This is a genomic window from Neobacillus oceani, assembly GCF_046237595.1.
Taxonomy (GTDB): domain Bacteria; phylum Bacillota; class Bacilli; order Bacillales; family Cytobacillaceae; genus Bacillus_D; species Bacillus_D oceani.
Window position 1 is genome coordinate 3,571,484 of record NZ_CP143543.1, and the last position, 57,671, is coordinate 3,629,154.

A 57,671-nucleotide genomic window follows, 5' to 3' on the forward strand; every position below is an offset into this window, starting at 1 on the left:
GAATGAATCCAAGATTTTCATCTTGAGAAAGCAAACCTTCATGTGTAAAGGAAAGGATATTACTTTCATACGCTTCTGTGTAGAAAATAGGGTTAAATAAACCGGTTGGCGCGGTATCCATAACCCCAGTAATCGTCCCGCCTTTTTTCGGTTCGCCCTTTGACTTGTCATCCTCGCCAGATGCCGGCTTTTTCCCTGAACAAGCAGCAAGAACTCCCAACACTAGAATAAAACTTAGCAAAAGCAACCAACTTTTCCGTCTTTTCAATCCAATCACCCCTTTAATTTTTTCAAAAAAATCCTGATAGAACGGAAGCACTATTTAGGAGCACCACCCCCTATAAAGAACTGCAATCTTCAAAACACTATTCCAAAATTTTATTCGTACAAATGACAGGCGACATAATGACCATTTCCAACCTCAGTTAACTCCGGACGAACCAGTTCACAGCGTTCATGAGCTTTTGGGCACCTAGTTCGGAATGCACAGCCGGTAGGCGGGTTAGAAGGACTTGGCAAGTCTCCTTTTAAAATTATTTTTTGTCTTTTATGCCGGACATCTGTAGATGGAACTGAGGATAATAATGCTTCTGTATAGGGATGAAGTGGGTTTTCATAGAGGGATTTCTTAGGTGCAATTTCCGCGATACGGCCTAAATACATAACCGCAACCCTGTCACTAATATGCTTTACGACACTTAAATCATGGGCAATAAACAAATAGGTTAAATTAAACTCATCTTGCAGGTCGGCCATTAAGTTTAGTACCTGGGCCTGGATGGAAACATCAAGGGCAGAAACGGGCTCATCACAAATCACAAATTTTGGATTAAGAGACAATGCCCGTGCAATGCTAATTCTTTGGCGCTGGCCACCGGAAAACTCATGTGGATATTTTAAGCGGTCATCCGGTCGCAAACCGACTTTTTCTAATAGATCGATCGCTTTGTCCCGTCGTTCGGCTCTTGATAATTTTGTTTGAACGATTAGCGGCTCTTCAATTAGTTCTTGTACACTCATTTTAGAATTTAAAGAGGCGTAGGGATCCTGGAAAACAATTTGCATATCACGGCGGATTGGACGAAGCTGTCTATTTCCAAGCGTTGAAATATCCTGATTTTCAAAAAGGATTTGTCCTTCTGTTGGAGCAAGCAGCCTTAAAAGAACTCGGCCTAAGGTTGACTTTCCTGAGCCGGATTCTCCAACTACCCCAAGCGTTTCACCGCGCAGGACATCCAAAGAGACATCATCTACTGCCTTTACATGTCCTACTGTTTTCCTCAAAACGCCACCCTTAATTGGAAAGTACTTTTTAATATTTTTGGCTTGCAATATATAATCTTGATCAGTCTTTATTTCTGCTTTCTCAATCACAGACACCGCTTCAACCCCCTTATTCGTAAAGATAGCAACGGACGTTATGTCCAGATTCCACACTCACTAACTCAGGATTGCGTTCACTGCATTTTGTCATTGTGTGCGGACAACGGTCGGCAAATCGGCACCCAACTGGAAAGCTGTGCGAAGGCGGGACGGTGCCCCTGATCGCCCCAAGCCGCTCAACCTCTTTTTCAAGGCTTGGCAAGCTATCCAGCAATCCAATTGTGTAAGGATGTTTTGGTTTTAAAAACAGCTCATCAACCGTTGTTTCCTCGACAATCTGCCCCCCGTACATGACCATAACTCGATCGGCATACTCTGCGACAACTCCTAAATCATGCGTAATCAGCAATACAGACATATTGAATTTCCGCTTCATTTCATCCAATAAATCGAGGATTTGCGCTTGGATTGTCACATCAAGAGCCGTAGTCGGTTCATCTGCAATGAGTAATTTCGGGTCACATGAGATAGCAATGGCAATCATGGCCCTTTGCCTCATCCCTCCGGATAACTGGTGAGGATATTCGTTCATCGTTTCTTCAGCCCTCGGGAATCCCACGATTTTGAGAAGTTCCACCGCTTTTATATATGCCTGCCGCTTAGAGATTTTTTTATGTTTCATGATCGTTTCCATGATTTGATTGCCAATTGTAAATACGGGATTTAACGCTGTCATGGGTTCTTGGAAAATCATCCCGATTTCCCTTCCGCGAACCGTTGCCATTTGTTTATCCGAAAGCTTAACCAAATCCTTACCGGAAAAATGGATCATTCCATCTTCAATCTTTCCCGGTTTTCCTATTAGCTTCATAATCGATAAGGAGGTGATACTTTTTCCACTCCCCGACTCACCAACAAGAGCAACTGTTTCTCCTGGTGCGATCGAAAAATCAACACCATCTACTGCTTTTGCTATCCTTTTGTCTTCTAAATAAAAATAAGTCTTTAAATTTTTCACCTCTAATAATGCATGTTCAGCCATTCGCTTCACCCCGACTTTAGGTAAGTAATAGTTAGGTACCCTCCGAAAATAGTGCCCTCCTGCATGAAATACCTAATAAATTTTCAAAAAAAGAGTCGTTGTTTTTAAGTGTTTTAATAAATAATCCTAATTTTCTGAATAATAAATTATCATAATTGTATTACTAAATTATCACAATATAAACAATTTTACGAATTTTGTGTTAAAATTTTATTAAATTTCTTGTAAGCCACCTGATTTTTTTGTGGATATTCATCAATGGAGCAACATAAAACCACACGCATTTTGCTTGTTTTAACCTTCATACAAAAGAATTAAATTTTATAAACAGCACTAATGGTAAAGAACCTTCATCGGCTCCATAAACGCAAAAAAGGAAGCAGGCTTCCCTGCTTCCTCCAGATTGTCGACAAAAGGCCGCGAGGGGGCACCCTCTCGCGGCCTTTTGTCAGTTTTGTGGAAATTTTTAAGGTTAATCCGAAGATAATTACCCCCAGCACCTTACTCTTCGAGTACTCTTATGCAACTTGCCATGTCCAATTGGCCAGTTTCTTCAAATTCATTGCAGCAAAAGTAAGCATCGCCTGCATGGACAATTTTTTAAGGCCTCGTAAGGTTGTCCATCGCATACCATGCTTTTCTTTCGCGTCTGCAAAGACACGTTCAATTGTTTCTTTTCGTTTGGCGTATATCTGTTTAATCTCATCCGTGTGTCGTAAATGTTCAGCCTCTTCCAGGTAGGGCTCCCAAATATGGCGCTGAATGAGCTTTTGATGGTTTTTACTTTCGGTACACTTTGATAAGACTGGGCAGGAAGCGCAAATAGCTGGGTCTGATTTATACTGGCGGTACCCTTCCTTCGTGGTTGTCGTGTACTTTAATTCCTGCCCTTCGGGGCAGAGATAGCAATTGTAGTACTCATCATAAACATAGTCATGCTTTCGGAAGAACCCATCTTTCGTTTTTGGACGGGTGTAAGGAAGGACAGGCAACATCTGATTTTCCAATAGAAAATTCGCGATTGCGGGAGTTTTATAGGCTGCATCGGCTGCGACAGCAAGTGGCTTCTTTACCTTTTCAATGATCTTCTCGACAAGTGGCTGCAGGATATGGCTGTCATGTATGTTGCCCGGAGTGACGATTGTCCCCAACACAAATCCTTTTTCATCCGTGGCGGCATGAAACGAATAGGCAAACTGTTTCGTTCGCTCATCCTTTACATAATAGCCACTTTCAGGATCCGTCGTACTTTCCTTGATTTCCTTCCACTCCTCTTTTTCAAACTTCTCGGGAGGAAATGGCTTTTTACCGTGTTTCTCACGATCTAAATTAAGCTCCAATTGCAGCTTTTCTTCATAGGCGCGGGTTTCCTTTCGAACGAGTTTCTTGTCGTACTTGCGTTTATTGGCACTTGCTTTTACATGTGTGGAATCCACAAATACATGTTCAGGAGACAACAGCCCTTTATCCATAATCTCCTTCAAGATTCGATAGAAGATCTGTTCAAACACATCGGAATCATAAAAACGGCGCTCGTAATTTTTACCGAAGGTAGAAAAGTGAGGAACTTCAGTGTAGAAACCAAATCCTAAAAACCAGCGATATGCCATGTTGGTCTCAATCTCTTTAATAGTTTGGCGCATAGAGCGTATGCCAAATATGTATTGTATGAAAGTTATTTTAAAGAGAACGACCGGATCAATACTGGGCCTACCAAGCCCGGAATACAAGTGTTCTACCATGGGATAGATGAATGAAAAATCAATGGCCGATTCCAGCTTGCGTACCAAATGATTTTCAGGAACTAATTGATCAATGGTCAGCATTTCAAATTGTTCACGTTCATTAGCTTGATTTTTAGTCATCATCGCAGGTCACCTCATACATAGTGTTCTTTATATAAAGAGAATATTCGTTGATTGGAACGGAGGGTGGCGACTCCTGCGGGAGTAGCGGGATAGTCGAGACCCTGGACTGAGCGTAGCGAGGGAAGCGGCTCGGCCCCGCCCGCGGAAAGCGTCCACCCGGAGTGGAAATCTAGACGCACTGTTGTTTCAACTTATATTTTAAATTAAAAAAGACTGTAGGCAAACCCGGATACCTTCAAGTTTGTCTACAGTCTGAAGGAAGCAGGCTTCCCTGCTTCCTCCTTTGCTATTTCAAATCCTCAATCGAATCAATATCGACATATTCCGGTACGACCAAACCATTTTTTGTTCCTTGAAGGTTTAGTCCCAGGTCGACGAAATCGTCCTTATACGTATTGTAATATTCGGTATGCGTGCTTGGGAGCCAAGCAGCAACCATCGCATCGGAACTGCCATTGGCAACTCCGGCAAACATTGGGCCTACTTCAACCTGGCTAAGCCTTACGCTGTAGCCATTCTGTTCAAGCACTTTGCCGATGACATTCGTGCTGGCGATTTCTGTATCCCAAGCAACATAGGCTAGGTTGATTTTTTCGCCATTCCCTTTCTGTGCACCGTTTGTCCATTCAGCTACTTTATCCGGATTTTCACTTATCCATTTTTCAGCTGCTTCCGCTGGATTCATTCCTTCTTCGACATAAACCATAACGGTTTCCATATCGCCTGTCTCCCATGAAAATTGATCCAGGATTTTATAGGCTCCCGGAGCGTCCTGCTCGAGGCCTTTTCTGACGATTGTATGGATTCCTTCAGACCCTCCGAATACTCCCTTAGGGTCATCGAGAAATTTTAAATCAAATTTGGAAAACTTCCAGTGGGGTGCCCATCCGGTGATAATAATCGGCTGCTTATTATTATAAGCTTTCTGTAATTCAGCAATCATTCCTGCCGAAGAGCCTTCAACAACTTTCCAATTGTCCAGTTTATATTCATTAATCGCATTGCCAGCCTGCGCCATGATTCCGGCACCTGGCTCAATCCCGATGATTTTATAATTCGTTTGGGCGCCAATTCCATTCGCATTCCCTGGAGCGGCTTCTTCTTTCCCAATAGCTTGTACAAGAAGAGTACCAACAACAAGAGCGGCTACAAGCGCAGCGACAAATCTGCCCTTAACGACATGCCCGTATGCAGGCTTGCGCAGGTTTTGCGTGAACCGGTCAAGGATAATCGCGATAATGACAATCGATAAGCCCGCCTCGAACCCTTGCCCTACATTAATTTGGCTGACAGCCCGGTAAACGTCCGCACCAAGGCCAGGTGCTCCAACTAGCGAAGCCGTTACAACCATCGATAGCGCCAGCATAATGCTTTGGTTTATTCCGGCTAAAATCGTTGGCGTGGCCAGTGGGAGCTGGACTTTCATCAATTTTTGGCCGCTTGTTGAACCAAACGCATCCGACGCTTCAATTAGGTCCCTCGGCACTTCCTGGATTCCAAGGTTCGTCATCCGGATCGTTGGTGCAATTGCGAAAATAAATGATGCAATAATCCCTGGAACGACTCCGATTCCAAAAAATAAGATCGAAGGAATCAAATAAACGAACGCAGGCATCGTTTGCATAAAGTCCAAAACAGGGGTGACGATCCTTTGTACGGTTTTACTTTGTGCGCACCAAATCCCAATCGGGATCCCGATTAAGATAGTCAGAAATCCAGACACTAACACTATCGCAAGTGTTTGAATCGCTGAATCCGTGTAACCAAGATTATCAATCAACAGCAAGCTGGCCAATGTAAAGACTCCTAATGGCCATCTGCTCGTATAGGCGACTAACAACGCCAGTACAACAATGACCACAATAGGTGGGCCTGCACTTAATACATTCACGATGAGGCCCAATAGCCCATCAATGGTAGTAGTAATAAATGAAAACAAGCCAGCAAACGCGACGGTAATCCATTCAACTAAAGAATCAATCCAACTTCCAAGAGGGATTTTCGGTATGTTCATGTTGTTATTCCCCCTCCATTTCGTTCAAGGAATCCTTATTTCCGGCTAAAGCGCCAATAACAGCTCCCCGGATTATGATTCCTTTAATCCTATGCTCTTCATCAACAACTGAAATCGGCAAGCTCGAAGTTGCCATCGTATCCATCAAGTCCGCCAATAACGTATCTTCCGAAACCGTCGGAATGTCCGTTGTCATCACGTCTGCAATCGACTTGTTCTGGTCAATCGCCTGCCGTGCCTGTTCGGCGGTCAATGCGCCAAGCAGTTTCCGGTGGCGGTCAACGACAAATATGCTGGAATACCCTTGCTTCCGCATTATTTCCAGGGCAACTCGCGGCCCCCGGTCGACACTGATTCTCTCTGGCCGCTTCATCACATGCGAGGCCGTCAACACCTTCGACAAATCCACATCCTCAACGAACTTCTCAACAAATTCATTCGCGGGCTGCATCATAATTTGTTCCGGAGTCCCAAGCTGGATGACGCTTCCGTCCTTCATCAACGCAATCCTGTCGCCAATCCTCAACGCTTCATCCAGGTCATGGGTAATAAAAATGATCGTTTTCTTATATTGATCCTGAATCTCGATCAGCTCATCCTGCATATCTTTTCGGATTAACGGGTCAAGGGCACTGAACGCTTCATCCATTAAAATAATATCCGTATCGCTTGCAAGTGCCCTGGCAAGGCCAACCCGCTGCTGCATTCCGCCGCTCAACTGTGATGGAAGCTGGTTTTCGTACCCTTTTAACCCGACACTCTCCAGCGCTTTCATCGCTTTTTTACGCCGTTCCTCCACAGGAACATTCTTAATTTCCAGACCATACTCCGCATTCTCGAGAATAGTTTTATGCGGGAAAAGGGCGAAATTTTGAAACACCATGCTAATTTTTTTCTGCCTCACTTCCCGCAACCGGGCGGCATTCATCTTTACGATGTCCTCACCGTCGATTAAAATCTCGCCAAGCGACGGATCGATCAGCCTGTTGAACATCCGGATCAACGTCGATTTTCCGCTTCCCGACAACCCCATAATCACAAATATTTCGCCAGGGTATATTTCAAAATTGACATTATTAACGCCAACCGTCTGTCCTGTCTGTTTTAAAATTTCCTTCTTCGATTTGCCTTGCTTTAATAAATCAATTGCCGCTCGAGGCGATTTTCCAAAAATCTTGGAAACATTCCTCACTTCTACTATAGGATTCATCAAATCACCTCATTCTTTATATTGCCCTTATTTATTTCAGGTTTCCCGTTTTTAATATTTTTTTCCCGGAAGTTAAGAAAAACGCGAAAAGGGACGAAAATTACCTAGTAACAACTTATATCATTTAAATAAGTTGTCACTTAAAAAAAACGACTTTTCTACTATACACGAGATAAAACTTCATTTCAAGGGTAAGAGCCCCAAGTTGGCTATGCGGGACGGTTCTTTTTTGCCAAAGTAAGCGCGTGAACTAGATGAGGACGTTCTCGTTTGCGGAAGGGATATACGATAAAAAAGCCGACTTCTCTAAGAAATCGACTTTGTTAGGCTGAATTTAGTTGACGGATATAATCCCTATTTCATACCAGGGGCTTTTTTATAAAAAGCTTTAGTTAGGATATACGTTCGCTCAAATTGTTTGGACTTGCTGATTTGATTCTGACAAAAATATTATTAGATAAAAGTGAAACGATGATAAGGACAGTACCAAATATATCGAACGTCGTTACCTCATTCCCTTGGAAAATCGAAATGGAGAGTGTCGTAACGGGAACAAAGTTAATGAACAACAGTGCGTTTAAAGGTGATAATAAACTCACACCGATATTCCAGCCAAGCAACGCAATGAGACCCGGGAATAGGATCATAAACAATAAATGCGGACCTACTGCCTGGATGCTATTAACTGAAGGAACCGATACATAGCCAACCAGTGTTGCAACTACCGTAAAACCAACAGCTGCGATTGTTCCGAGTAAGCAGCTTAACGTGGAATAGCGCAGAGCAGACCAACCACTAAACTCCTTTCCACCCATCGTATAAATGACCCATCCAATAACTGCAATTAAGATGAGCATTGAAGGAATAAAATGGTCTGTCGCACCAAGAAATGCTTTAATATCACCTTTTGTGATCACTAACATTGCTCCGATAAATGAGACCAGTACACATAGTAATGTGAATAGATGAGGGCGTTCTTTAAAAATCATCCAAACAATAACAATGGAAATCATCGGCATGAGCGACTCCATAATGGATGCCACCATTACTCCTGATTCCCCTAATAAATCTTCTCCCCAGAAGATGAACAAATTATAGACCGTAAACGCCATTGTTCCGAAAAACCATAAGTAAAAGCCTTTCCCCTCAAATTGAAAAGCCTGCCTGCCTTCTTTCCATAGTAATAGCGCTACTAAAATGATCGTAACAGATCCATAACGAAGGATTGTAAAATAGAATGGATCAATATACTTGAAAGCCGAATGGGCTACAGGAAACATTGCTCCCCATGAAACTGCCGCAATAAAACATAAAAAAGCCCCTAAAAATACCGTATTTCTCAACTACTCTTCCCTCTTTCATAAGTTTAATCATAACCATCATTTTATATCGCTTTAGATATCTCGTAAAATGAATAATAGTAATGATTACTATCAAGTTTTTTGATATCATAAATGAGGATAAGATAAAGGCAAGGGATGGAGAAAAGTGGAGTTAAAGGACTTGGAAATCTTTAAGATGGTTGCGGAAAAAGGAACCATTACAGAAGTGGCAAAAGAGCTGAAATACGTTCAATCAAACATTACAGCGAGAATTCATAAGCTCGAATCAGAACTGAATACCCATTTGTTTAACCGGCACCGCCGAGGTATGAGTTTGACCCCTGAAGGGAAAAAACTATTAACTTATAGTAGAGAAATATTATTGCTCACAGATGAAATGAAAAAAGCTGTTCAAAGTAAAAAAGAACCGTCTGGAAAATTAGAAATTGGAGCAGTTGAAACCGTCATTCAATTACCAACGATCTTATCTAACTATATTAACAAATATAAAAATGTCGATTTGTCGTTGGTTACGGGTGTTACAGAAGCATTAGAAGAAAGGGTATTGAATCATCAGTTGGACGGGGCGTTCGTAACAGAGTCAGCCTTTCATCCTGATCTTGTCTCTTATGAAGTGTTTCAAGAAGAGCTGGTTTTAATTTCAGATATGGGCATCTTCGCACTTCAGGAGTTAAAAGAAAAACCGTTCTTATGCTTTAGCGAAGGCTGTGGGTACCGGGCACGGCTTGAATCGTGGTACAAAGACCAAAACATCACACCAAAAAAAGTAATGGAATTCGGTACATTGGAAACAATTCTGCGTAGTGTGGCCATGGGACTAGGCATTTCATTCCTCCCAAAGTCGGCGGTTACCCAGATGGAACAAAGCGGACTTATCCAATGCCATTCACTTCCTGATCAATACAGTAAGATTAAAACCGTTTTTATTAGAAGAGCTGATACATACTTAACACCTACGATTGAAAAATTTATTGAAACGATACAAATCGATAAAAACAGTGCATTTTAATAAATATGGGTATCTCAAAAGAAAAAACCCTTCAAAAGAAGTTTAAATGTAAAACCAAGCGGGAAATGTACCATTGAATGTGAAATATGTTACAATAAATTATGTTAATAACTTTCTTTGACTCAGCGTCAAAGGGGAGTAGCTTGAATTGGACATCCAATTACAATAAAGTCGTCATTCCATGATTATTAGATCATCGGCTTTATTGGCATTCAACTGATTGCTAAGCGAGACCTTTGCCTTTATGGCACAGGTCTCGCTTTTTTTCGTTGGGCCAGAACCAAATCCAAGCGTAAATCACATTTAGCTTCACTTTTATGGAACAAACCATCTACGAAGCAAAAAAAACGGAGTAACAGGAACGATTCCAGAAAGGAGTACTGCAATGAACTATTATCAACAGAGTAAGGAAGAAGTACTGAAATCCGTGCAATCCTCCCAGGACGGGTTAACGAATGAAGAGGTTAGCACCCGTCTTGAAAGGGACGGCTATAACGAAATTAAGGATAAGGAAAAAGTTCCGACATGGAAGCTTTTCCTTGAAACATTTAAAGACCCAATGGTCATTGTTTTGCTAATTGCAGCGGGTGTGCAAGTGATTCTTGGCGAAATCGTCGAATCGCTCATCATCCTGCTAGTTCTCGTCTTGAATTCAATCATTAGTGTTGTGCAAACGAAAAAGGCGGAAGGATCGCTCGAGGCTTTGCGCAATATGTCGGCACCTGAAGCAAAAGTCATCCGGGATGGAATAAAGAAGACAATCCCAGCAAGGGAACTTGTCCAAGGCGATATCGTTTTCCTCGAAGCAGGTGATTACGTCCCTGCTGACGGACGAATCCTCACAAGTGCATCATTGAAAGTAAATGAAGGAATGCTGACAGGAGAATCGGAAGCAGTCGAAAAGCATACGGATTCCATAACTGAAGAGGCTCCTCTAGGCGATCGAAAAAATATGGTGTTTAGCAGTTCTCTTGTTGTTTATGGCCATGGCCAAATGGTTGTCACAGGGACAGCTGAAAAGACTGAAATCGGGAAAATCGCGGACATGCTCGCCACTGCCGAAGCAAAACAAACGCCGCTTCAGCGGAAGCTGGATGCATTCAGCAAAAGGCTTGGTATTGCGATTCTATTTTTATCTATCTTTATTTTTGCCTTGCAGGCAGTACGGATTTGGCTTGGCGATGATGTTGTTGATACTGGCACCGCCCTTCTGAATGCGTTAATGTTCGCAGTTGCTGTGGCCGTTGCCGCCATTCCGGAAGCATTATCTGCAATTGTCACAATCGTCCTTTCAGTTGGAACGAATAAAATGGCAAAACAGCATGCGATTATCCGCAAACTGCCTGCTGTTGAAACGCTTGGTTCCGCAAGTGTCATCGCCACAGATAAAACAGGAACGCTCACAAAAAACAAAATGACAGTCACGGATTTCTTCATTCCAGGTACGTCCGTAAAACCACTGAAGGAAAATCCGGATGAATGGAATGATTCGGAACGAATGCTCGTCAATGTTGCCGCATTATGCAATGACTCATACATCAACGATGACGGCAAGGAAGTCGGTGACCCGACAGAGGCGGCGCTCATCCAATTCGCCAATAAAAACAACCAGGACTATGATGAGCTTCGCCGGACCTATCCGCGTCTCGCTGAAATGCCGTTTGATTCAGACCGGAAATTGATGTCAACCGTCCATACAATCAACGGCCGAAAGCTTATTTTGACAAAAGGCGGACCGGATGTAATGTTTGGACGCGCAAGCTATGTGCTTATTGATGGCAAGGAAGTGCCATTGACAGATGAAACCTTGAAGCCTTTTATACAGGTTAACGAAGATTTCTCCAACCAGGCCCTGCGTGTTTTAGCATATGGCTACAGGGAATTAGCTGATGGCAAGGCCGACATTGACGAAAGCGATGAAAACAATCTTGTCCTCGTCGGCCTTACGGCGATGATCGACCCTCCACGTGATGAAGTTTATGAAGCGATTCGAAATGCGAAAAGCGCCGGCATCAAAACGGTTATGATTACAGGGGACCATAAAACAACAGCCCGTGCGATCGGCCGTGACATCGGCTTGATGGATGACGGGGACATAGCTCTATCAGGACAAGAGCTTGATGCCATGTCCGACGAAGAACTTGATAAGAAACTTGAACACATTTCGGTCTATGCCCGCGTTTCACCTGAAAATAAAATTAGGATCGTCCGGGCTTGGCAAAGGAAAAATCACGTTACCGCAATGACCGGCGACGGGGTAAACGACGCTCCGGCATTGAAACAAGCAGATATTGGAGTAGCGATGGGGAGCGGGACAGATGTCGCAAAGGATGCGTCATCCATGATCCTCACCGACGATAACTTCGCATCCATTGTCAAGGCGGTCGGGGTCGGCCGGACCGTTTACGAAAATATTAAAAAAGCGATCAGTTACCTATTTGCGGGTAACCTTGGCGCCATCATTGCAATTCTTTACGCAGTCATCTTCAATCTGCCGAATCCATTCACAGCAATCCAATTGCTTTTCATAAACCTTGTGAATGATTCACTTCCGGCGATTGCGCTAGGCATGGAAAAGCCTGAACCAAATGTAATGAAAAAGAAACCGCGCAATCCGAATGAAGGGCTGTTTGCAGGCGGTACATTACAAGCAGTGGCAGTCCGGGGTATCCTAATCGGGACGGCGGTCATCACATCCTTCTATATCGGCTTGAGCCATTCCAATGAAATGGGGGTTGCGATGGCTTTCACAACCTTGATTTTGTCCAGGACGCTGCAAACATTTGCCGCCCGTTCCAATACCCAAACAGCGATCGGAGCCGGGTTCTTTAGCAACAAACCGGTCATTGGCGCAGTACTGTTGGGATTCGTCTTGTACGGATTTACAGTTCTTCCATTTACACGAGAAATCTTTGAGATTCCGGCACAATTCGGCTGGAATGATTTCCTCGTTGCAGCTGGCCTTGCAGCCGCGGCAGTCGTTCTAATGGAAGTCTTTAAAGTCATTCGAAATAAAGTACAAAAATCAAAGTAACATAATGAATCAAAAGGGACGGATATCCGGCTTCATTCGAGTCCAGAATGAAGCACCGGAACCGTTCCTTTTTTTCAAATTATTTAGATATAATTCCAAATAAAATCCACCCAAACCGACTAAGTTAAAAATCTTTTAAAATGTAAGCGTTTTAAAGTTTTCTGAATAATTGACATTTTCATAAAACAGTTATACTATAATAACAATAAACCTTGTTATTACTAGGTACTAATACCTAAACCTAATCACAACTAAGGAAATTCACACCTTGTTTAGGAGGACTCATCAAAAATGAAACCATCAACAAAGAAATACTTGATCGACCGTATGTATAAAGCTTCACAAGGTCTGGCTAACGCGGTCCTTGTTACACTCGGAATCGGCCTGCTCATTGAATCGTTAGGAACATTCACAGGCTGGGAAGGATTTTTTACAATCGGAAAAGCAACACAGCTTATGCTTGCCCCGGCACTAGGCGCAGGAATCGCCTACCAGCTTGGAGGGAATACACTTGTCATCTTCAGCGCTATGGCTTCAAGTACAATCGGGGCCAGTGCCGTCCGGCTTACTGAAGATGGCGGGGTTACACTCGTGACAGGGCAGCCGCTTAGCGCTGTTTTGGCCGCCATCATTGCTACTTGGGTAGGAAAAAGAGTTATGGGGAAAACAAAACTCGACATGATGGCCATTCCATTTGCCGCTGTCTTTGTTGGCGGCGTTTCCGGAGTATTCCTGGCAATCATCACAACACCGTTGATTAACTGGCTGAGTGCGCAGATTGCCGCATCCATGGAAGGTTCGCCAATACTAGGGCCAATGGTCATTTCGCTTGTCTGGAGTATTTTCCTAATGTCACCGGCATCCTCAGCAGCCATCGCAATCGCGCTGCAGCTTGACCCTGTTTCCAGCGCAGCCGCTTTAATCGGCTGTACCGTACAGTTTGCTGCGTTCACGGCAATGTCGTATAAACAAAACGACGCCGGCGCCAATATCGCACAATCGCTCATTACACCAAAGGTTCAATTCCCTAACCTGGTGAAAAATCCCCGATTGGCGATTCCGCCATTTATCGCGGCCGTCATTTGCGCCCCGATTGCAACAGTCATTTTTGATTTTAAAGTGTCTTATAAGCTCGCTGGACTTGGCTTGAATTCCTTGATTGCGCCGATTAACATTTTGGCGGAACAAGGCCCAGTCGTCCTCGCAATTTATATTGCTGTTGGCGTTATTCTGCCAATCATTATTTCACTAGCAATCTATAAACTAATCAGCCTAAAAGGTTGGGCTAAAGCTGCCGACCTGAAGATGGAACTGCAATAGTTCATGCAAAAAAGGGGGCGGTTCTTGTTTGCCGATAAGCAAACGGAACCGTCCCTATTTTTTCGGAAAGTAAAAAGGTTGATCGTGTCCTATGCCCAGTTATAGCGGCACCGTAATCCTCTGCTTTTCTTTAAAATAAACCCACTCGGTAAAGCCGATTTCTTTCAGACGTTCCCGGACGAATTCGAAGTCGTCCCCTACTCTTTCAGGGTCGTGGGCGTCTGAGCCAAACGTGACTGCCACACCATAATGCTTGGCGACTTCCAATATTTTGTCGGAAGGGTACCAGCCACCGCAGTCCTTCGTTTTGCCGGAAGTGTTAATTTCAATGGCTACATCGTGTTCGCCAATGATTTTGAGAGTTTTTTCAATGGCATTGGTCTCAATGGACGAAAAAGATGGATAAAATCCCTTCATGGCGTCAATGTGGCCAAGGATCTGGAACAGCCCGCTACGTGCCGATTGTTCAATCAATGAATAGTAGGCTTCCTTCACCCGGACTTTTTCGCTTTTTGAAAGTCCATCCCACCGCCCCTTTTTAAAAATGCTGACATCCTCGACATAATGAACCGAACCGATAATATAATCAAACGGATATTTGTCTAAAAAGCTCCGGTAAACTTCCACATGTTGAGGAAAAAAGTCTGCTTCGACACCCAATAATACATCAATTTTCCCAGCGTATTTCTCTTTTAACTGCAGAACTTCCTGTACGTAACCCTCAAACTCACTCTTCCCCATCGTGATTCCAGGATACGGCCGGTCCTCTTCTTCGGCAAAATAAGGAGAGTGGTCGGAAATTCCAACCGCTTCCATTCCTTTTTCGATTGCCGCTTCAATATAGCTTTGAATGTTCCCGCGCGCATGGCCACAGCGGTCGTGGTGGGTATGTAAATCGAATAGCACGGAAGGTGTTGATTCACTCACTTCGAAATTCCTCCTAAGTTCTTTAAAAGTTCCAACAAAGCCCTCTTCATTTAATTGAACCGAAACCTTCAGAGTCGAAAAAAAGGAACGGGACACCTCACCTATCGGCAAACGCCCTTCTACCCCATCCTATAACAAAAAACGTTTTTTTCCAAAAAGATTTATTTTAAGAAATGACGTTATGAGGCTTCACGCCAAGTAGCCGATCCCTTGAAGGTACCGTAAAAAACTTTTCTGTCATTAACATGTTTACAACCAAATAAAATGGGGTAAAGGGAAATTCTAAGTGAGATTTAGGCAAGTTCTGACCTTTTCCACTTCGCTTATGGCTTAAAAACGCAGAAGGAGGAATAGTTGATGAGACAATTCGATCTTAATGAATGCATCTATTGTGGCGACCAGCTAAACAAATGGGAAAGCAATAGAAGCTACTGTTGGGACTGCAGTGAATCCACTTCCCCCGAAGCCTTTCATGAAGAAGATGAAATTTAATTTGTAACGCCGCGCCCTGGTGCGGTATTTTTTTTTGAAAAATTGGCCTATGCCATCAAGCAGCCCATCCCCACCTTCGCCCAACCACACAAATAGTCACTATCCCCCCTAAAAATCAAAAATTTGACACGAATTAGACATCATGCCGCAACAATTGAAGCATCATTAACCACGAAAACAATGTGATAATAGTGGTAACAAAGAGCGAAAGGATGACTTCGCATGGAAACAACGTTGCAAGAAATGCTAAAAAAACGCCCAGGGATGAGCATGCTTCAACTAAAAAGAACCCTGCTCGTACAACAAAAGAATGGGTACGCCCTTATAGATGCCGATATCGCCACCCTCGAACTTTCACAACCATTTACATACGAATACACACGGCTTAGCTCATCCTATTAACGAATGAGTTTGGCTTCGCTAACAACGATAGAGAAATCAGTACAGTTTTGCTTCAGGAACCGGTTCAGTCTAGATTCACGAACAACGAATAAGGGACGGTCCCTGGTTACCTTGGCTAACCGGGAACCGTCCCCTTTCATTTTTCAGCTAAGCAGTACCGTCCCCCTTAGCCGATATCCACTCCAGCGCGTTCGAATGCTGCTGCTTCCAGGATAGACATGCCTTGTGCCTCGGCAGCCTTAGCCACTTTTTCGGAAACTTGCGGGGCAAGTTTCGCAGGAGCAGCATAGGACATTTCCCTTGCCCGTGCAGAGTTTCTGCGTAGGAACGGCCCCCAGATTGCAAAGGTCTTACCTGGATCTTGAATATTGAGGAACAGTGTGTTTCCATCTGGTGAGAAGGTTGGGCCTGCCAGTTCAGAATTACTTAAGCGGTTTGCGGCAAAAGGATAGACATTGCCTTCCGGTGTAATTCCCATTAGGCGGTCTTGGCCGGACCCATCTTCTGCAATCCAAAGGTCTCCCCAAGGAGTCATGCAGATATTATCTGGATATTCCATATATTTCGCGTCATTTCCCTCATAAAAAAGTTCCAATGTATTTGTATGAGGAATATACCGGTACACCCGTCCAAGTTTTTTCTCGCCTGCAGATGTGTCATCGAACCAGAAGACCCCACTTTGGAAGAACGCCCCCTCTAGTCTAGAGAATTCAATGCAGTTTTGCTTCTTAGCATCCTCGCGGCAGAAATGAGGATCAACTTCTTTCCATACAACTTGGAATGTTTGCCCTGTCTTAAACGTGCTTGCTTTTGGATCTGTTACTGCCTCAATCGCCGCCGCGTAAAGCTTACCACCTTTATGTAAAGAGCCTACTGTTTGGCTGGTGTCATTCGGAATGAAACGGTAGAAGTAGCTTGGGCTGGCATCTTCAGTTAAGTATACATAACCGGTAGATGGGTCGATTGCACAAGCCTCATGTGAGAAACGCCCCATTTCCTTAATTGGAGTTCTGGACAATTCGTTCTCCGGCTGCTGTGGATCCACTTCAAATACATAACCGTGCGTTTCGGAACGTGTTTCTTCACACGTCAGCCAAGTACCCCATGGCGTCGCACCGCCTGCACAGTTTCGGATTGTCCCGGAAGATGTTACATATTCTTTGATAACTTCACGGTTTGCACCTACAACTAGAGCCGTTGTTCCACCAGCAGCCGCTGGATCGTAAGGATTTTTTCCAACTATAGGATGTTTTGCGCTTGTGCCTAGTTCATGGTTTCGAACAAGAATCGTTGTATTATTTGGCCCTTCAAAAGCCGCCATTCCATCAAACGCTCCAGGAATTTTGCTTCCGTCTGTCATCGCTTCGCCTTCAATAGAGATAATTTTGTAATGGAAGCCTTGTGGTAGGTCGAGAATTCCATTTGGATCTGGAACAAGAGGGCCATATCCAGCAAAGCCGCTTGCAGGATTTTCATTTGAATCTGCTAAAACCTTTGATCCAAGTGTTAAAACACCAGTCGATCCGAGTGTAAGAGCAAGCGTGCCCATTCCTCCAGCCTTCAGGAAATCCCGTCTGTTCAAGCCATTTTTCGTAGTTTGTTTAGTATCCATAAAATATGCAGCCCCTTCGCAGGTTTTTTTGAAACACAAGTTTAGAATAATCTGCGAATTTTAATAAATGGTTGAAACCTTGTAAGAGTTAGGTTAAAAATTATTAAGATATGTAAACGAAGATTGTAAGGGTTATCAAGGGTAATAAACCTTAATCTACCTGCATTGATTATTGTTGGAAGCTTCACTTTATCATGCGGAAATCACAGAAAAACCTAGGTTTACACTATATTGCTGTAACATTTTTAATGCTATTTTTACTATTCTTTACACTCGTTTTATAAACATTTGCCTGTTCTTTCACTATAATCAAGGTGATTACATAACCAAATTCAAAAGAGGCAAAAAGCCTTTTTTGAAAAAAGTAACGCATTTGCTCTCAAGACCACTTATAACTAATTGGAGGTGTTGTCCTTGCTTCAAAACATCGGAGTACCAGGGTTAATTCTCGTGCTTGTGATTGCTTTAATTATTTTCGGACCATCTAAATTGCCTGAATTAGGGCGAGCGGTTGGATCGACATTAAAGGAATTTAAAAAATCTACACGCGAGCTGGTAGCTGACGAAGAACAATCAAAAGAGAAGAAAATCCTTCCTGAAGAAAAAGGGATTTAACAAAAACAAGAAGATGTAAGCGACAATTTGTGCTTGCATCTTCTTTTTACTGAAGGATTAACAGGAGGAGGCAGGGTAAATGCAAGCCAAAGATACCCATCTAATTGGACATTTAGAGGAACTTCGCCGTCGTATCATCATAACTATGTGCGGCTTTATCTTTTTTTTAATTGTAACAATGATTTTTGTATCTGATTTGTATCGTTGGCTAATCAGGGATTATGACGGGAAACTGGCACTGCTGGGCCCAAGTGATATTTTATGGGTTTACATGACTTTATCTGGTGTTTTTGCCATTGCATGCACCATTCCCCTGGCTGCGTATCAAACTTGGAAATTCGTTGCCCCCGCATTGAAAAACGAAGAGAAACAAGTAACGCTCAAGTTTATTCCAGGTCTATTTATACTATTTATTTTGGGGATTTGTTTCGGATATTTCGTCCTTTTTCCAATCGTGTTGGGTTTCCTTACAAACCTCTCTGCCGGAGAATTTGAAACAATGTTTACAGCTGAAAAGTATTTCGCGTTTATGATTAACCTAACACTCCCGTTTGGATTTATATTTGAAATGCCGCTCGTCGTTATGTTTTTAACGAGATTAGGAATCCTTAATCCAGCAAGGCTCAAGAAAGCCCGAAAAGTTTCCTACTTTGCTTTGGTAGTCTTGTCTATTCTGATAACGCCGCCCGATATCGTTTCCGATATCTTAGTCATTGTTCCCTTACTAACGCTATACGAAATCAGTGTATCTCTTTCTAACTTTATATATAAAAAGAGAATTAAAGCTGAAACAGGTATGCAGGTCCAAATGAATAGCTAACCTGTTTTGGTTGTTTAAAAGCAGCGTAATACTTTGAAATTCCTTTTTAATTTTTAGCCTATAAACAGCACCTGACGTAATCGTACGTTTAATCATAATGCCATCGGGAAGTAGACCTATGTATCAACTTTTTAGGAGGGATTATCTGATGGAACATCGTTCACAAGAAACTGCTGCAAGTAAAGCTCCAGCAGAAGCCCGATTAAAACTAGCTGCTACCGCTATGGTCAGCAATATGAAACTCCATGCAACTAAAAATGGCGGGGAAAAAGGGTCGACCTCAACAGTCGACACGGAAACCGCTAAGAAAATCATCGAACAATGGCCCGCTACGTCCAAAATGTCCGCCCAAAACACGATGGATTTTTACGGACCGCCAAACGAAGCAACTCCAAGCAAATTAATCTGGTATAAGAACGGCCCTTGGAAACGGACAATTGCCTATCGTGACGAGGTGCCTCATGATTTTCCAGAACCTCATACCGACGTGCTTGAACAATTCATCGATTATCATGTACCAGCCGAAAAAGTAGGCCTGGTAGCCCAGCTGGAAGGAAGCATTGTAATCGACCGGACAAAAGGCGAAGTTTCAGTCCACTGCGACAATGAAGGCGCCAACACATTGTCCTTAAACATGATGCATGAAATTGTTACAGGTAAACGTACGGCAGAAGAAGCGAGGGAATTTATCGCAAAGGAAATCGTTGAGTATATCATGGGACGCCCTGCCCCATATGCTGAACGATTCCAATTCGAATTGCCACAAGGCGAGCAATGGGACACCGACAAACCAGTTGTCCAAGACGTCGCTCTAGACCAAGCCCTTTCCAAAATGAAACAAACATTGGGGCTGGATAAAAACTAAGACCTATCACGGCTCCAATCGTTTTTAGACCTAATAATGCCTGCTCATTTGCGTTACGTAATCTGGAGCAGGCATTTTTCTATGATTTTTTATATTACTCCCCAACATCCCAATAAGAATCTGTACCGGTTAAATAATCGTAATCCAAGCCGCTAAACATATAATTACCGGTTGCTTTAGAGATACTGATTAACGAACTGACTCCGAACCCTTTTGTCCTCGCAATGGCTCCGTTTTGGCCATATAAGTGAATTTCAACGGAAGCCTCATATTGTATAAAAGCTCCCTTGTCCTTGAATTCAACAGACTCATCCAGGTACTTAATTTCGTAACGACTGTAATCTCCGTAGGTAATTTCATCAAAAAGAACATTGTATAATTCAGGAGGACTATCTTGATCAAAAAGAGGAGTTAGGATTTCCCATACTTCTTCCTCCGTTTTAGCCAATTCAATACTCGTTACTTTATCGAATAACCCTCTGCCAATTCTGAGCATCATCTCTTCATTAACATCTTCTAAATAAGCGAAAGTTCCTTGCTTATCTGCATCCCGATAACTGCCATCCTGCACCTGTGATTCTTCAAAAACTCTCCTTACAGACAAACCTAATGGTTTCCCCTTCACATCGGCGAATATCACTTTTATCGATTTAGGTTCACCTTCTTTTAAAATCTCAGGATCATGCAAGTAACCTTCAAATACTCCTTGTTCCGTAAGCAAATTAAATACGGGAATCATATCCTTATAGCCTAAGTAAAGATTCGTATCCGTTATTCCTTCTTGAAAACCTAATAGAGTCCTTACTTCCAGTTGGAGGATAAGCAGGTCCGGATTTGTTTGCACTTCTGCTTTTTGCACGTTAATTCCTAAACAGCAGCGGGGATGCGCGCCAACTTGAAGAGGAATCTCTGTTACTGTTGAATCCTTTTTAATAGCAGCTTTGGCAGACAATTTCTCTACTTCCTGATCTCCCTTTTTTTCACCATTGTTCGTATTTTGAACGCTATCACCGCAAGCCGCCAGCAATGAAACTATCACGATTGTTAAAAATAAAAATTTAGCCCGTTTCATCAATTATTCTCCTCGTAAGTTAAAAGTGTGCCAATCTGACGTAGTATTAGAGTGGTAGCGATCATTTTCTTTGTTAAACCAGCCCCCTTATTATTTGGGAAAAACAAAAACCCAACAATTAATAAATTGTTGGGCTGCATGAAACAGAAACAAAGAAGTGCAGCCCGACGATCATAGCCAAATGCCTTAGACTCGTAGCTTTGCGTCCCACCCTTTCAGATGGTTTGCCCAAATATTATTTTAATTATTTCATTATAGTCTATTTTACCTATGATTAATAGGATTTTTTTACTATGTTTCTATTAATTTCTATGTGCTAATTACCCTCTTCCCCCGACTTGCCTTTTTGGGTACTAACGCTCAAACCCTGCCCATATTCTTAATATAAGGAAAGGATATGAAAGGAGGTAACCTTCTTTGGCTAAAATTAGGGTTCGATTGCAGCCGATTGTACGGAATATCAATTTACCAACTGTAATGAAAACAGCGTCCCTTCCGAGGGAATCCGTTGAACGATTATTCATCGCCACCCAGGTAGGGGAGATTTTTTACATAGGAGACGATGGGTTAAGGACGTTTTTGGACATTCGCACCCGGATTATTAAGCTGGGCCATGCGGGTGGCGGATATGACGAACGGGGGGTGGTGGGGCTCGCGTTTCATCCTCAATTTCACACGAATGGCCTCTTTTATCTTCATTATTCAGCAGCTGGAACACAAGGACCCGGCGCGCTTACTCAGGAATTTCAGCCCGACCCTTGTAACCCAGGAACGTTAAACCTAAGATGGACAAACAGGGAAACGCGTTTTGACCATATCGATACTGTTGAAGAATGGATGTTGCCATCGAATGGCCTGCCCCAAAAACGACGGACATTACTGAACATACGGAGGCCTTTTTTTAATCATAATGGCGTCAACAGCCTGAACTTTTCACCTGAAACAGGCAAGCTGGTTTTAACAACAGGTGATGGCGGTTCAGGCTATGATCCATTTAATCTCGCCCAGGACGACATGGAAATCGCCGGTAAAATCATTGAAATCGATGTAAGCAAAAACACGCTGATCACCAACCCTCCCGTCGTTACGCGTTTCAACGAACTTCCCCGCCCAATCCAGGAAACACTTACCGTGATCGCCAAAGGGGTTCGGAATATACCGGGCATTTCATATCAGCGGACCCGGCAGCAGTTTATTAAATATGCGGGAAATGTCGGACAGGATTTCGCGGAGTCCATCTTTTCATTCATTCAATATCAGCCAATCCCGGTAACCCGGCTTGTTGAGGCCGCCCAAACAAACGCAGAAATTGGCCAAAACAGGTTGATTAACTTTGGCTGGCGCGGATGGGAAGGCGCGTTCCCCACACCGGCCATAAGGAGTTGCCCCGGAAATCCGACTTCAGCTTCTCATTCATTTGCCTATTACAACGATACAGTAAAAACATCCGAGACGCGCATCCCGCCTTTGCTCACTTATCTCCACAGGGATACCCGGCCTGGTAGGTTCGCGGGTACAGCGCTTACCGGGGTGCAGGCCTACTCGGGGACGACAATCCCCGCCTTAACCGGCCGCGTCGTCTTCATCGACCTCGCCCGCAAGGAATCCGCCCCTGTTCGAGGCGTTTTAGCGTATTCCAGCGCAAGAACCGACGGTAAACTGAATGACTATACTGTCATTGAAACTGATAATCCTTTTGGCCCCCAATCCGCCTACTATGTCAGCCTCGGAACCAACCAAAACCAAACTCGGCTCTATCTAGGGGCTTATGGCTCGATGAGAGTAACCGATTTTAACCAAGGTACTGTTTTTGAAATTTCACCTTAATTTTTTTGAAAAATTGGCCCATACACAAGGCCATCTATTTCTACAGTTAGCCAGCAAATACCCAACATCCACCGTCCCCCTCCACGCACCAAGTCACGCAAACACGAATCAAAAAGAAACGCCCCCGGCAGAACCGCAACAGCGGCGATAATGGGGGCGTTTATGATTTTTAGGTTTGTTTTTTTATATTACAGTACTTTTCCAATCCCTCATAAATTGTTCCTAACTTACCCCAAAATGGATTGCATGGCGGAATATAGATCTTTGGACTTCAATTCCTTACTTAAAATTTAAAAGCTTGTGAAGGAAAATGATGATTTCTTAAAAATAACCCCACCAATGGAGTAAATGTCCAAGCCATTTATTTTCAGCTGCATTTTCTATTAATAAGAGAGGTGGTGAAAAGAATGTCGGACAGAAGTTTTGCGCAACATGCCTATAGTCTTATAGGACAAGATGTCGAAGTTATTACAACGGCAGGCACTTTTCGAGGCACCCTTGTATCTGCTGGCAGTGATTCTCTTGTATTACAAACACGATTTAGAGGCCGAATAGTACGAAGGATAATTCGATTTGCCTTGATAGTCTCGCTTTTCAGGTTATTCTTTTGAGGCGTATTTTAACTACGATCAGCAAACCAGTTTTGAAGCACAAAATTCCAATCAGAGACTTAAAGTAACCACTCAAATCGCATCCTAGCTAACAAGCTATTCAGCAGAAGATAAAGTATAGAAAAACGCTCAATCTCTGAGCGTTTTTTATTAAAATCATTCCCGATTCTCCACTTTACCGATATGGTAAATCTTTTTACTAATACCCCAGAAAATCTGTTTTTTAGGAAATAACCATATAGAGATCAATTTGAGGATTTTACTTGGAACAGGATGCTAGATTAAAGGAGATTAAAATAGGTATATAAGGAAATTCAATCGTTGTCCGCCCCGGAGGCATCGTAGGTTCCGATATTAAAGTCTGGCGAGACTTATCCAACAATGCCGACGAGACCAAACTGGACCAAGACATCCAAGAAGCACTGCAATTTGTAAAAAAAGAATTTTTAAAATAGTTTAAAAGACGACACCCGCATCTCTGTTTGAACAGTTGGCGGGTGTCGTCTTTTCATTTCAATTGTACCTCTGCTTCAGGCACTTACTATATAACCCCTTGAATTCGCAAAATAATTTCTGCAATTATCGCAGATCCAAGATAGCTGCCTACTAGGACACACATGCCTACTATGATGGTTTTCCACCCGAGCTTTGCGAAGTCTGTCCAGGAGCGGCCAATGGAGATGCCTGCATAAGCAAGAATAGGGGTAGCGATGGCTAACAGATTTACCTGCGCTGTCCACTCCACAATCTTTTCCTGAAATGGCATGCCCGGAATGGTGATAATAAATCCGAGAATTCCGATGTAGGCAACGCTCGGAATCTTTTTAAACGGAAGGGCTTTATGAATTATTAGCCCAATCATACCAAGTCCCACTAACACGAACAGTCCCGGAAGTGCGGCAAGCGGCATCACTTCATAACCAATCCAGTTCCCTACAAGAACTAATAATGAAACAATGATGAATAATACGGCCCATTCTTGTATGCTTTTTAACATTGGTTATTATGCCCCCTTTGTGTTCGCTTCAACTTCTTTTTTGTCCCGAATTCTCGATAGAACATTATACAGTTTTTCAGTTAACGGCAAACCGATTAAAATACTCGCGTATAATCCAGTAACAGATGTTAAAAGGTTACTTGCTCCGGAAAAGGCAGCAATTTCGTCCGCCATTTCCGGATAAGCTGCTACTAGCGGCCCAAGTGAAGCAGCAGCCATACTGCCGCTTCCTATACCGGATGCCATCCCAAACGAGTAAGGATGAAGCGGCGTGGCTGTCGCCAAAAATCCTGAAATGAGTCCTAAGAAGATCGATCCAAAGACTGTACCGAAAATATAAATGGCCATCACACCGCGTCCCTCTGGAGAAGAAAGGCCGTATTTATCCGTGATAAGCGCCAGGTTGGGTTCACGGCCAATTGAATGTGTCATCCCAATACTTTCTCTCTTTAAACCTAGTAAAACCGCTATCGGCAATGCGAGTATAATTGTACCCAGGTTTCCAATCTCCTGGAGAATGAGTGCCGGACCTGCTTCTATTAGCAAGGGTAGAGCGGGACCTGCTTGAACCCCGAATTTTGCGATTAATAGAGTTAGGGTAATAAACACGAGATTTTCAGCATTCTCGGACTGCTTTTTAGTAACAGCAGGCGTAAAATAGACGGCAATCCCGATGATGACGGCATACAGCATCGGCAACAATAAAATAACCCCTGCTCCAACTGGAATCTGATGTGTGCCAATAAGTTCAGCAACAATGACAATGGCGAGTACTGTAAGATGCAAGCGCCAATCCTTCCATAGATTCACAGCATTTTCACTCATGTTCTCTTCCCCCTTTTTGGCATTTGGATTTTCGGCTTTTGGCAAATTCAAATCAGCCTACCGCCTCTTTTGCGTGTATCTTCATGTATTCCAAAGTTGCTTTTCCAAGTATCTTTGCGGCTATCAACAGGGCGCGCTCATCAATATCGAATTTTGGATGATGGTGCGGGTATGAGTCCTTCCACTCCGGGTTCTTTGCCCCGGTAAAAAAGAACGTGCCTTTAACATGCTGCAGGTAGTAAGCATAATCCTCCCCGCCCATGACCGGTTCCGTTTCCGCCACCCTCTCCACGCCAGGCACGCCTTCCGCCAACCGGGCAACAAATTCTGTTTCTTCCTTATGGTTGACAAGGGTTGGGTAGCCCCGAGTATACGTAAACTGATAGTCCGCACCATTCACTTCACACGTTCCACGAACAACCCTTTCCATTTCTTTTTCTATAAAAGTACGGGTCTCTTCTTTAAAGGTCCGGACTGTGCCAATCATTTCAGCGGTATCCGCAATGACATTGTACGGATTTTTTGCTTCGAATGAAGTGACTGATACAACCGCGGAATCCAAAGGGTCCACCTTCCGGCTTACAATTTGCTGGAGATTGTTAATGAGCTGGCCTCCGACTACGATACTATCAATCGTTTGATGCGGATAAGCGCCATGTCCTCCGCGCCCCTGGATTTTAATATCAAACCGGTCGGGAGCGGCTTGGATAGCGCCCACTCGATACCCTATTTCACCTAGGGGCATTTGTGCCTGTAAATGCGTCCCGAAAATCACATCCACCCCATCCAGGCAGCCATCTTCAATCATCGAAATCGCACCGCCTGGAGGCAACTCCTCCGCATGTTGATGGATAAAGACAACCGTGCCTTCTAATTCCTGCTTCATCCCATTTAAAACCTTTGCCAGGCCGAGTAATGTGGCAGTATGGCCGTCATGGCCGCAAGCATGCATCACCCCGACGTTTTTTGACTGAAATGGCAGATCCGTTTGTTCCACAATCGGAAGAGCGTCAAAATCCGCCCGCAATGCTACAGTTGGTCCCGGACGGTCTCCCTTTAAATAGGCAACAACTCCATTGCCGCCTACACCTGTCCGGACCTCGTGACCTAATCCGCGATGGTAATTCGCAATGTATTCCGCTGTTTTTACTTCCTCAAAAGATAACTCCGGATATTCATGCAAATATCTGCGAATGGACACTAGTTCATCATAGATTTCATCCAGTTTTTCAAAAAAGTCTTGCATACAAGATCCCTCCTGGTTATTCCATCATCTCTCTCAAAACATTGTAGACTGCCGATGAGTCCTGCTGGCCCTTCCCTTTGTTCCTGCCTAAATGGAATAGCTGATGGGTCATATCACTGACAAAGGTGGAGATGTTCGAATCTTCGGCTAACTGACGATACAAGTGGATATCCTTCGCCATATTTGCAAGTGAGAATTTCACTTGATCAAACGATTCGTCCAATATATTGACGCCGAATACATCCATCGCCCGCGTCTGTCCCGATCCTTTTTGGAGGATACCGGCAAGCTTTTCCTTTGCAACTCCCGACCTTTCTCCGGTTAGAAAGGCTTCACTTAATAACGTAATCACACCTGCCACGACCATATTGTGGCAAAGTTTGACGGTTTGTCCCGCTCCGCTCTTCCCGACATATTCGATATGCTTTCCTACTGCCTGCAAAACCGGGAGAATGCTAGGATAATCCTCTTCCTTTCCTCCAACCATAATCGTTAACGTCCCGTTTGCTGCTCCTTCTGGGCCTCCACTTAAGGGACAGTCAAAAAAAGAAACACCCATCCCCGCAGCAATCCCATGGATTTCCCTTGTCAACTTTACGTCATTCGTACTCATGTCCAAAATGGAGGTTCCTTTTTTCATTTTAAAAAGTACGCCTTTTTCGCCATGCAAAAGAGTATCGCGAATGACCTCTGGTGAGGCAAGGGATAGAATTAAATAGTCAACTTGGCTTGCCATCTCTTCAGGGCTTGTACAGGGAATCGCGCCAAGACTGGCTAATTCCTTTACCGCATTCGGATTAATATCATAGGCAAGCACATTATAGTGATGCTTAAGCAAGTTTTTTGCGATTCCGCCTCCCATCAGTCCGCATCCAATCACACCAACCTTCGCCATGCGCCCACTCCTTCCCCATCATTTTTCAGGCTTTAATATAAACAGTCTTATACTCTGTCCAAAACTCGAGGGCTGTCGAGCCTTGTTCTCTTGGACCGAGGCTGGATGCTTTTTTACCGCCGAAAGGATATTGGTTTTCAAAATAATTCGAAGGAATATTTACGTGTGTGACGCCTGTCTGAATATGCTTCACAAAGTGCATCGCTTTCTCGAGGTCTTTTGTATAAATGGTAGAGGACAAGCCAAATTCGCTGTCATTCGCTACTTCCAAGGCTTCCTCATAGGAATCGACTTCAATAACCGCGATGACGGGCGCGAAGATTTCCTCTTTGAAAATCGTCATGTCAGGCGTGACGCCGCTGAAAACGGTCGGAGCGACAAAATAGCCTTTATCCCTGCCTTGATCCGTCAGCCTCTTTCCGCCGCATTCAAGGACGGCGCCCTCTTCCACCGCGAGATCGATATGTTTTAAATAAAGATTCATTTGGCTTTCATCAATAACCGGGCCGTTGTCCGCCTTTTCATCAAAGCCGTCGGCAATATGTAAGGCATTCGCAGAGTCAACCAATCTACTAATAACCTCTTTCGAGATGCTTCTTGGCACAATCAACCTGCTCGTCCCGGTGCACCGCTGCCCATTATCAAAAAATCCGCTGATGACAACATTCCGGATCGTTTCATCAAGATTCGCATCCTCAAGGATGATCGAGGCGTTCTTACCGCCCATTTCAGCCTGCATTTTTCCGCCGCGGACTGTTACCGCTCTTCCCAGTGTCAGACCGACTTCTGTTGAACCGGTAAACGAAACGGCTTTTATTTTCGGATGATTGCCGATCGCACCGCCAATCACGCCGCCAGGGCCCGTCACCATATTCACAACCCCTTTTGGCACACCCGCTTTTTCAAAAAGCTCGATGATTTTCACACTAATCAACGATGTGTTGCTCGCGGGCTTAAAAATCACCGTGTTCCCGGCAACGATGGCAGGGGCAATCTTCCATATACCAATACCTAGCGGAAAGTTATAAGGAGCAATGACCCCAACGACGCCTAGTGGTTCCCTTACGGTGTAGGCAAAAATGTCCGCATTCTTGGAAGGGACGGTTTCCCCCTTTAAACGTGTTGCCTCACCACTGAATTGCTTCATGGCGTCAATCGTGATGTTGACTTCCGCCAAAGAGTTTTTATACGTCTTCCCGACTTCCTTTGTAATAATCGCTGCCAATTCCTCTTTTTGCTCTTCCAGCAGGTAAATTAATTTGAACAATACGTCCCCCCGCTCCGGGACAGCAACCTGCGACCATGTCTTGAAAGCCTGTTCCGCGACTGTAATCGCGTCCTCTACATCACGTTGATCGGACTTTTGGAAAAACCCCAGCACTTCTTCCGTGCTAGCCGGGTTGACGCTCGTATATACCTCTCCGGATTGAGCGGGCACCCATTCGCCATTGATGTAATTAAAGTACGTTTGAGCCATTTCTTCCTCACCTCATCTCTTGATTAAAATTTATTATAATATTCTAAATACTAAATAAAAATGTGGCAACCCACAAAGTTTTAATTCAAACATTATGGGTTGCCACATATAATTGGGTTGCAATCATGAGATCAACCCATTCTTTTTCATTGTTCAGGCTTAACTGAAGCATGTCCTCAATCTTTTTCAACCGGTAATACAACGTGTTTCCGTGGATATGCATCTCGGCCGCCGTGTCTTTATGGTTTTTATTATTCCGGATAAAACAAAGCAAAGTATGCAACAAAACCGGATCAGCTTTCAGCAGTTTCCCTATTTTATCGTGGATGTACATGTCGATGGTCTGCTGTTCAATTTCATGGAATAGCCGCTCCATGCCGAGCTTTGAATATTCAATCACTTTTGACGCCTTAGAGGTTTTTCCAAAGCTGATGGAACGAAGCGCTTCCTGGTAGGAGGTGGCCAATTGGTGTATGGTTGTTTTCCGGCCAATTCCAATTAAAATGTTCCGTCCACTTAAAATCCGGTCCATTTCGTTTATTAGTTGTTTCACTACATCCTCAGTAACCCCTCCTGGAATTAAAAGAATAAGCTGGTATGTATGCGTCACGACAAAACTATTTTTACAGAGGCTATCAAGTAATTTCTGAATCGAAAGAACAATCCATTGTTTTTCCTTTATCTTATTATTTTCCCATAAAGGCTTGTAGGCACCTTCAATAATCACACATTGAATGTCATTCGTCCGTTCCCACTTCAAATAATTCAGGAGACGATTAACATCATATTGGTTCTGCTCATTAATTAATTGGTTAAAAACCTCATTACGAAAATGGAGTTCCTGTTCTATCAAAGCGCTATCCTTTGTGATTTCAAGCGCCATCGTGAGGCTTGCATTCTCAATAATCATTTGTTCATTCTCAGGAAATTCCGTAAAAGGCTTTTCCAATTCCAGCACTCCCAAAATTTCCTGATTACGGATGATTGGAAAATACCTTTCTCTATTCTCATAAATTGATGTTTCGTGATAGATAACCGAAGATTGAATCAGTTCTTCCAGTAAAGAGAGAATGGATTCAATTCCATTCCCGTCGATAATAAGCTGGTAGAATTTTTTATGGATCGAGATAGAATCCATAAGCAGTTTATGTTGCATTAGCAAATCGTTATAAACCCTGGAATGTTCAATCGCAATCGCACTTTGATCCGCGATAATTTTAATCACTTCCATATCCTCCATGGAAAAAAGCCCATCATGATTAAAACTATCAACGACCAACACCCCAAAACAGCAATCCTTGTAAATGATCGGGACACAAAAAGCACTTTTGATTTTCCTTCCATATACCCCTTTCAAATAAGCACGATAGTTATCGGGTGACATCGTGCACATGAAATCATCTATTTCTTGCTCTGATTTAAAAAGAATCGCTTGTTTTTCTGAAAATACGCGCCCCGTAATCGATTCACCTGGAGAAAAGGCAATCTCCTGCAATGCTTCTACATCGACTCCTTTGCCTTCCACAAACTTAAGCCTTTGAGTGGACTCATCAAACAAATAAATAATAAAAGTGTCGGTAGTGCTGACCAAATCACTTGCGGCAGTAATTAAATTTTGAAGTACTTCCTGCAAATGTAACGATTTAGTCAGCAACTTATTAATTTCCAATAGCTTCATAGCCTTATGTGAATCGAGAAAAAAGGTCTCGGTTTGATCGAAGGTCATAGGGAAGCCCCCTTTCTCAAATGGATAAATACACTCGATGAAACCATCAGTATGGATGGTCTTTGATGGAGTTACCTATGTTATTAGTAATAGGTTCAACAAAAAGCGTACGAATCCTCCCTGTACTCTCTCCTTTTTAGTGATGCGGACGTATGTAAATCGGAATTTCAATTACTTACCCCCCGGCATCAAGCCGCACTCCTCAACATGCAGCAAGCCCACCTCACCGTTTTCCCCGGCAGGAATACATTAGAAAAAGGAGTCAACAAAAGAACAAGAGGCGAAGCGTGTGAAACTTAAGGAACTTGCTGTTTTGTTTGCTTTGGCGGCTTTGTTTGGATCATCCTTCCTATTCGTTCGGATTGCCTCCCCGGCGATCGGTCCTTTCCTTACTTCCCAAGGGCGGGTTACCTTTGCGGCTCTCGCTTTATTGACGATCGCTCTTTTTTTCAAAAAACCGGTCCATCTCAGGCAGCGATGGAAACACTATTTCATCATCGGCGCACTGAATTCCGCAATCCCCTTTACGCTCGTTTCCCTAGCGGCCGTTCATTTGAATGCGTCTATATTAGCAATCATCAATGCCATGACTCCCTTTTTCACAGCGATCGCAGCCTGGGTTTGGATGAAGGAAAGGCTCACCTCTTCCAAAGGCCTCGGGATTATGCTTGGGTTGGCCGGCGTTGTGATTACCGTTGGCTGGAGTCCAGTTGAGCCGAGCCTGGAGGTTTTTCTGGCGAGTTTATGTTCCCTTCTCTCGACAGTTTCCTATGCTTTCGGTGGGGTTTATGCGAAAAAGACCTTCAAGAACTGCTCTCCATTGTCGGTATCCTTTGGCCAGCTGATGGGCGCCACACTGTTATTGATTCCGATAACTTCGGCAGGCTTCCCAGGGCAAACAATCAACCTGGCACCAGTCGTTTTGTACTCCGTGCTTGGAGTCGCTGTTTTCTCGACTGCCTTCGGGTATCTCCTTTATTACTATCTAATCGAGCATGTCGGCCCAACGAAAACCGTTACCGTAACATTTTTGATTCCGCCGTTCGGCATGGTATGGGGAGCCATCGTCCTACATGAACAAATTACCTCAGGAATGTTTGCCGGCCTGTTAATTATTTTGGGAAGCCTCGCCCTCATAACACGTGAAGAAAAAAATGAAGCAAGGTCTCTTTAACCACATCTTTCGGAGAAAACTCCCCCTTCACCAGTAAAGACAGCCTCCACTCCGTTGTAGTAAAGTAGACACTAAGAGAAAGGGGAGGTTTTTCATGTTGAAAAAATTCACATTGCAAACGAATCACCGTGATGAAATGCTCGAGGTGACTGAACTCATTCAGAACTTTGTATCAGACCAGGGCTTGGAGGAAGGGGCGGTCGTCGTCTATTGCCCGCACACGACAGCCGGCATAACGATTAATGAAAATGCCGATCCCGACGTTAAACGCGACATGATCCGCCGCTTTGATGAAGTCTATCCGTGGCACCATGAAGCCGACAGGCATATGGAAGGAAATACCGCCGCGCATATGAAAGCCAGCACAGTCGGGTCCTCCCAACTCGTAATCGTCAATGATGGCCAGCTATTGCTCGGGACATGGCAGGGCATCTATTTTTGCGAATTCGACGGACCCAGGAATCGGCACTTTTTTGCAAAAATCCTATAACCCAAAAACTGCCGTCCGGACAAATCGGGCGGCTTCTTTTAATATCTGGCTGGCTTGGTCGACTATGAATAAATAGGAAGAAACTAGTTTCTCTAGTTAGTTCAAATAAATCAACGGACCGTCCCTTGATTTAATAATCCGGATTTAAGTGACTTCCTTTTCGAATTTTGCCCAATCAATGTCACTCAACTGGATTTGAGTGACTTCCTTTTCGAATTTTGCCCAATCAATGTCACTCATCTAGACTCGCGTGAAAAGTAATCGCTATCACGATGGTTCAAAAACAGTCCCTTGCTCAAAAAAAATAAAGAAAAAGTATGCTTCAAGGGGTACCCCCCCCTATAGGAAAGCATACTTTTCATATGACACGAAATTAACTTGCAAACCATGACTATATTTTTCTCCGGCTTATGACCCGGGTCAGACCCCTACTACTTGATATAGTTACTTAGTACATGAATTCACTAGTAAAAACCGACATAAACAGAAAAAATCACTAGTAATTCCCGGACACCAAAGAAGAGATTAACTAGTAAATCTCGGACACCAAAGAAAACAATTCACTAGTTAAAAAGCAAAAACGCCGGTTCTGCCGCGCAATTCGGGACCCGAATTTAGAGATGGAAGCAGAGTGGGGACGGTTCTAGGTTTGCCAATACACAATCAGCAAACTCAGAACCGTCCCCATTTAGCCATGAATACTCAAATATACCGCCTGCAATATCTTGTGGAACAATTTGTGAAAAAAGAAAAAACGGGGGAGTGACATGCACTACCCCCAATGAAATCCGTTAGTGACAGCCACATCAATGTATACTCAAATAAGCCTCCTGCACAATCTTATTCCCAGCGAGTTCACTCGGCTTTCCTTCTATTTTTATTTTGCCGTTTTCCAACAGATAGCCCCAGTCGGCGACTTGCAGGGCGGCTTTGGCGTTTTGTTCGACTAAAATGATAGTTGTTTCTGATTGTTTTAGTTGATACAAGGTTTCAAAGATTTCTTCTACTATAATGGGTGCAAGGCCAAGTGATGGTTCATCGAGCATCAAGATCTTCGGACGTGCCATCAGTCCTCTCGCAATCGCCAGCATTTGCTGCTCCCCACCGCTCAACGTACCGGAAAGCTGCTTTCTCCTCTCTTTTAAACGGGGAAAAAGCTCGTACATTTTTTCTATATCCTCTTCAATTCCTTTTATGACAGCCTTTGATGCCCCGTATCCTTTATAACGGTTAAAAGCGCCAAGCCGCAAGCTTTCTTCAACCATTAATTCAGGAAACATTCCTCTTCGTTCAGGAACAAGGCTTATACCTGTATAGGCAAGCTTTTCGGCAGGAACGCCGGTAATATTTTTTTCTTCAAAAATCACTTGTCCTGATTTTGGGAGCAGCAAGCCAGCGATTGTGTTCAATAACGTCGATTTGCCAGCACCATTTGTTCCGATGACTGTACTTAGCTGTCCCTCTTTTATCTCCAGATTTACTCCTTTTAATGCATGGATGCTTTCACGGTACACTTGCAAGTCGTTAACCTTCAATACTGTTTTCGCATCTTCAGAAACATCCCGCTCTTGATAGGACTTTTTAATATCTACACCAAGATAGGCCTCGATCACCTTTTCATTACTCTGAATTTCAACAGGTTTCCCTTCGGCAATTTTACTGCCAAAGTCAAGGACGATAATGTGATCGGATATTTCCATCACGGTTGAAAGGTCATGCTCAATAAGAAAAATCGTTAGCCCCTCGTCTTTTAATCCTTTGATAAGACGGATCATCGTTCTGCGTTCCTCTGCACTTAATCCTGACATAGGCTCATCCAAAAGCAGCAGTTTTGGCTGAACGGCAACAGCACGGGCAATTTCCAGCCTTCTTTGTTCACCAAACGACAAGTCACCCGCCAAATGGAAAGTTTTTTCTTCGAGACCAACCATCGCTAACATCTCCATACCAAGCTCAGTTGCTCTTTTTTCACGGGTTTTTATGCTCGGAAAACGAAGCATGGAACTGATGATATTGGGTTTTCTCGTCTCACTTACCGATACCATCACATTTTCCAATAGTGTCATATTATTAAATATTTGGAGGTTCTGAAAGGTTCGGGAAATGCCCAGCTCGGCAATCTCATTTGGCTTGAAGGCGTTTATCTTTTTACCGTCAAATAGCACATCCCCCTCTTCAGGAGAATACATCCCTGTAATACAGTTAAAAGTGGACGTTTTGCCAGCACCATTCGGACCTATTAGAGATACAATCTCTCCTTTATTAATGGCAAAATTATTGTCGTTAACGGCGATAACTCCACCAAAACGTTTAGTTACATTTTTAAACTCCAGAAATGCAGATGCCATTATGTTCTCCTCCTAATGAGCCTAGTCAACCGTTCTACTATTCCCATTATTCCTTTTGGCATATAAATCATCATAATAACGAGCAGCAGGCCAAAGAAGATGACTTCTACAGCCCCTCCGGCACCCGCTCCAAAAAACAGCGGAACGACATCGCGCAGCACTTCCACAAGGAGAGTCACAACCGCAACCCCAATGATGGCGCCGTAAAGACTTGCAAGCCCACCCAAGACTGCCATCACCACGAATTTAATCGACATTTCAAAACTGAAAATAGCAGGACTGATAAAACTCATATAGGAGGCATACAATCCCCCGCTTAAACCAGCAAGCACAGCACTGATCACAAAAGCTGTCATTTTATATTGCCCTACATGAATGCCCATTGATTGGGAAGCGATGGAGCTGTCCTGGATTGAACGAAGGTTCCTTCCCCAGGGAGATTGCACTAAATTTTTCATCAAAATAAAAGCAATGACTCCTATTAAAACCACGACATAAAACCATGCAATGTCCGAGGTGATGGAGAAACTTCCAATGGACAGAGATGGAATCCCAATCAAACCTGATGGTCCGCCGGTCAGCTCCGATTCTTCAATTAATATGATATTAATAACAATGCCGAACCCCAAGGTTGCGAGCGAGAAGTAATGACCTTGAAGGTTTCGCGTAAGGAATCCAATTATGTAGGCAATCAATCCGGCAAAAACAACTCCCGCCAATAACGAGAGCAAAGGGGATATTGAATACTTTACCGCCAATATCCCTGTTCCATAAGCTCCTATTCCCCAAAATGCGGCTTGTGCCAACGAAACCAGCCCGGCATGTCCCATTAAAATCGACAGTCCCAAAGTTGAAATGAAATACAACCCAATCAATATGAAAATTCCTGTAATATAGGCTCCCGCGAAATGAGGAAACACAATAAGAGTGACAAGTAAAAGAGGAATGAGAAGCAATTTTCTTTTCGAAAAGGTGCTTACTGGTAAAGTTGTGTTATTGGTAACAATTGTTTTCTCCATGTTCATCCTCCTTCCTTAAACACGCCTTCCACTCTTTGTCTTCATAATCCCTTGAGGCATAAATACTAGAACGAGCAGCAAGATGAAAAAGGCAATTGCATCCTTATACCCAGAGGAAACCAAACCAGCCCCAAGTGACTCCAGAACCCCCAAAACAATTCCGCCAACAACCGCTCCAGGAATACTGATCAGCCCTCCAAGGACCGCGGCGACAAATCCCTTTAAACCTATCATGAGCCCCATGTCATAGGTTGCAAGAGAGATCGGTGTTACGGCAACCCCAACAATACCAGCAAGACTGGCCCCAAGCATAAAAGAGAGTAAACCCATCCATTTGGGGGAAATTCCCATCAAACGGCTGACTTCACGGTTCATCATACTTGCTCTTAATGCAGAACCGAGCATCGTTTTTTCAAAAAAGAAATACAGGGCAATCATGGTGACCAAGGTAATGCCTATGACAAAAAAGTCCTGTCTTGGAATGGCGGCACTGAGGAAGCTTACAGGCTGCCCTTCTAAAAAAGGGGGCAGAACCTTTGGAGTACTTCCAAATATAAATAAGGCTAGACCGCGGAGTACGGTTGAGACGCCGATTGTAATAATAATCAAGACAACTTCACTGTTGAATCTTGCAGGCTGGAGCGCCAGCCGTTGAACAAGCGCTCCCACCAAAGTAGCAGAGATAACCGCAAAAATTGCAGCCACCCAAAGGGGGGCTCCTCCCGAAACCATTGCCGCGGCAGTGATTCCTCCGACCATGACAAATTCTCCCTGAGCAAAGTTAATAACGCCATTGACGTTATAAATCGTGACAAACCCAACTGCAATTAGAGCATAAATCCCTCCAACGGCCAATCCCGACAAAAGTAACTGAATAATTTCCAAACGCTCTCATTCCCTTCTACTCAGGAATTACCCACTTTCCATTTTTAACCTGTACCACTAGAGCATCCACGGAACTTAATCCTTGATGATCCTTATCACTAAGGTTGAATACCCCCGTTACTCCAACTACATTTTCAAGCTTTTCAAGATTGTCCCTAATGGATTCTCTTGTCACCTTGTCTCCGGATTTTTCGATTGCTTTAGAGATGAGGAGCAGTGCATCGTATGCCATTCCATCAATCGGGCTTGCTTCCTCCCCAAACTTTTTTAAGTAACTTGTTAAGATTTCTTTCTGGGGATCATCTTCAGATATTTGATCAGCCACCCATACCTTTCCGGCAGCCACATAGGTTCCCTCGGCAGCATCCTTCCCGGCAAGTTCAACAAAAGCATTGGAACCAGCGCCGGCAGGATAAATTAACATGTTGTCCATTTTTAGTTCCCAGTAGTTACGATTCACAATAGAAGCCGCGGGAGGGATGGACCATACGACGATTGCGTCAGGGTTTAACCCCTTTATTTTGGTTAGCTGGGGCTTCATGTCTTTATCGCCCATTCCGAACTTTTCAACCGCGGCAATCGTGATCCCATTTTCTTTTGCGACCGCTTCAAAAGTTTTCAGGCCGCTTTCCCCATATGCATTATTTAGAGCCATGAAAGCAACATTTGATTTATTCTCTTTTTTGAGCAGCTCCACGATACTCTTAGAAATATCCTCATTGTCCACTGGAGTCTTAAACACCCAGTGGCGTTCTTCTACAGGTGAAGAGATTCCGTCACCTGATCCGACTGATACAAGCGGCACTTTGCTTTTTTCAATATAAGGCAGCAGCGGCATAGTCGTTGGTGTCGTTCCGGCACCAATAATAACGTCTACCTTATCCTGTTCGACCAGTTTTTTTGTTACAGTCATAGACTGGGTTTCATTCGATTCGTTATCATAAACAACAAGCTTGATTTTCTTTCCGTTGATTCCACCATTGTCATTGATTTGTTTTGCAAGCAATTCAATCGCATCTTTCTGTGGAACCCCCCACACCGCGGATGCTCCGGACAATTCCAGATTCACACCAACCTTAATGACCCCTTTTTCCGCATTGGTTGTGTTGCTGTTGCAGGCTGCTAAACTGAAGACAACTAACACACTGGCTAGTAAAGCGAACCATTTTTTCATTTTTCCTTCCCCCATCTCTCGTTAAAACTCGACAATAACCGTTTTAAAGTGACAAAAACTTTAATTTATAGAAAATTTTAATATTTCAAACATATAATGTAAAGCGTTTATATTTAAATAATCAGGCGTTCCAACTATACTTGTACCCCTTATCTTCAATCTCCCGAGCAGTCCGAAAAACCTTTAAAGGCTTGAAAGTATCAATCATGACAGCCAGTTCCAGCGTTTCTTTTTTCCCTATACTTGCCTCAATTTTGCCGGGATGCGGCCCATGAGGGATGCCTGACGGATGCAAGGTGATCGATCCTTCTTCTACACCTTTTCTGCTCATAAAGTTTCCTTTGACATAATAAAGAACTTCATCACTGTCTACATTGCTGTGGAAATATGGAGCCGGTATTGCCTCTGGGTGATAGTCATAAAGACGGGGGACAAATGAACAAATGACAAAGTTATGACCTTCAAACGTCTGATGAATCGGCGGAGGCTGATGGATCCGCCCTGTAATCGGCTCAAAATCCTCCACATTAAACGTATATGGGAATAGGTAGCCATCCCACCCTTCCACATCAAGTGGATGATGATGATACAGATGGGAATGCATATAGCCTCTTGACTTTGTCCTAACCTCATACTCACCGGATTCCAAATTGGCTGATAGGGTTTCCGGCCCATGGATATCCCTTTCACAGAAAGGACTGTGCTCCAGCAGCTGGCCAAAAGCATTTCGGTATCGTTTCGGAGTTGTAATCCAGCTTGTCGTTTCAATCACGAGAAATTTTGCTTCACCGGCATCAGGTACCACTTTGTAGATGGTTCCAACCGGGATTACGATATAGTCGCCAGGGCGATAGCGAAGATTGCCGAACAGAGTCTCTACTAAGCCGGTTCCATAATGGACAAACAACACTTCATCCCCATCACTATTACGGTAATAATAGTCCATTTCTTCTGTTGGACTGACAGAACCGATCAGCAGATCATCATTACCGAGCACATATTGACGGCCTGCAACCGAATCATTTTGTTTTGCCAGTTTGTTTGTTTTAAAGTGGCGATGGTGCAATGCCCCCTGCTCCTCATACTCCGGTAATGCATAGCCGAGCAAGGACGCCTCCACCATTTTTGTGGGAGGATTGTGGTGATACAGAATCGATTGAAGACCTGAAAAACCTTTCGTACCCATCACTTGTTCCCAAAAAAGCGACCCGTCATTTTTTCTAAAAACAGTATGCCTCTTTTTCGGGATATTTCCCATTTTTTTGTAGAAAGGCATATGAGATTCCCCCTTTTCATTCGATCAGCTTTTTAGTATTCCAACTTCTTGCATACCTTCCAGTTTCACGGCTGGCAAAACCCGGCCGGTCACCTCTCCAAAACCAACACGGTAACCGTCTCCCTGGCACCAACCCGTCATGATCAATTCATCACCATCTTCAAGCCACACACGCTCTTTTCCATTTGAAAGCTTGATTGGCTCGGCACCGCGCCAAGCTAATTCCAACATGCTTCCCCTTGTTATTTTTTCGGGACCGCTAATTGTGCCCGACGCGAGCAAATCCCCTGGTTTCAAGTTGCAGCCGCCGATTGAATGGTGCGCGACCATCTGTGCCATGCTCCAATACAGATGTCGGTAATTGGTTTCTGTGATCAGCTGTGGACTTTCCATGTCATCGCCTTTCAGGTAAACCTCTAGCTGAATGTCAAAAGAGCCAGCCTTATTTGTTTTTAAATAAGGGAGAGGCTCTGGTTCCTGCATGGGGCCAGGGATTCGGAATGGGGCGAGCGCTTCAAGCGGGACCACCCAGGGCGAAATGGAGGTCGCAAAGTTTTTTGCCAGAAATGGGCCGAGTGGCTGATACTCCCATGCCTGAATATCACGCGCACTCCAATCATTGACCAACACCATTCCAAAGATATGCTCTTCTGCTTCCCCGACTGGTATTGGCTCACCAAGCCGGTTCCCGGTTCCAATAAAACAACCTACCTCCAGTTCAAAATCCAGCTGCCTGCAAGGAGAGAATGTAGGATATTCCTGTCCAGGCGGCTTGATTTGGCCCTGAGGTCTGCGGATGTCTGTCCCGCTTACGACAACAGAACTGGCCCGGCCATGATATCCTACTGGCAAATGGGTCCAATTCGGCATTAACGCATTGTCTTTTCCCCTAAACATCGTCCCAACATTTGTCGCATGTTCTTTGGATGCATAAAAGTCAGTATAGTCTCCAATTCCTACTGGAAGAAGCATGTCAACTTGATTTTGAGAAATAAATGCTCTTTTTCGTAAATCTGCATCATCCATTAACGTTGGAACATCATCCCTAAGAAGTTCTTGGATCACCGCCCTAACTTCCTTCCAAGCTGTCTTCCCCAATTCCATAAAACGGTTCAGGGTTGACTGATGAAACACCTTTTGTCCACGCACACTTGTTTTATCAAAAAGTCCCGCATCATCAAGGACGGAAAGATCAAGTACAAAATCGCCAATGGCCGTTCCAATACTCGGCTCTTCTTTTCCTCCCTTTTTCCGAAAAACCCCGTAAGGCAAATTCTGAATTGGAAAATGGGAATTAGCATCTACGTTGATAAACGACTTTAACAAGTCTTAAGCCTCCTTCAAAATATGTAATTCTCTCAATTCATCACGCGGTTCATCAAAGCTGCAGGAACCATATGAGAAAAGATGCTTTCTTGACCGCCTAATATCCTGGACAGTTATTTGGTTGTTTTTCCAGCTTAACTGTTCAGGCTGAAAACAGAAATTTTCAGGGCTTTCGTCTTTTAACAATTCAGTCAGGGCTTCTTTATTCAATTGATGGGCATAAGCGAAAAGCCCCGCTGTAAACACGTTAACGAAACCATGCATTTTTGTACCGACTTCATGACGGAACATCCTTACGGGGTGGTGCAACCCCGCCGTAAACTTTATTTGCAGCCTCCGTTCTGCACAGTGGTAAAGAAAGGCAGACAGTTTTTCCGGAGAAGGGAACATTTTTGCCTCAAGTCCGCCTGTCCGAAACTTCACTCCGAGGGCACTGGAAACCAGGCTGTTCGTCTGTGCAAAAACATCAAGTGTCTGAATCAGCTGTTGTTCCCAGTTCTCTTGATCAGAGACCATAATCTCTAAGAAAAGTTTGATGTTTGCCGCCTGTCCAAGACTGGCCAATAGAAGCAATTCATTTTTATTGGGGATTCCTTGCGGCAGTGGAATCTCGAACATTATGATTTCCGCTAGATGGCCATGCTTCCAATTAAAGTCTTCAATGATTTGTAACTCTTTACAAAACCGCTCATAAAAATCGTATAATTGGCCGCAGTTCCTCCTGGTTAAAGAAAGTGGAAGATAAGTTCCTGGAGGAAGGTTTGGGAAAAGTTCTACAAGTTCCTCCAACGAATCAAATGGGAGGATGAATTTTCCAAGCATCCAAGAGTCGGCTGATTGCCTGTAGGATACAAAGTTATCCAAAGCCTCTTCTAAAGGCAACCGAGCAGGTGGAAAAAGTCCCGCATAATCAATCAAACCCCTCATGAAAGACTCAATGGATTGTTCCTCTACCATTGCCATTCTTACACCCATCCGCTCTTCCATCAAAAAAGCCACTCCTTTCTGGTAATAGGTCTACACAATACCGGGCTTTTTTACTTTAAAGCCCTCCTGCATCATGACCAGCTCACCCGCAAGCATCTTAATCCGGTTCAAAACTTCTATGTCGGTAATTTGATTTTCCCTGTTAAAATGTTCTGCGTTCGTATACACATAGCTTGGTGCGACGTAAGAACGGAAATAGCCCGCTATCGGTTTCACTTGATTTTCAATGACTAAGTAATGCTGATACGTTCCGCCGTTTGCGACAAAGCCCATGACTTTATTTCGAAACACATCAGGAGGTACTAAATCAAACAGGTTTTTCAAAGGCCCTGGAATCGAACCGTTGAAAATCGGAAAGCCAATCAGATATAAATCCGCCTCCGTCACTGATTGAATCACCTTTCGAGTGTCATCATTATAAAGCTCTGGCTTTCTTCCATCGCAAAATTGCATCTCATATTCCCGTAAATCCAGAAGCGTTGTTTCGGCATCTGGATTTACGTCCTTAATCTCATCCAATACGGCTTTCACCAATACAGCTGTCTTGGCTCCTAAAATCGTTCCTGAAATCCCGAGGATTTTCATGAGGTGGTACCATCCCTTCTGTTTGAATTGAACATTCTATGACAGAGGCTTAAGAAGTCAGCTTCACTGCACCTGTAAAGGCAGGCATAACCTTTTCAGCAACTAATTCCATTGATTTCAGCACCTTTTCATGGGGAAGCCCGCCAAAATTCATCAGCATCATCACATGGTCACAGCCTGCATCTTCGTATTTCCGGAGGCGGGCAATGACATCCTCAGGTGTTCCAATTAATAGCTGCTCTCTTTCTTCCAAATCTTCAAACTGCGCACTTCTCCCGTATTGACGGGTATCCAAATAGAGATTCAAATGCTCCCTGGCGGTTTGTTCAGCCTCTTCACGCGTTTCCGCTACATAGGTATGAAGTGCCAATGGGATATTCACTTTCGTTTCATCATGACCAGCCTCACGGAAAGCTTTTTTATAGTCATCAAGAATCTGCTTCAGTTCCGCGATCGACTTGCTGGCGACATACGGTACCCCCATAATGTTGTAGCCCATTTTCCCGACATAGTGCGACCCATTCGGACTCAATGCCCCGATCCACATCGGGACTTCCTTTTGCTTTGGAATAACCTCCAATTTAACATCATGAAATTGATAATAATCGCCATCATGAGAAAATTTTTCACCGGTCCATGCCTTTTCGATGACTGCCAGAGCATCATTAAATCGGAATGCTTTATCCTTTCCATCAACGTTGAAGCCTGCAAACTCATGCGGAAGGTAACCGCTCCCAAGTCCAAGATTCAATCTGCCATCACTCAGCACATCCAAGAGGGCATAATCCTCTGCCACCTGGATTGGATTTTTAAATGGCAGCGTCACAATGGAAACGCCAAGCCTGATATTTTTCGTATGCTGGGCTGCAACAGCCAACAGTATTTGCGGAGTTGTCAAAATGCCATATTCGCTAAAGTGATGCTCAGCGAACCAGACAGAATCATAACCCAGGTTGTCAGCATGGATAGTCTGCTCCAGGACCTCCTTCATCAACTGCTCATGTGACCGATCAAACTTCTCCTTGTAATTATCAAAGACAGTAAATAATCCAAATTGCATATGAGATCTCCTCCAGTTTTAAAATTTTTTGCAAACAAAAAACCAGCAGCAAAGAAAAGCAGTCTGATGCCATGAAGGCACCAAGTACTTTTTTCGCTACTGGTTGTTAATCTACTTTGTTTGGGATCGGGTTTGTCCCCCTCTCCTCATAGATTAGCCAGCTATACACTATGAATATATTGTAATTAGATTATAATAAATATTCGGAAAATTGCAAGCGCTTTACTGAATGTTTTTATTTTTCTTCCACTCATGATACCGGGTATAGGCAGACACAACTGCTTGCATGATTGCTTTTTGAGGAGGAACTAGAAATCTTGTTTCAATCAACCCTGTCAGGTGGTCCGCTCCTTGAGCAATCGATTGTCCCCGCAACTGAGAAGATAAGAAATTGTTAGTAATCTCTTTAATAAAAGTAAAATCACAATCAACAATCATATCACTTTCTGTGTCCACAATCAGCAGGCAGCCGATTGACTTTTGCATCTCAAAAACGGGCGTCCCCTTCGGCAGCTGTGCAAAACCAGCCACGAACACATAGCTATCTTTTATTTCCTTATTCATCCTTTCACCTCCGTTTTAGCTAATGCCTTTAACTTGATAGCTTTTTTAGAATAATCTACGCGCTTTGGATCGTCATGGCCAATCACATGGGAGATATTCTTAAGATGGGGAAAGCCTAAAGATTGAATCATAGAAACATGCGGAGAAAGGCGCGGGAAACTAGCAACGCAAACATACTACCATTTTATTTCGACAAAAGACGGCAAAATCCTTTACGCACTAGGGCAATTATTTCCACCTCTTAATACCCTTTTTCAAACTGAATTTCACGCCACCTTGGCCAAAACGATTAACTAGTAAAGCACTGAAAACTTTTTCCAAAACAACAAGGGAATGATGTTATTTTACTATTCCATTTTCCGACAAAATAGGATAAAATCAGTCTATTCTACTATTTTTACAAACTGAAAAGTTCGAAGGGGCGTGACTAAAAGCCTATTATTTTTCCGAAAGCATACCAATTTTACAGAGAGGAAGGTTTACATGAAGTTCTGTAAGGAATGCGGGGCTGCTTTAACCGCTGAAACGAGATTTTGCAAGGAATGTGGTGCGCCATCAACGGCTGCCGTTGCAAACACAGGCAATCCCGAAAAAGTCACACCCCAGCAGCCATCAAAGCCGATGAACCCTAAAACAAAAAAGTTTATCATTGCGGGAGCCGTTTGTGGAGCGCTCCTTTTTGGAGCTTTTAAAACAGGGGAAGCAATGACGAGCAAGGAACGTAAAATTGAAAAGTTTGAATCTGCCTTAATCGAAAAAGACAAAGATGAATTGGCCGACTTGCTTGTTTCCACCGATAAGAAATTAAAAATTGATGCTAAATCGCTGAATGGCCTTGTAAAATACCTGAATGACAATCCGGATCAAGTCTCAAATTTTGTGAAAACCTTGAAGGATCAGGCAGCTTACTACGATACAGTAAAAAGCGATTCAGAATCCGCGGACCAATACATAAAAGATACGATGCCAAAAGGATTATTCAATTTGGAAAAGGGTAAAGGCTCCTTCCTTTTCGATGATTACAACATAACGATTAAACCAATCTATATTTCATTATCAACAAATTACGATGACACTGTTTTAAAGGTAAACGGCAAAAAAGTGGCAACGTCCGATACACAGAATTACTCGAAAATGGTCGGGCCGTATGTTCCGGGCGTTTATACAGTTGAAGCCATCTTAAAAAACGATTATGTCACGCTGCAGGATAAACGAGAAGTTTATTTATTACATACCGAAACCCAAGCAATAGACATGTATCTTGAAGGGAATAATATCACCCTTCGATCTGAATATGATGATACCGAGATTACTGGAAAAACGTTGATCAACGGAAAAGAAATCAATGTGGATCCCTTCTCTGAGGCAACTTTTGGGCCAGTTGTAACGGACGGTTCGCTACGGATTCAGGCTGTCGGAAATTTCCCGTGGGGAGAAATGAAGTCCGAAGAAGCAACGATTGAAAGCGATTGGATTCGTTTCGATTTTACCCAGGACGAGGCTTTCCAAAAGTCCATTATGGATACGGTTGTACTGAATGCCCGGGAATGGATTCAAGCCTATACGGCCGGAGATGCAAACATTATGACAACCTATACGCCTGAAAAAAAGGAAGAGCTAGCTTCCGAAATTACAAGAGACAAAGAATACGGGCGATTGTTTACAGGTACGTTTTTGGGCACAACCGTCGATATGGATTCATTCCAATTGTCCCATAATGGTGAACAGTGGATTGCGAATGTAAAAGTAAAGGAAACATACAATTCGGATTATTATTATGGAGAAGAAGAACCTCAATTAAGTGAGGAAATTGAGTACTGGAATTATAAACTTGTCTACGATGAGACTGGGAAGAAGTGGACAGTTTCAAGTTACTCCAGTGCCTGGGGATTCGGCGATGAGAATGTAAAAGAGTTTAAAGAAACGGATCCAAAACGATACACAACCGCTTGGAACAAGTAATAACCATTTATAAAGGAAAGAGGGATTCATAAAGTGAATTGTCCAAATTGCAATCATCATAATTCTGGCGGCAAGTTTTGCGAAAAATGCGGAACAAACCTGACAACCGGGGCACAAAACGAAAGTGCCGCAACTGCGGAATTTACCGCAGGGCCAACCCAAACGGCGAATGGTTCAACCGCAACGAACCAATACCTTGAAACAACGAAAGCCATTTCCCGGCAATACATTAAATTTGTCCTTGAGGTGCTGAAGAAACCTTTCTCCACCAGCACACAGGTTGGCGGCGAACAATTCATCAACGCAATCATCACGGTCTGCTTGTTTTCCCTTTTCGTCCCGCTAATGTCCTATTTCGTATTAAAAGGCATTATTTCAGACATGGGTAACTTTGGTGGAGGACTTTTCGGAAACGCCGTTCGAGAGATCACCCCTCCCTTCGGCTCAGTCGTCATAAAGCCATTTTTTGGATTTATCGTATTTGTTCTGCTGATTTCATCATTCACGTTTGCAGCGGTAAAATTGGGCAAAGTAAATGCTTCTTTCAAGGAAGTAGCTTCCCGTTTTGGCACGCTTCTCGTTCCATTTACAGCACTTATGCTAGTCGCGGTATTGTTTAGCATGCTAAAGATTTCTTTCGCATTTGTTTTGCTGATAATCAGTTTGATAGGCTTAATTTTCCTAGTGCCCGCCCTGGTGATCTCCAGTTATAAAAGCCCGTTCAACAATGGGCTGGATATCGCATATGGCTCGCTGCTAACCTACGTTTTAACCTTTATCACCTTAATGATTATGGGTGAATTTCTATTTGACTCAATTGCATCAAATCTTGATAGGTATTGGGATATCTTCAATTTATAACTTTTTCAAAATAAGAGAGCCACATCCATGCGATTGGCTCTTTTCTAGTGTTGTTAAGATGAATGCAGTTTAGTATGTGCTAAACTATTATTATCTTTAACAGAGATCTCCTCTATTTTACAGCAAGTTTTATAGCCAAAGTGAATTAACAGGTATGTACCCTGCTTCACTCTTTCACTTTATAGAGCAATTTCAATTAAATAAGCAAAGAAAAAGCTTGGGGGCATCATATATATATGTCTCCAAGCTTCTTTTATACCAATCTTACTTAAACATAACTCCACTCTAGTCCTTTATATTTAGAACATCAATTTCGAGAAAATTGTGGGTAATTTCAAATGAAATAAATGCCAAAATTAATGAGGAAACAGTCCCTATTGTGTGAAGTATTGTCTTGGTTTGCATACTACTACCCCCTATAAATTTTGTCCCACAATAAAAATAAATTCTGCCTTTTGCTCTTTAGGACAATAGTACTCAAATTAGAAGACATATAATAAGGGAAAACTTCAAAACAGCGTTAAACACCCAACGATTGCCAACCAGGAACGGACCCTCCTGTATTTTCGTTATGATATGATAGTAGAGTTACAAAGCAAGTGAAAGGATGAGCAAGTAGTGTCAACAACGATAGGCCGTAATGAAAAATGCCCGTGCGGGAGCGGAAAGAAGTACAAAAAATGCTGTTACAAAGGGGCGGTAGTGCAATTGGAGCAGCTGCTCGACATGGAATTGAAAGAGCTTCAAGCCGATATCATACGATATACATGGAGTCACTACGAAAACGAAATTGAAGATTATTTACAGGAGCACGACGATAACTTCCCCGTTCCGGACGAAGCAAAATCAGTTTTTGAATTTTGCGCGCTTACCTGGTTTGCCACGTCCCTTGCCAAAAACGGAAAAACGGTCATGGATGAATACCTCGACTCCCATTCCAAAACCATTTCCAGGCCAAAGGTAAAAGAAATGGCCGCGGCTTGGCGAAACAGCTACCCATCTGTCTTCAAGGTAAAAAAACTGGACAACGGCAAATTCCTAACCATTGAGGATATCTTCACAAAAGAAACCATCCAAGTAAAATTACTCGAGCAAAATTATTTGCCAGAACAAGGAGATCTCATCATTGCAACGGTCCTTCTTTCAGAGCCGGCCGTGTTTTTTGGGACCTTTTTCAACATCCCCGCCAACCTTGGAAATGAAGTTGAAAAAGAAATTCTCGCTTTATACGAGGAAACAGGAAATCGAAATCCAAAAACCTTCATGAAGGATTCATTTCTTATCACACTCGATCGCTTTATGTTCCCGGAACCCGTCACCCTCATGGACGGTTGGGAATGGCCCACGGAAAAACACCGTGAAGTCGCCGACGCATACCAGGAATACATAAACGGAATCGACAGTTCAAAAACGCTGGCCAACCTCGGCCTAACCCTTTGGATCCAATACACCCAAAAGGCAAATCCTGCGATTCGGAACCCGCAAATCTATACAGCCGCGCTCATTTATCTGGCCCTGTCAAACAGCCCAATGTCAGCTGCAGTTTCCCAAAAGCAACTCGCCGAAGCTTTCGGAATTTCTGCAGGCAGCATCTCAAGCAAATACAGGGATATGAAAAAAACCCTCCATGCCGAGCTTCAGGAAATTGAGGGAACCATCACTTTAGCATAAAGCAATGATAAAGGTACAACCGGAGATTTTTTAATCCGTGTGGTGCCTTTTTGTTTTTTGGAAAAATTGGCCCATACACGAAACCTTACCACCCTATATCCAGACAGAAAATACCCACCGTCCACCTTACCCTTGCACGCACCCCGCCTTAAAAAGGAACCACAAAGAGAACACGCCTCCCGTTAAAACCAGGTCAGCCTGCTTCTTTACCTCAGCAGCCCTAAAAGGAATGCCAATATCTTCTAGACCAAATGACCCACTTGTGTTAACTTAATAATCAGAAAAATAGTGTTTTAGGGGGATAAAATGAAGCAAAAATACTTAGCCTTAACCTTAATAGTTGTACTGCTCTTTACAATCGCTATGCCATTTCCAACCAGCATGGCCAAAGGCCCCACAATTGGGGAGCTGCAAAAGAAAATAACCGCCTTGACAAAGCAGGTAAAAGATTTAACAACTAAATTAAACGTGAAAACAAAAGAAGCGAAAGATGTAACAGCAAAACTTAACGCCAAGGCAAAAGAGGCTAAGGGCCTGTCATCTGCCCTCACCGCAAAAACGAAAGAGGTAAAAGAGTTATCAACAAAACTCACCGCCCAAACGAAAGAAACAAAAGAATTAAAAGAGGACAATTCCGATTTAATCACTCAATTAAATGATAAAGATCGACTCATTGACGGCAAGGATAAAATAATTGGCGAAAAAGAAGCGGAAATAGAAAAACTGAAAGGCCAGCTTGCGGAACAAGAAAGAGCTCACAAATTAAAGTCGGCTACAATCGTTTATACGAACGAATCATTACAACCCGGTACAAGTATAAAATGGTACAAATTCAACACGAACCGAACGTCGATTTATATGACCCTGCCGGCTTTCGAACAGTACTCCTATATCCTGGATTCCACTGACCAGCTGGTTGCCGATGTTTCAAAATACTTTAATGCTGAAGTCAAATCTAAATTTGATATTTATGTATGGATGGATGAAAATGTTACAGGCACGACTGGATCCGAGTATAAAATGAGTTCCGATCGAGTTTTGATCAGGGGCACGAAATTTCATCCGGTGAATTCCACCAATAAAACCCCATTCGTGAATTGTCTTGCTCATGAAATTGCCCATGCGGTTCAGGACCTGGGAGCAAATATTCTTAGTCGAAATGGAAGGCCGGGGGTGTTTTGGGTAACCGAAGGCACTGGAATGTTCATTCAAGACCACTACATTGACTATACAAAATATAATTTTCCTGAAAACCACATCATTATTGATACTCCAGATAAAGCGCGGTATACAAAATGGATTAAAGACCGATCGTTTTTTGCGGATAAAATAGATGTCTCCACTATGACAAAATTGCCTAGAGACCTTGAACTCCATTCGGATTACAGCATTTACGCATCGATTATCTATTATATTGAGAATCAGTATGGCCATGACAAACTACTTAATTTTTTTGAATACCATAAAACACTGACTACCCCAGAATCGATTTCGAAAGCCTTTGACGTCACGGAAGAACAATTTGTTCAGGATTGGAAAAAATACTTCTCCTTATAGACTGGGTGCCAAAGCCTTTTGGCGGGCATTTTTCTATCCTATTTTTAATGAACTAGACCGAAGAACATACATTAAAAAAAGCTCCACCTAAACCGTGATAATACCGCCGTTTTGGTGGAGCGTTTGAAGGATCTTCCATTCTAAAAAAATTTAATCTACAAGGTCCCTGAATGCCTTAACCGGTGACCAAGACCGTTCTTACCCTTCTTCGATAGAATAAACTCAAATCAAAACTAAATGGAAACACCCACTTTATTTTGCTATAAAGTGGGTGTTCTTGAAGAAGGCGCCAAGCCCCCTCTCCTACCATATCAAAATTTCATTATCAAAGCGCAACATCGCCGCTTCCATTCCCAATGAATCAGCTTCCTGCAGAGGGATCTCAAGCCTGTCATCATTATCGAAAACCAACTTGATTTTCCACTCCTCCATTTCGGACCGTTTCACCTTTCGGCTAATAAATGAGCATAGTGAATCCCGGTAACCGGGAACAGTGCTGTCAAATCTCCTTCCCGTAACAAAAAGGTGCGGCATAACATAGGCGGTAAGCATACCGCTCCCCCGCTCCCCCTCGAAAAAAAACTGTAAATAATCACGTATGAAAATAACAGAACTTACCTCAGCTTTTTCCAACTCGCGGATCATCCCTATCCCCCCAAAAAATGTTAGATATCTCTATCTTTCCCGGTCCTAGCCTATGTAAGCTGTAAAAAATTGAACACTTTGCGACATTCAAATAAAGGGGAAAAGTCGCCACTTTCCGAACCTTTTATCTGAAGCAGGGACGGTATCAGCGCTTCTTACTTTGATATCGCTTTTGCAGATCTATTGAATCTTTTTCAATCAATTCACAATTGAAACACGGCTCGGTACTTCTCCATAAAAAAATGAATTTCTTTGTTCTGTATTGCCTAAATCCATTTTAAACTTTAGACATTTACTAAACTATATGAAAACATCAATGCAAAAAATTGCATTTTCACTATTTACAATTTTGTAACTACATTGTTATCCCCCCTTCATACTCTATTCATTTACGTTTATTAAGCTTAAAGAGACTAATGAATGGAGGGATTTTAAATGATGATGAAACGTTTTTTCAGAAATGTCATGATGTCTGCAGCATTTGTCGGTATTGGAACTGGAGTAGTCAGCCAGGTACAGGCGGCGGAAATGATTAAGCCTTCTCTTAATCCCAACAAAATCCTGAATGTTGCGCATCGTGGTGCATCTGGCCATGCTCCTGAGCATACACTGCCTGCTTACGAGCTGGGCCAGAAAATGAAAGGCGACTACATAGAAATTGACCTCCAAATGACAAAAGATGGCGAACTGATTGCCATGCATGATGAAACGCTGGACCGCACTACGAATGGGACCGGCCTTGTAAAGGACTTTACACTCGCGGAAATTAAACAGTTGGATGCTGGTTCCTGGTTCAATGAGAAATATCCGCAGTATGCAAAGTCTGAGTACGTCGGCCTTGAAGTTCCAACATTGCAGGAAGTCATTGAAACATTCGGCTCTGGCGCCCGCTATTACATTGAAACAAAATCTCCTGAAGTTTACCCTGGCATGGAAGAAAAACTGGTGGAAATCCTGAACGAGTATAAATTGACAGGGAAAAATGTCCCTTCCAGCAAAGTCATCGTTCAATCATTCAGCGCGGAAAGCCTGAAAATGGTCCACGAAATGGATCCAACCATTCCATTGGTTCAACTACTTTGGTACGATCAACCTGCAACTTTGACAGATGAAGAACTGGAAGAGTACAAATCTTATAGCATCGGACTTGGCATGAATTATGGCACCATCGATGAAGCCTATGTTCAAAAGGTCCGTGACAGCGGCCTTCTGATCCACCCATATACAGTGAACGAAACAGCCGATATGGAAAAACTGCTCGACTGGGGCGTAACAGGCATGTTCACCAACTTCCCTGACCGCCTCCAGGAAGTCATGAAAAATCGCAACTCAGTAAAATAAGTCTGAACACCCTGTAACGGAAACTACGCCGGCAGCATCTCAAGCAAATACAGGGACATGAAAAAAGCCCTCCACCACGAGCTCCAGGAAATAGAGGGAACCATCACTTTCGCATAAAACGCAATACTAAAGGCAAAACCGGAGATTTTTACACTCCATGTTGTGCCTTTTGCCAATTTTGGGTTTAGATTATCGAGTTCTTACATTTGAGGAACTAATGGATGGGGGAGTTTCTTGAATCATAAAGAAGAATCCCTATTAATACTAAAGGAAGATTGGACAAGCGCTACAGAATGGAATACGTCCTGGGAGGTCTATAGGTAAATTTGTACCGTGCCTATATAAAGGCAGACTCTCGCCTTGAACGGCGAGAGTCTTCATAAAAACAAACACTTCAACAGAATTACCAGACTTCTACGAATAGTGATATACATTTAAGTTACGTAGGCCGGCTACGTGACTTTGTTGTTTTTTGATAAAAAAGGAACATAGAAGTTTTTATTTCGATACAAATTGCTCCTCAACGAAAGCTGAAACCCACTACTTAGTTATTCATCCACCAGTCATAAAGTTCATTACTTTCAATCGATAGATATGGACCATTGGCCCCTTTAAAAAGGACTGTACCTTTTACTAAAGTATCCACATTGTTGCTTCGCCAAGATTGAGTACTACTGGCAAAGTATTCTTTGTCGGTAATGACACGATAGTATGTTGTGCCATTCAATAATTCTCCTGTAACAGTTAAATTGCCAACATTTCTCTCAAACTCTCCAGTTCCCTCTACTTTTATTTCAATTACCTTAAATCCTTGATTGTTTTTATAGTGATTAATTTGCTTAAATGTTGTTGTTCGGGTAGGGCCATTGGGTGTAGCTTTAAAGGTTACTATATTTTTGGAGGGCTGCGGTGGAGCGGGTTTGTCCACTTGAGTTGCAGTCACTTGCAAATTTACGGTTCCAGTTGCCCCAGCAAAGGCGATATCATTGGTACCGTGCGGCCATTCTACTAAAATTTTAAAGCTTTCACTATCCTTTTCCGGTTTAAATGCTTTTGAATAGTCAAAATCTACCCAATTATTATCAACATTTCTTTGCATTTTAATATTTACCGGTGAGCTTCCGTTCTCTGGGAAAAGTGCCCCCGTAGTAGATAAATCAATTTTGTACTCCACTGGTAATTTGGTATCGTTTTTATTGATATTGAAACTATAAGCTTCAATAGGATCCATTCCAGGGAATAGGTCCTCACCAAGATTAAATTGTCCATTACCGATGGCTTGTCCCTGTGCATTCACTACATCAACATTAAATTTGGCTGCATGTGCAAGATTATTATTACTCGAAAAACTTTTACTAAAGTAAGCTGACGTCCCTATAACGGCTATTGCTACCAAAATTAGTGTAAATAAACTAAAAGCTAATTTCTTTTTCATTCCTTTTCCTCCTTTGGTTACTTTTTCGGAATACTTGCGTAACTTAATCGTTTGATACAATATGTCCCCCCTTAATTCAAGTTCATATTTAAGCATAAAAATCATTGAATTTTGATGCTTGTTTTTGAATCTTGGATGTATTTTCTAATGATTCCTATGATTAAAAACAATATAATGACCACCATGAATGAAATAAGCCCTTTTCCACTTTTTAAAAAGTTGAGTGCATACCCTACTTTAGGAAAGTGGAAAAAGAGTTTTCCTGTTATTTGTTTGGGTGCGATTAATTCATTATCCTCGACGTTATTAGCGTCTCCTTTTGTGGCAAAGAGCGTTGTTCCCCCACTTTGAACTTTGGAAACGATTCTGTGGGTTACCAACGTATTCGCATTATTCTTAAAGGTAATTACGTCATTTACCTTTGCATTGGCAGGATCAATTTCTTTCATCACTATCATGTCACCGGCTGATAGCAAGGGTTCCATACTGCCTGATAAAACGAGCAATGTCTTATAGCCAAATATAGAAGGAACCTGGTTTGGATGAATTTTCATCTGGAGAATTAAATAGATAGAGGATGCGCTTATCAAAACCAACATAGCAACACTAAAATTACCGATCCACTTTATGAATCTCCTCATTTAATCTCCTCTCTTTTCCTGTGTTATTACTTTATTGAAAACATCCTCGTTCTTTATTTAGTACAAGATTATTATAATTCATTAAATGTTCACATTCAAGAACAAAATATGCACTTATATTGTTTATATAGAACGAGAGTGAGAGATTAGCTTTTCTCCCCTATTAGCTTCATAGTTCTATTTCTTTTTTTAAATGTAGAGACATGCTTCATGGTTTGCCTGGTTTAGATCGACTAAGATGCCGACTGCAAACCTTCACTCCTGATTTCAATTTCATTATCTGAAAGATATACTTGCTTACTTGTAGTCTTATAAAATAGTCCTGCAAGATATATAACGAACATTGTGAAACACTTCTCCTTTCTTCTTCAGTAAAATAACATTCCTCCAAGTTGTTCCAGCCTAATCAATCAGTAGAATGGGAGAGTAACGGCGTCACTCTTTGCCCGGTTGACAGGCAACTTTGATATTCAATTTCTATTCTAAATTTTTTATGAATTCAAAACTTTTATAGTATAATTGCTATAAACTGGTATAACTGGGGTGATAGCAATATGTCGAAATTAGCCAAAGAACAAACGATTTTCAATCACCAAAAAGGTACAATCTATACGGTTGATAAAGCCATAAATATCATTGCAAAAATAGAGGAACCATTGGTAGTGGTCCTTGATAATGTGTTGGATAGTGAAGAATGTGATGAGTTGATTACATTAGCCAAAGATCGAATGAGGCGTTCAAAAATTAGTGAGAATCATATAGAAAATGAGATTCGAACCAGCAGTGGCATGTTTTTTGATAAAATGGAAAACCAACTGGTCGCAAAAATCGAAAGAAGAGTTTCAGAGATTATGTGTATTCCTATCGAACATGGTGAGGAACTTCAAGTTCTACATTATCTCCCTGGGCAAGAGTACAAAACACATTTTGATTTTTTTTCATCTAAAAGCAGAGCCGCGGAAAATAACCGTATCAGCACCCTAGTCATGTATTTGAACGATGTGGAAGAAGGAGGAGAAACAGTCTTCCCCCGACTGAACTTTTCCGTTACCCCAAGGAAAGGAATGGCCGTTTACTTTGAATATTTTTATGAAGAACAGGCGCTAAACGAGTTAACGCTCCATAGCGGATTGCCTGTCATAAAGGGAGAAAAATGGGTCGCGACACAGTGGGTCAGAAGGAAACAATTAGTTCTCTAACGCAGAACAGGTACGAATATAACCAATAAAAAGCGACGTTGATAATGAAATAGCTTCCAAAAAGAACAAGGTATAAAACCTATATAGTAAAGGAAAATGGCATACGCCAATGGGCGCATGCCATTTCTAGTGTCCATTTAACGTTTTGCACCTCAACTAGGAACGGATTACCAGTTGGTGAGTTTGGGTTTACATTGTGTTTCTTTAACAGTTCCGGCTCCTAGTATTTCTTATTCATCTCCTTCTTCTTCAGATGCCCTATTCTTTTGTTCAGGTAGGGTGTCCCAGAAGCTAATGTCTGCTTTTTCAATCGATCCGTCGGCTATTGCGTTTACGGCTGCATCCAGCGTTTCAATGGTTTGTTTGATGAGATAGCCATTGCTCTTTTGGCCGAGGGCGTAGGATTCAATGTAATGGTCGGACATCCCACGCATTTCGAAAAGAAGTGTTGAAATGCCGTAACGGACAGCTGCGCCATTGCGTCCGATTTTTTCCTCGGAGCCACCCACATATTTGCCGATATGCCCCCATCCCTTGCTTTCAAGCCTGTTGTAAACAACGGCCCCAAGCTTCTTGGATTTTTCGAGAACCTCAGGTTTGACATTTTCGTTTGTCGGATAGAGGATGGAACCGGAAACTAATTCTCCTTCCGTTTCACTCCTCGTACCCTGGTGGTGGAGGTCAATCATATAATCGATTTTATACTTTTGTAATACATTTTCATGGAGCGCGCGCACTTCAGGCTCCATTGCAGATGTCACTTTGTCATGCTCGCGGTTCAAGTCCACCTCATTGGCGTTGTATCGGGTTAGGTGGCGGTCGCCGTCTGCAAGGTAATTATCTAAAGAGAAATTTACATCGCCCATGGCTCCATCAGCATTCAGCATCGGAATAATGAGAACGTTTACATTATTCAGCACGCCCTTGCTTTTTCCTGTCCCAAGATGCTTGATAAATTCCATCGCGCCTTCGGTTGTAAGCTGTTCATTGCCATGCTGCTGTGTCAGGAACAGGATGGTCGGATTAGAAGGGTTGGAAAGATACTTCGCCATGTAAATATCCCGGCCCTTCAACGTTTTTCCGATGATCTCAAGTTCCATTGCAGCCTGCTTTGCGTCCTGGGTTTTGAGGTACTCAACCATACTTTCATAAGTATGTAAAATCGATGTCTGGATGGACCCATTTCCAGCACTGGGACCATTGCCCACCGCGCCAACAGGCAGGCCAACCGCAGAAATTCCGCCAAAAGCCATCAGCCCTGATAGTGAAAAAGCTAGAACCTTCTTCTTAAACTTCATCGAATCCCTCCTAAACATAAGTTGTCCGAAATATCAGACAATATAAGTTTACTAATTTTGCGCATAAACTTTAATAGACAGGAATCTCTAATTATTTGACAAAATTTCACACACAAAATAGGAGGAACAGTTCAGTTGGAAATAAAGAATTTCACCCAAAAGAAGCAGTTTCAGCGAATGTTGATTAGGGTAAAGTGACAAGTTTAAATAAAACCGTACCGTTCGTGAAGAACATTTTTAAAAAATCTACTGTTTTCAATTTATTAATCTTTTTTTCATAAACTGTTAAAACAACCTTAATAATTAAGGTCTATACTAATAAATGTAGACAGCATTGTTCGAACAATACACTCTCTGGTTTCGGCATTAATTAAAATTTTTGTCGAGGCTATGATCTTTGTTCGGACAATCGCCAATTCTTTTCTTCAACAGTAATTTGGTACAAACCGAAGGCGGCCCCAAGCCGCCTTCCCCCCCCATTTTATGAACAAACTCCCTTTAACAGTTAGATGGAGCCTCCTCGGCGCCCTCCTTACACTATATAGCTGCATATCAATTCTTCGTATACCTTCCCCTATCCATAACCCAACGACCACTTCGTTTTACAGCCCACCATATTGCTTTCGAGACAGCGGTGCTGTAGTATTTTTCAATCACTTCATTGTAATAGGGAGATTGATGAAAGAGTTCCACCAGCTCCTTGTTACTAAAAACATTCCCACTTGGCACTGATTTTTCAAAAGCTAAAATAAAGTTCAGTGTTTCCTCGTTTAAGTTATACTTGATAGTTTTTTGCATACCAAAGCCTCCTAAAAGTTATATATCTTGTATTTTCAAAAATATCGGTAAATGATCACTATGTCTAACCCAATCTTCATACGTCCCTACTTCTACATTTACCAAGCGAAAAATCCCAAATTTATTTTATCGTTAAATGATCTTTTTGGAAAAATTGGCCCATACACCAAGCCCGCCCTCTAAACAAACTGCCTGCGAATACACACCATTCGCCGTCATCACGAAAAAGAAGCCCCCTTTATAACAGCGCTAGCAGTTATAAAGAGGGCCTTATCATTCCATCATACTTAGGGAGCAGTCGAGCAACCTCCTGGTTAGAAACCTGATAAGAAAGCTACAATGAAAAGGAGTACTATGATAAGACAACCGAGATAAGATATTATCGTTTTTAACTTGCCGGGATTAAAGTACCAAATAAACCCGACAATAATTCCTACAAACGGAGTAAAGATTGCCGATACTATAATACCCACAATAACCGAAAACAGGATGGAGCCTCTTTCTTCCTGATACTGATTATTTGTGGAAACAGTTGATTGAGAAGTTCTTTTATATGTATCCCGCGACTGATAGGAAGGCTGTGGGTCCCCATAGTAAATTACATCGCTTCTAATATAAGATTCTGCTTCTTTTAGCCACTCATTTACTTCTGCAAATTCGTTTTTATTAATATCTTTTACTAAATAAACCAGTTCTTTAAACCCATTATTACGATTGTCTAGACTTTCGCATAAATTCATGATCATTCTTAAAAGAATGATTTTTTCATCACTTGTTTTCGGTAACTCCTGGATCCTCAATAA

Annotated in this window: 49 protein-coding genes, 1 pseudogene and 2 riboswitches (2 of these 52 running past the window's edge); of the genes and pseudogenes, 17 read left to right on the forward strand and 33 right to left on the reverse strand. The window is 42.8% G+C overall.

Annotated elements, in window-relative coordinates; translation table 11 throughout:
• The 7 genes from V1499_RS18125 to V1499_RS18155 all read right to left on the reverse strand — a co-directional run.
• On the reverse strand, positions 1–268 hold the beginning of the coding sequence (locus V1499_RS18125) for a peptide-binding protein (RefSeq protein WP_409271372.1). It extends 1,478 nt beyond the left edge of the window; 268 of the gene's 1,746 nt are visible here — the first part of the coding sequence; the start codon lies at positions 266–268; its stop codon lies beyond the left edge, outside the window.
• Positions 269–378: 110 nt separating this feature from the next.
• Positions 379–1,380, reverse strand: a complete 1,002-nt coding sequence (locus tag V1499_RS18130; RefSeq protein WP_409271374.1) for an ABC transporter ATP-binding protein — start codon at positions 1,378–1,380, stop codon at positions 379–381.
• A gap of 13 nt (positions 1,381–1,393) precedes the next feature.
• A complete protein-coding gene (locus V1499_RS18135) occupies positions 1,394–2,365 on the reverse strand; it encodes an ABC transporter ATP-binding protein (protein ID WP_409271375.1) in 972 nt (323 codons plus the stop codon).
• A 518-nt stretch (positions 2,366–2,883) separates the two neighbouring features.
• On the reverse strand, positions 2,884–4,233 hold the full coding sequence (locus V1499_RS18140) for an IS1182 family transposase (RefSeq protein WP_409271377.1): 1,350 nt from the start codon (positions 4,231–4,233) through the stop codon (positions 2,884–2,886).
• 286 nt (positions 4,234–4,519) lie between these two features.
• Complete coding sequence (locus V1499_RS18145) at positions 4,520–6,247, reverse strand: glycine betaine ABC transporter substrate-binding protein (RefSeq protein ID WP_409271379.1); 1,728 nt, start codon at positions 6,245–6,247, stop codon at positions 4,520–4,522.
• 4 nt (positions 6,248–6,251) lie between these two features.
• On the reverse strand, positions 6,252–7,457 hold the full coding sequence (locus V1499_RS18150; RefSeq protein ID WP_409271380.1) for a glycine betaine/L-proline ABC transporter ATP-binding protein: 1,206 nt from the start codon (positions 7,455–7,457) through the stop codon (positions 6,252–6,254).
• A 392-nt stretch (positions 7,458–7,849) separates the two neighbouring features.
• Positions 7,850–8,800, reverse strand: coding sequence for a DMT family transporter (locus V1499_RS18155; protein ID WP_409271382.1), 951 nt, complete (start codon positions 8,798–8,800; stop codon positions 7,850–7,852).
• Positions 8,801–8,945: 145 nt separating this feature from the next.
• Between V1499_RS18155 and V1499_RS18160 the strand changes: the two genes are divergently transcribed.
• The 3 genes from V1499_RS18160 (at position 8,946) to V1499_RS18170 (ending at position 14,163) form a co-directional block, all read left to right on the forward strand.
• Positions 8,946–9,809: a LysR family transcriptional regulator gene (locus V1499_RS18160; RefSeq protein ID WP_409271384.1), complete on the forward strand. Its 864-nt coding sequence runs from the start codon at positions 8,946–8,948 to the stop codon at positions 9,807–9,809.
• Positions 9,810–9,930: 121 nt separating this feature from the next.
• Positions 9,931–10,034, forward strand: a riboswitch (yybP-ykoY riboswitch).
• Positions 10,035–10,194: 160 nt separating this feature from the next.
• Positions 10,195–12,843: a cation-translocating P-type ATPase gene (locus V1499_RS18165; RefSeq protein WP_409271386.1), complete on the forward strand. Its 2,649-nt coding sequence runs from the start codon at positions 10,195–10,197 to the stop codon at positions 12,841–12,843.
• 291 nt (positions 12,844–13,134) lie between these two features.
• Positions 13,135–14,163: a PTS transporter subunit IIC gene (locus V1499_RS18170; protein ID WP_409271387.1), complete on the forward strand. Its 1,029-nt coding sequence runs from the start codon at positions 13,135–13,137 to the stop codon at positions 14,161–14,163.
• Between the two features lie 99 nt (positions 14,164–14,262).
• Here the strand turns inward: V1499_RS18170 and V1499_RS18175 are convergent, their stop codons facing one another.
• A complete protein-coding gene (locus tag V1499_RS18175; protein WP_409276332.1) occupies positions 14,263–15,069 on the reverse strand; it encodes a histidinol-phosphatase in 807 nt (268 codons plus the stop codon).
• 378 nt (positions 15,070–15,447) lie between these two features.
• Between V1499_RS18175 and V1499_RS18180 the strand changes: the two genes are divergently transcribed.
• Positions 15,448–15,582 (forward strand): hypothetical protein, encoded by a 135-nt coding sequence (locus V1499_RS18180; protein WP_409271389.1) that lies wholly within the window; start codon positions 15,448–15,450, stop codon positions 15,580–15,582.
• Between the two features lie 222 nt (positions 15,583–15,804).
• The gene (locus V1499_RS18185) at positions 15,805–15,984 is read left to right on the forward strand and encodes a hypothetical protein (protein WP_409271391.1); all 180 of its coding nucleotides are present in this window, start codon (positions 15,805–15,807) and stop codon (positions 15,982–15,984) included.
• Between the two features lie 166 nt (positions 15,985–16,150).
• Here the strand turns inward: V1499_RS18185 and V1499_RS18190 are convergent, their stop codons facing one another.
• Positions 16,151–17,596 (reverse strand): alkaline phosphatase PhoX, encoded by a 1,446-nt coding sequence (locus V1499_RS18190; RefSeq protein ID WP_409271393.1) that lies wholly within the window; start codon positions 17,594–17,596, stop codon positions 16,151–16,153.
• A 414-nt stretch (positions 17,597–18,010) separates the two neighbouring features.
• On the opposite strand from V1499_RS18190, the gene V1499_RS18195 reads away from it, so the two are divergent.
• The 3 genes from V1499_RS18195 to V1499_RS18205 all read left to right on the forward strand — a co-directional run bounded on the left by V1499_RS18195 (position 18,011) and on the right by V1499_RS18205 (position 19,896).
• Positions 18,011–18,211 (forward strand): twin-arginine translocase TatA/TatE family subunit, encoded by a 201-nt coding sequence (locus V1499_RS18195; RefSeq protein WP_409271395.1) that lies wholly within the window; start codon positions 18,011–18,013, stop codon positions 18,209–18,211.
• A 79-nt stretch (positions 18,212–18,290) separates the two neighbouring features.
• Positions 18,291–19,031 (forward strand): twin-arginine translocase subunit TatC, encoded by a 741-nt coding sequence (gene tatC / locus V1499_RS18200; protein WP_409271396.1) that lies wholly within the window; start codon positions 18,291–18,293, stop codon positions 19,029–19,031.
• A gap of 148 nt (positions 19,032–19,179) precedes the next feature.
• Positions 19,180–19,896: a hypothetical protein gene (locus V1499_RS18205; RefSeq protein ID WP_409271397.1), complete on the forward strand. Its 717-nt coding sequence runs from the start codon at positions 19,180–19,182 to the stop codon at positions 19,894–19,896.
• A 94-nt stretch (positions 19,897–19,990) separates the two neighbouring features.
• Here V1499_RS18205 and V1499_RS18210 read toward each other — a convergent pair whose 3' ends face one another.
• Complete coding sequence (locus V1499_RS18210; protein ID WP_409271399.1) at positions 19,991–20,968, reverse strand: hypothetical protein; 978 nt, start codon at positions 20,966–20,968, stop codon at positions 19,991–19,993.
• Between the two features lie 155 nt (positions 20,969–21,123).
• Positions 21,124–21,207, reverse strand: a riboswitch (cyclic di-GMP riboswitch).
• Positions 21,208–21,445: 238 nt separating this feature from the next.
• Between V1499_RS18210 and V1499_RS18215 the strand changes: the two genes are divergently transcribed.
• A complete protein-coding gene (locus V1499_RS18215) occupies positions 21,446–22,795 on the forward strand; it encodes a PQQ-dependent sugar dehydrogenase (protein WP_409276333.1) in 1,350 nt (449 codons plus the stop codon).
• Positions 22,796–23,947: 1,152 nt separating this feature from the next.
• Here the strand turns inward: V1499_RS18215 and V1499_RS18220 are convergent.
• From V1499_RS18220 to V1499_RS18245, 6 genes are all read right to left on the reverse strand, one after another.
• Positions 23,948–24,403, reverse strand: a complete 456-nt coding sequence (locus V1499_RS18220; RefSeq protein WP_409271401.1) for a hypothetical protein — start codon at positions 24,401–24,403, stop codon at positions 23,948–23,950.
• A 6-nt stretch (positions 24,404–24,409) separates the two neighbouring features.
• Positions 24,410–25,228, reverse strand: coding sequence for a DUF3100 domain-containing protein (locus V1499_RS18225; RefSeq protein ID WP_409271403.1), 819 nt, complete (start codon positions 25,226–25,228; stop codon positions 24,410–24,412).
• 52 nt (positions 25,229–25,280) lie between these two features.
• Entirely contained in the window at positions 25,281–26,474 is a 1,194-nt protein-coding gene (locus V1499_RS18230; RefSeq protein ID WP_409271405.1) for a M20 family metallopeptidase, read from the reverse strand.
• Positions 26,475–26,490: 16 nt separating this feature from the next.
• Positions 26,491–27,369 (reverse strand): NAD(P)-dependent oxidoreductase, encoded by an 879-nt coding sequence (locus tag V1499_RS18235; protein ID WP_409271406.1) that lies wholly within the window; start codon positions 27,367–27,369, stop codon positions 26,491–26,493.
• Between the two features lie 25 nt (positions 27,370–27,394).
• Entirely contained in the window at positions 27,395–28,846 is a 1,452-nt protein-coding gene (locus V1499_RS18240; RefSeq protein ID WP_409271408.1) for an aldehyde dehydrogenase family protein, read from the reverse strand.
• Between the two features lie 85 nt (positions 28,847–28,931).
• Positions 28,932–30,572 carry a helix-turn-helix domain-containing protein gene (locus V1499_RS18245; RefSeq protein WP_409271410.1) on the reverse strand — a complete coding sequence of 547 codons (1,641 nt, stop codon included), beginning with the start codon at positions 30,570–30,572 and terminating at the stop codon, positions 28,932–28,934.
• Between the two features lie 289 nt (positions 30,573–30,861).
• Here V1499_RS18245 and V1499_RS18250 point away from each other — a divergent pair, with 289 nt between their 5' ends.
• Complete coding sequence (locus V1499_RS18250) at positions 30,862–31,746, forward strand: DMT family transporter (protein WP_409271412.1); 885 nt, start codon at positions 30,862–30,864, stop codon at positions 31,744–31,746.
• Between the two features lie 94 nt (positions 31,747–31,840).
• Entirely contained in the window at positions 31,841–32,236 is a 396-nt protein-coding gene (locus tag V1499_RS18255; protein ID WP_409271414.1) for a secondary thiamine-phosphate synthase enzyme YjbQ, read from the forward strand.
• Between the two features lie 806 nt (positions 32,237–33,042).
• Here the strand turns inward: V1499_RS18255 and V1499_RS18260 are convergent.
• The 11 genes and pseudogenes from V1499_RS18260 to V1499_RS18310 all read right to left on the reverse strand — a co-directional run bounded on the left by V1499_RS18260 (position 33,043) and on the right by V1499_RS18310 (position 43,460).
• Positions 33,043–33,822: an ABC transporter ATP-binding protein gene (locus tag V1499_RS18260; protein ID WP_409276334.1), complete on the reverse strand. Its 780-nt coding sequence runs from the start codon at positions 33,820–33,822 to the stop codon at positions 33,043–33,045.
• 9 nt (positions 33,823–33,831) lie between these two features.
• A pseudogene (locus V1499_RS18265) lies at positions 33,832–34,584 on the reverse strand (ABC transporter ATP-binding protein); the annotation flags it as partial.
• Positions 34,584–35,603, reverse strand: a complete 1,020-nt coding sequence (locus V1499_RS18270) for a branched-chain amino acid ABC transporter permease (RefSeq protein WP_409271416.1) — start codon at positions 35,601–35,603, stop codon at positions 34,584–34,586. The gene V1499_RS18270 and the pseudogene V1499_RS18265, both read right to left, overlap by 1 nt.
• A gap of 15 nt (positions 35,604–35,618) precedes the next feature.
• Positions 35,619–36,488: a branched-chain amino acid ABC transporter permease gene (locus V1499_RS18275; protein WP_409271418.1), complete on the reverse strand. Its 870-nt coding sequence runs from the start codon at positions 36,486–36,488 to the stop codon at positions 35,619–35,621.
• Between the two features lie 16 nt (positions 36,489–36,504).
• Complete coding sequence (locus V1499_RS18280; RefSeq protein ID WP_409271420.1) at positions 36,505–37,662, reverse strand: ABC transporter substrate-binding protein; 1,158 nt, start codon at positions 37,660–37,662, stop codon at positions 36,505–36,507.
• Between the two features lie 121 nt (positions 37,663–37,783).
• Complete coding sequence (locus V1499_RS18285) at positions 37,784–38,938, reverse strand: homogentisate 1,2-dioxygenase (protein ID WP_409271422.1); 1,155 nt, start codon at positions 38,936–38,938, stop codon at positions 37,784–37,786.
• Positions 38,939–38,962: 24 nt separating this feature from the next.
• Positions 38,963–40,264, reverse strand: a complete 1,302-nt coding sequence (gene fahA, locus V1499_RS18290; protein ID WP_409271424.1) for a fumarylacetoacetase — start codon at positions 40,262–40,264, stop codon at positions 38,963–38,965.
• A gap of 3 nt (positions 40,265–40,267) precedes the next feature.
• Entirely contained in the window at positions 40,268–41,254 is a 987-nt protein-coding gene (locus V1499_RS18295) for a hypothetical protein (protein WP_409271425.1), read from the reverse strand.
• Positions 41,255–41,281: 27 nt separating this feature from the next.
• Complete coding sequence (locus tag V1499_RS18300; protein WP_409271427.1) at positions 41,282–41,836, reverse strand: NADPH-dependent FMN reductase; 555 nt, start codon at positions 41,834–41,836, stop codon at positions 41,282–41,284.
• Positions 41,837–41,885: 49 nt separating this feature from the next.
• Entirely contained in the window at positions 41,886–42,896 is a 1,011-nt protein-coding gene (locus V1499_RS18305; protein WP_409271428.1) for an LLM class flavin-dependent oxidoreductase, read from the reverse strand.
• A 222-nt stretch (positions 42,897–43,118) separates the two neighbouring features.
• On the reverse strand, positions 43,119–43,460 hold the full coding sequence (locus V1499_RS18310) for a DUF3870 domain-containing protein (protein ID WP_409271430.1): 342 nt from the start codon (positions 43,458–43,460) through the stop codon (positions 43,119–43,121).
• A gap of 483 nt (positions 43,461–43,943) precedes the next feature.
• Between V1499_RS18310 and V1499_RS18315 the strand changes: the two genes are divergently transcribed.
• From V1499_RS18315 to V1499_RS18330, 4 genes are all read left to right on the forward strand, one after another.
• Complete coding sequence (locus V1499_RS18315) at positions 43,944–45,422, forward strand: zinc ribbon domain-containing protein (protein ID WP_409271432.1); 1,479 nt, start codon at positions 43,944–43,946, stop codon at positions 45,420–45,422.
• 33 nt (positions 45,423–45,455) lie between these two features.
• Entirely contained in the window at positions 45,456–46,283 is an 828-nt protein-coding gene (locus tag V1499_RS18320; protein WP_409271434.1) for a hypothetical protein, read from the forward strand.
• Positions 46,284–46,901: 618 nt separating this feature from the next.
• Positions 46,902–47,954 carry an SEC-C metal-binding domain-containing protein gene (locus tag V1499_RS18325; protein ID WP_409271436.1) on the forward strand — a complete coding sequence of 351 codons (1,053 nt, stop codon included), beginning with the start codon at positions 46,902–46,904 and terminating at the stop codon, positions 47,952–47,954.
• 306 nt (positions 47,955–48,260) lie between these two features.
• The gene (locus V1499_RS18330; RefSeq protein ID WP_409271438.1) at positions 48,261–49,511 is read left to right on the forward strand and encodes a hypothetical protein; all 1,251 of its coding nucleotides are present in this window, start codon (positions 48,261–48,263) and stop codon (positions 49,509–49,511) included.
• 303 nt (positions 49,512–49,814) lie between these two features.
• On the opposite strand, the gene V1499_RS18335 is transcribed toward V1499_RS18330, so the two are convergent.
• Positions 49,815–50,156, reverse strand: a complete 342-nt coding sequence (locus tag V1499_RS18335) for a hypothetical protein (protein ID WP_409271440.1) — start codon at positions 50,154–50,156, stop codon at positions 49,815–49,817.
• 441 nt (positions 50,157–50,597) lie between these two features.
• On the opposite strand from V1499_RS18335, the gene V1499_RS18340 reads away from it, so the two are divergent.
• Positions 50,598–51,497 carry a glycerophosphodiester phosphodiesterase gene (locus V1499_RS18340; protein ID WP_409276335.1) on the forward strand — a complete coding sequence of 300 codons (900 nt, stop codon included), beginning with the start codon at positions 50,598–50,600 and terminating at the stop codon, positions 51,495–51,497.
• A 544-nt stretch (positions 51,498–52,041) separates the two neighbouring features.
• Here the strand turns inward: V1499_RS18340 and V1499_RS18345 are convergent.
• Both V1499_RS18345 and V1499_RS18350 read right to left on the reverse strand, forming a co-directional pair.
• Complete coding sequence (locus V1499_RS18345) at positions 52,042–52,932, reverse strand: hypothetical protein (protein WP_409271442.1); 891 nt, start codon at positions 52,930–52,932, stop codon at positions 52,042–52,044.
• A gap of 101 nt (positions 52,933–53,033) precedes the next feature.
• Entirely contained in the window at positions 53,034–53,573 is a 540-nt protein-coding gene (locus V1499_RS18350) for a signal peptidase I (protein ID WP_409271443.1), read from the reverse strand.
• A gap of 554 nt (positions 53,574–54,127) precedes the next feature.
• Here V1499_RS18350 and V1499_RS18355 point away from each other — a divergent pair.
• Positions 54,128–54,772, forward strand: coding sequence for a 2OG-Fe(II) oxygenase (locus V1499_RS18355; protein WP_409271445.1), 645 nt, complete (start codon positions 54,128–54,130; stop codon positions 54,770–54,772).
• A gap of 230 nt (positions 54,773–55,002) precedes the next feature.
• Here the strand turns inward: V1499_RS18355 and V1499_RS18360 are convergent, their stop codons facing one another.
• From V1499_RS18360 to V1499_RS18370, 3 genes are all read right to left on the reverse strand, one after another.
• Positions 55,003–56,070 carry a M14 family zinc carboxypeptidase gene (locus V1499_RS18360; protein WP_409271447.1) on the reverse strand — a complete coding sequence of 356 codons (1,068 nt, stop codon included), beginning with the start codon at positions 56,068–56,070 and terminating at the stop codon, positions 55,003–55,005.
• 552 nt (positions 56,071–56,622) lie between these two features.
• The gene (locus tag V1499_RS18365; protein WP_409271449.1) at positions 56,623–56,868 is read right to left on the reverse strand and encodes a hypothetical protein; all 246 of its coding nucleotides are present in this window, start codon (positions 56,866–56,868) and stop codon (positions 56,623–56,625) included.
• A gap of 314 nt (positions 56,869–57,182) precedes the next feature.
• Positions 57,183–57,671: the end of a J domain-containing protein gene (locus tag V1499_RS18370; protein WP_409271451.1), read on the reverse strand. The gene runs 708 nt beyond the window's last position; the window shows 489 of its 1,197 coding nt (coding positions 709–1,197); the start codon falls outside the window, past its right edge — the gene reads right to left on this strand; the stop codon is at positions 57,183–57,185.

Coding starts and splice junctions, on each gene's coding strand:
- V1499_RS18135 (WP_409271375.1), bottom strand. CDS start 2,365: ATGGCTGAACATGCATTATTAGAGGTGAAAAATTTAAAGACTTATTTT.
- V1499_RS18140 (WP_409271377.1), bottom strand. CDS start 4,233: ATGATGACTAAAAATCAAGCTAATGAACGTGAACAATTTGAAATGCTG.
- V1499_RS18145 (WP_409271379.1), bottom strand. CDS start 6,247: ATGAACATACCGAAAATCCCTCTTGGAAGTTGGATTGATTCTTTAGTT.
- V1499_RS18150 (WP_409271380.1), bottom strand. CDS start 7,457: ATGAATCCTATAGTAGAAGTGAGGAATGTTTCCAAGATTTTTGGAAAA.
- V1499_RS18165 (WP_409271386.1), top strand. CDS start 10,195: ATGAACTATTATCAACAGAGTAAGGAAGAAGTACTGAAATCCGTGCAA.
- V1499_RS18170 (WP_409271387.1), top strand. CDS start 13,135: ATGAAACCATCAACAAAGAAATACTTGATCGACCGTATGTATAAAGCT.
- V1499_RS18180 (WP_409271389.1), top strand. CDS start 15,448: ATGAGACAATTCGATCTTAATGAATGCATCTATTGTGGCGACCAGCTA.
- V1499_RS18185 (WP_409271391.1), top strand. CDS start 15,805: ATGGAAACAACGTTGCAAGAAATGCTAAAAAAACGCCCAGGGATGAGC.
- V1499_RS18190 (WP_409271393.1), bottom strand. CDS start 17,596: ATGGATACTAAACAAACTACGAAAAATGGCTTGAACAGACGGGATTTC.
- tatC (WP_409271396.1), top strand. CDS start 18,291: ATGCAAGCCAAAGATACCCATCTAATTGGACATTTAGAGGAACTTCGC.
- V1499_RS18205 (WP_409271397.1), top strand. CDS start 19,180: ATGGAACATCGTTCACAAGAAACTGCTGCAAGTAAAGCTCCAGCAGAA.
- V1499_RS18210 (WP_409271399.1), bottom strand. CDS start 20,968: ATGAAACGGGCTAAATTTTTATTTTTAACAATCGTGATAGTTTCATTG.
- V1499_RS18215 (WP_409276333.1), top strand. CDS start 21,446: ATGAAAACAGCGTCCCTTCCGAGGGAATCCGTTGAACGATTATTCATC.
- V1499_RS18220 (WP_409271401.1), bottom strand. CDS start 24,403: ATGTTAAAAAGCATACAAGAATGGGCCGTATTATTCATCATTGTTTCA.
- V1499_RS18225 (WP_409271403.1), bottom strand. CDS start 25,228: ATGAGTGAAAATGCTGTGAATCTATGGAAGGATTGGCGCTTGCATCTT.
- V1499_RS18230 (WP_409271405.1), bottom strand. CDS start 26,474: ATGCAAGACTTTTTTGAAAAACTGGATGAAATCTATGATGAACTAGTG.
- V1499_RS18235 (WP_409271406.1), bottom strand. CDS start 27,369: ATGGCGAAGGTTGGTGTGATTGGATGCGGACTGATGGGAGGCGGAATC.
- V1499_RS18240 (WP_409271408.1), bottom strand. CDS start 28,846: ATGGCTCAAACGTACTTTAATTACATCAATGGCGAATGGGTGCCCGCT.
- V1499_RS18245 (WP_409271410.1), bottom strand. CDS start 30,572: ATGACCTTCGATCAAACCGAGACCTTTTTTCTCGATTCACATAAGGCT.
- V1499_RS18255 (WP_409271414.1), top strand. CDS start 31,841: ATGTTGAAAAAATTCACATTGCAAACGAATCACCGTGATGAAATGCTC.
- V1499_RS18270 (WP_409271416.1), bottom strand. CDS start 35,603: ATGGAGAAAACAATTGTTACCAATAACACAACTTTACCAGTAAGCACC.
- V1499_RS18280 (WP_409271420.1), bottom strand. CDS start 37,662: ATGAAAAAATGGTTCGCTTTACTAGCCAGTGTGTTAGTTGTCTTCAGT.
- V1499_RS18285 (WP_409271422.1), bottom strand. CDS start 38,938: ATGCCTTTCTACAAAAAAATGGGAAATATCCCGAAAAAGAGGCATACT.
- V1499_RS18300 (WP_409271427.1), bottom strand. CDS start 41,836: ATGAAAATCCTCGGGATTTCAGGAACGATTTTAGGAGCCAAGACAGCT.
- V1499_RS18305 (WP_409271428.1), bottom strand. CDS start 42,896: ATGCAATTTGGATTATTTACTGTCTTTGATAATTACAAGGAGAAGTTT.
- V1499_RS18310 (WP_409271430.1), bottom strand. CDS start 43,460: ATGAATAAGGAAATAAAAGATAGCTATGTGTTCGTGGCTGGTTTTGCA.
- V1499_RS18315 (WP_409271432.1), top strand. CDS start 43,944: ATGAAGTTCTGTAAGGAATGCGGGGCTGCTTTAACCGCTGAAACGAGA.
- V1499_RS18330 (WP_409271438.1), top strand. CDS start 48,261: ATGAAGCAAAAATACTTAGCCTTAACCTTAATAGTTGTACTGCTCTTT.
- V1499_RS18335 (WP_409271440.1), bottom strand. CDS start 50,156: ATGATCCGCGAGTTGGAAAAAGCTGAGGTAAGTTCTGTTATTTTCATA.
- V1499_RS18340 (WP_409276335.1), top strand. CDS start 50,598: ATGAAACGTTTTTTCAGAAATGTCATGATGTCTGCAGCATTTGTCGGT.
- V1499_RS18345 (WP_409271442.1), bottom strand. CDS start 52,932: ATGAAAAAGAAATTAGCTTTTAGTTTATTTACACTAATTTTGGTAGCA.
- V1499_RS18350 (WP_409271443.1), bottom strand. CDS start 53,573: ATGAGGAGATTCATAAAGTGGATCGGTAATTTTAGTGTTGCTATGTTG.
- V1499_RS18355 (WP_409271445.1), top strand. CDS start 54,128: ATGTCGAAATTAGCCAAAGAACAAACGATTTTCAATCACCAAAAAGGT.
- V1499_RS18360 (WP_409271447.1), bottom strand. CDS start 56,070: ATGAAGTTTAAGAAGAAGGTTCTAGCTTTTTCACTATCAGGGCTGATG.
- V1499_RS18365 (WP_409271449.1), bottom strand. CDS start 56,868: ATGCAAAAAACTATCAAGTATAACTTAAACGAGGAAACACTGAACTTT.